Source organism: Arthrobacter sp. Dra40, assembly GCF_059091905.1.
On record NZ_JBNHHB010000042.1, the window covers coordinates 1 to 40,391 of the forward strand.

The following is a 40,391-nucleotide window of genomic DNA, read 5'->3' on the forward strand; positions in this document are numbered from 1 at the left end:
CCAGGCGTCGCGGAAGTGGCGTCCATGTTTTCTCTCCACGTCATCGGGGCCCGCCGCAGCGGGAATTTGGTCACAGGAAGTGTGACACCCGCTCCCGGGTCACGTCAAACGCTTGACGTAAACACGCGTCAAGCGCTTGATGCCTTGTGATGCTTGATCACGCCTATCATGGGCTCATGGATTCCGCCCGCCCTCCCCACCACCCGACGCGCCCCGGTGGGCGGGTGACCGCGGCGATGGTGGCGGCACGCGCCGGGGTCTCCACGGCGACGGTTTCTCTGGTGGCCAACGGCAAGACGCGCGGGCGGGTGTCCGCGGACAACATCTCCCGGGTCCGCCAGGCCATCGCCGATCTCGGATACGTGGTGGACAGCGTGGGCAGTTCGCTGGCCAAGGGAGTCAGCTCCATTGTGGTTCTGGTGGCGCCGGACATTTCCAACCCGTTCTTCGCCAAGGTTGTTGCCGGCGTCCGAGAGTCCCTCGGCGCGGACTTCCAACTGCTGCTCTCCGTCACCGAGGCCGGCGAATTTCCCCGCGCCGATGACATCCGCCGACTCCGCGCCCTGCGCCCGGCAGGTCTGCTGGTGGATGCCCCCGATGCCGCGTTCCTCGAGGACCTCTCCGCCACCGGCCCCATGGTGCTGCTCGACGCGCCCGGGCTGGAGGCTTATGCGCCGTCCGTCAACCTCGACGTGGCCCACGGCGCCCGCGAACTCGCGGCGCATCTGGCCGCCGCCGGCCACCAGCGAGTGGCGTACCTGGACAGCGTGACCGGCACAGCCACCTTCACCATCCGCCGCACGGCCTTCCTGGAGGAGGCGGCCGCGCGCGGAATGACCGTGGACCCGGCCCACATCATCAGCACGACGATCGACGTCGGCGCGGCGGCCGAGGCGTTTGCCGCCGCCTGGCCCCAGTGGCAGCAAGCTGGGTTCACCGCCGTCGTCTGCGCCACCGATACCCACGCATACGGCGTGCTGCAGCAAGCGCGCATTGCCGGCGTGCGGATCCCGGACGAACTCGCCGTCGCCGGCTTCGACGACCTGCCCTACTCCGCCACCAGCAACCCTGGCCTCACCAGCGTCCACCTTCCCGCCACCCGCCTGGGCCTCAAGGCCGGAGAACAGCTGCGCGGCCTGATCGAAGGCCGCAACCTCGAGCAGCCCCAGCTCACCTTGGAGAGCTCGCTGATTGTGCGCGGCTCCACGGAGCGGACCGCAGCCAGCTAACTAACGACGGCGGCACTCACCCCCGCACTTACACCTTGCGCCAGCCGTGGCCGGTCACGGCCGCCCCGGCCTGCGGCCCCATCTGCAGCATGCCGCCATCCACCGCCCAGGACGCGCCGGTCACGTAGCCGGCGTCGGCCGATGCGAGAAATGCGATCACCGCGGCCACTTCCCGGGCGTCGCCGGGCCTGGCCAGCGGGATGCCCGGCCGGTCGATGGCCGACGGATCCTGGTCCTCGTTGCCGGTCATGGCGGTGGCGATCTCGCCGGGCGCGACCGCGTTGACCGTGATGCCGTGCCGGCCAAGCTCCAGCGCCATGTTCTTCACCAGTCCGCCGAGCCCGTGCTTCGCGGCGTCATACGGGGCTGCGCCGACCATCGGCTGGTGCTCGTGCACGCTGGTCACGGCGATGATTCGGCCCCCGCGGCCGGCGTCCGCCATGCGCCGCGCCGCCCGCTGCATGCAGACAAACGCGCCGTCCAAATCGGTGGCCACCACGTTCCGCCACGTCTCATAGTCCAGCTCAAGGAACGGCTCCATGGCCCCGGTACCGGAGTTGTTGACGAACACATCAAGCCCGCCGAGCTGCTCCGCGAGCGCATCGACCACCTCCCCGCAGCCGGGCAGGTCCGTGGTGTCCAATTGGACGACGGCGGCGCTGCGGCCGAGCGCGCGGACCTCCTTCGCCGTGTCCTCGGCGCCATCCCGGTCCGAATGCCAAGTGATCCCGACATCCATGCCAGCCTTAGCCAGGGCGACGGCGGTAGCCCGGCCGATGCCCGAATCGGAGCCGGTAACGATGGCGGTGCGCGGCGTGAACTGTTCCATGCGCCCTATTGTGGCGAAGATGCTGGCCGTTGCCACCCCTGCGTAATCTGATCCGCCCGCCGGCCGCAGAAAATTCTGCGTGCCAGATCCGGCGCCCCCTGTTGGATGGGCCGGGCAGCCGAGTCAGGTTCCTAGGCAGTGTTGAGCGCCGCGGCCAGCTCGGATCGCATCGAGTCAATCCAGGCTATGCGCCGCGCAATGCGGTCGTGTCCACCGCTGCGTTCCCACAGGTCAATGAAAGCCTGCTCCCCGCGCTCAATGCGAGCCAGAACGAAGGGACCGGAACGGTGGATGCCCGCGACGATGTGGCCCAAGTACTCGTCGCGCTGCGCGCCGAAGGGAATCCCATAGGCGTCCGCCACGATCCGCAACCGGGCGGCAACCCCACGGCCCGATCGGCCGTCGCGCGCCGCGTCCTCTGGGGTTTCAAGGGGGACCCAGTGCCGCGCCAAAACCGCGAGATCGTGCAGCGGGTGGGTTGGGGCAGCGAATTCAAAGTCGATCAGTGCGGCTGCCCGTCCCTGGCGCACAATGACGTTCTCCATACACACGTCGTTGTGCCCGACGATCTGACCGCCCGCGGGGTGTGCCAGCTCGGTGTTCCAGGTGGCGTTCCTCGGTGGAACGAAGTCGGCAACGGCGTCATGGAATGCGCGCAACAGGCGTGCGACCGACGCCAGCAGTTCGGGGGAAAGTGACCACCGAGGAAACGGCGGAATGGCCACCTGGCCCGGAATGTAGCGCAGCCGCTCCCTCCCCTGCTCATCGATCCCCAGAGGCTCAGGGACTCCGGTGAACCCCTTGGACCTGACATGCTCCAGCAGGCTAAAAACCAGTTCCGTCTGAGCCGAGGCGGGACGGCGAACCTCATCGCCAACTCTGATGACCGCCCCGGCGTTGGCCACACCGCCGGCCAGTACGCCGCCGTCGTTCATGGGCCACACCCTACCGCGGTACGCGTCGTTGGGGCAGCATGTTTTCAACCGTGGGCGGGGCAGGCGATGCCTGCCCCAACCGTGGGCGGGGCAGGCGATGCCTGCCCCACCCACAGAAAATTGCTAGGCGACGCTCATTTCGCCCATCTTGTCCCAGCCCTCGCCGTCGATCTGGCGACTGATGATGCGCGGAGTCTCCTGCAGGTACTGCGGCTGCTCCTGCATGGCCTTCTTGAAGTGCTCGCTCTTCACATGCGCTTCGGCGGCGTCATCCTTGAAGGCTTCCACCAGGACATACTCGTTCGGATCCTCCACGCTGCGCGACCAGTCGAACCACAGGTTGCCCGGCTCGGCGCGGGTGGCTTCCGTGAACTCGCGGACCAACTCCGGGAAGTTGTCGGCGTGCTCGTTCTTGACCTTGAACTTGACCACAATGAAAATCACGCGGATTCAGCCTTTCTCTAGGTGTCCTTCAATCCTGTCATGGGAGTTCAGCTGGCCCATCACCCGGCCAAGCCTCCGGCGAGCGCTTTGGCGGCGGAAACATAGCGCCGGGTGACCAGCCGCTGGGCAGCTGCCGCCACCGGGCCACCCGCCCGGTAAAACCAGTTGGAGTGCCGGCTGAACGCATACAGGTCGAAGACCACCAACCCGTTCTCCTCCAGCGACGCCACGAAGCCCTCTTCGCCTGACTCCGGGTGTCCCGGCAGCGTGCCGTAGCCAAAACCGGTCCGGGTGGCGGTCCGCTCCGTCCACACCACGCGGCAGGGCGCGGACAACCGCAGCGGTCCGACCCCGAATCCGGGCACCACGTCCACGCCTTCGGCGGCCGCGGGCGTGGAAGCGTCGACCCGCAGGCCGGCCAGCCGGTGCAGCTCCCAGCCCATCAGGCCCTCGGCCAGCCGGCGGAACGCGTCCTCCCCGACGCCAACCGCGGTGCGTGCCTCGGTGGTCCGAAAGCCGGGCGGCGTGCGGCGCACCCGGGTGAGCCCCTCGCCGTCGTACGTCAGTCCGGCACCGCTGAGATCCTTGGCTTGCACCGCTCAGCCCTGCCGCACGTCGTCGCCGCGGGCCAGGCCCATCCAGCCCAGCGACTCGCGGTCCCGGCGCGGCAGCGACGCCACCACGAGGTCGTACGAGTCCTCGATCATGTCGCGCAGCATGTCATCGGGCAGCGCGCCGTCGCAGCGCACTCCATTCCAGTGCGTTTTGTTCAGGTGATAGGCGCCGGTGATCTCCGGGTGCGCCTTCCGCAGCTGCTGCGCGAGCACCGGTTCGCACTTGAGACTGATGCTCAGCCGCGGCGCCTTGAGGTCCAACAACGCGAACATTTTGGCGTCCCGCCCGGGCGCACGGACCTTGAACACCGATGCCTCGGGGCCGAACGGGAAGTCCTCGAACGCCCCGGGCAGGGAGAGGCAGAATTCACGCAGCGCGGTCGCGTCCATAGGCACGAGCCTACTGCTACCCGCCCAGCCCGGTCACGGGGTTGCCGGTGCGCGGCGGGGACTTCGGTGGCAGGATGGTTTCACGGATGTTTCACGGGGAACAACGGCGGTGCTTGTGCGCCGGCGTCTGGCTCCTGACAGGCGCCACGAGGTGCCGACGGGGCCGGCACAAGAGAGGAGAGCCATGGCAGACACCGGCAGGGAAGCCAAGCGGGCGGCCGGCAAGGCTGTGGACAAGACCGAGGAGGCCGCCGACTCCAAGACGTTCGAGTGGGTGGCACGCACCGGGTACGCGGCCAGCGGGCTGCTGCACCTGCTGATCGGCGCCATCGCGCTGCGGCTGGCCTTCGGCGGAGGCGGCGAGGCGGACCAGTCCGGAGCGGCCTCCAGCCTGGCGCAACGCCCGGGCGGACTGTTCCTGCTCTGGGCGGGCATGCTGGGCGCCGCGGCCCTGGCCCTGTGGCAGGTCAGCGACGCGGTCTTCGGCGGCCGTAACCTGGAGAACAAGAAAAAGTGGGGCTACCGGGCGAAGGCCGTGGGCCTGGCCATCGTTTACGGAGCGATAGCGGTGACCTTCGGCAGCTTTGCCCTGGGCTCCGGCAGCAACAGCAGCGAGAAATCGCAGGACGCCAGTACCAAGCTGATGCAGTGGCCGGGCGGCGCCGTGGTGCTGTTCCTGATCGGCGCGGTGATCATCGGAGCCGGCATCTACTACGTGGTCAAAGGCGTGTTGCGGAACTTCTTCAAAGACCTCAAGCCGCTGCCGCAGGGCGGAGTCCGCACGGCCGTGACCTGGCTGGGCATCGTCGGCTTTGTCGGCAAGGGGCTGGCCCTGTTTGTGCTCGGCCTGCTGCTGGCGGTCGCCGCCGTGCAGAATGACCCGCAGGACGTGAAGGGCCTGGACGGCGCGCTCAAGGCGTTGCGCGACCAGCCGTTCGGGCCGGCCGCGTTGGCCGTGGTGGCCGTCGGGTTGATCTGCTACGGGCTGTATCTGGGTGCCCGGGCCCGCTACGCAAAGATGTAGCGCGCCCGGGCCGGATGGCGGGAGTTCCGCCGGGCCGGGGTCGCCGGGAGTTCCGCCGGGCCGGATCGCCGGCCGTTGGGGCCGGATCGCCGGCCGTTCGGCAGCAGTGGCTACTCCGCGGAGACCGGGGTCAGCACGTCCTTGACCAGCGGATCGTCCGTGGTGCGCAGGTATTCCTCCAGCCGCGGATCGGAGAAGATCTCGATCAGCTTTTTGCTCTCGGCCGTGTCCTTGAACTCGGTGCCAATCACCAGGCGGGAGGCGAAGGTCTTGGGTGCCGCCGGGAACAGAATGCCCTTGTCGCGGCCGATCTTGCCGGCGTCGAACTGGGAAACGTATCCGATGGCCACGTCGACCGAATCGAGCATGCGCGGCATCGCCAACAGATCGGCTTCCTTCAGGACGAAACCACGCGGATTTCCGGTGACATCACGGATCTTTGCGGTGCGCGGCTCGACCGCCGGATCCAGTTCCAGCAGCCCCTCGCGTTGCAGCAGCCAGAGCGCCTGGCCCTGATTGGCCGCATCGTTCGGAAGCAGCAGGACCGCACCCCGGGGCAGACTCTCGATCGACTCGTAGCGGGTGGAGTACAGCCCGAAGCCCCACTGGAAGAGCTCCACCGTAGGCGTCAGTTCAACGCCGCTGGCATCCGCCGACTGCTGCATGTACCACTGGTGCTCGAAAATGGTGGCGTGGAACTGGCCCTCGGCCACGGCGCGATTCGCCTGGATCGGGTCCTGCAGCCCCACGGCCTCGATCTCGACACCGTAGTCCGGCGAGATCTCCTCGGCGACGAACTTGAGGATCTTCTCCTCGCCGGCCATCGCCGGTTCAAAGTGAACCTTCAGTGGCGAGGTGACCTCGCCGTCGGCCGCGGCGGCGATGGCCGGCCGGGACTGCTGCTGCACCAGCAGCAGTCCCAGAACCAAGGCGACGACGGCGGCGACCGCCGCAATGCTCCATGGCAGGGCGGTCGACTGTTTGCGCAGTGTGAAGCCGTGGTCGTGGCCGGACCCGGCGGAAGGGGTACTCATGATGTGATGCTCCTGGATGTCAAGGGGAAGCTAGGGGCGCAGCAACGCGCGGGAGATGCGGTCGCCGGCGAACTGCACCAGCTGGACCGTGATGATGAGGACAACGATGGTGGCAGCCATGACATGGGTGTCGAACCGCTGGTAGCCGTAGGTGACCGCCAAGTAGCCGATGCCGCCGGCGCCGATCGTTCCGGCAATGGCGGAGTATTCGATCATCGAAATGGTGTTCAGCGTGATCGCCGAGGTCAGGCCCGGCAGCGCCTCGCGCAGCTGAGTCTGGAGGATGATCTGCCCGGTGGAGCTGCCGGTGACCAGGCCCACGGCCATGTTTTCGCGCGGCAGGTCGTTCAGCGCGTTCTGCACCAGGCGGGCGAAGAACGGAATGCCGGCCAGCGTCATCGGGACCACAGCCGCGGCAATGCCGATGGTCGTTCCGGTCACCCACTTGGTCAGCGGGATGATCGCTGCCATCAGCACCAGGAACGGCAGCGAGCGTCCCATGTTGACCAGCCAGCTGACCACACCGTGCAGGCGCGGCCGCGGAAACAGCCCGCGGCCGTCAGTGTTGTACAGCAGCACGCCGGTGGCTCCGCCGACCAGAATCACCAGGGCCATCACAATGCCGACCATCGCCCAGGTTTCGCCGTAGGCCGGCAGCAGCAGGGCGGGCAAGTCCGTCCAGGGCGTGTCCAGCCCCACGGCTGCGGTTTCGGCGGGCCTCATGCGCGAACCTCGATTTTCTCGTTCCTTGCGTGTTCGTTCACGGCAGACGGCGGCACAGTCGGCCGTGCGATGCCTGCCGCCCGCGGTTCCGCGACCAGGCCCAGCTGCTCCAGATAGGCGCGGACCTCGGCCTCCGGGCGGCCGGCGACACCGATTTCGGCGCGGCCCAAGACGGATTCGCCATGAGCTTCCACCGAACCTCCTAGCAGCGCCACTCGCACACTCAGGCCGGTGGACAGCCGCGTCAGCCATTCCGGGTCCACCGGGCCGTGCCGGTAGGAGAGGGACAGCGCGTAGTCGAAGCCGGCCGGCAGGGGCAGCGCCCGCACGGGCAGCAGTTGGCGCCCGGCGCCCGAGGCCGGGTCGGCCACAAGCGCGCCGATCGGCCCGTACTCCGAAACCCGGCCGCCGGACAGCACGGCGACCTGGTCAGCGACGTGGCGCACCACGTCCATCTCATGAGTGATCAGGATGACGGACAGCCCCAGCTCAGTGCGGACGTCGTCCAACAGGTCCAGGATCTGCTGGGTGGATTCAGGGTCCAGGCCGGACGTCGATTCGTCGGAGAGCAGGATCCGGGGCCGAAGTGCCAGCGCCCGGGCGATGCCGACCCGCTGCTTCTGGCCGCCGGACAGCTGGCCGGGGTAGGCGTTGGCCTTGTGCAGCAGGCCCACACGGTCCAGCAGTTCGGCCACGCGGTCCTCCATCTGGGCGTGCACCACGCCCAGGTTGCGCAGCGGCAGCGCAACATTCTCGGCCACCGTCATCCGGCGCAGCAGCGCCGAGTGCTGAAAGATGGTGCCGATGGCGCGGCGTTCGCTGCGCAGCGCCTGACCGGAGAGCGCAGACAGATCGCGGCCGTCCACCAGCACCTGGCCGGAAGTGGGCTTTTCCAACAGCGAGATGCAATGGGAGAGGGTGGTCTTGCCGGCGCCGGAAGAGCCGACGATGGCGGTGATCGCCCCCTGCTCGATGGTCAGGTCGATGCCCTTGAGTACCTCGACCGTCCCGTGCCGGGTGCCAAAGCTTTTGTACAGATTACGGATTTCAATCATTGCGGGCCGCCCGCGGTATGACGTTTCATGCTGCTCCTCAAGGTCGGGGAGCCCCGGGCACAGCCGATCACGGCGCGCAGAAATAACGCAGCCGGCTCCGTTCCGGCCCGGGTTCTCCATCGGTCCTGGCGTTAGCACCGTGCGGCAGTTGCCGGGGTTGCTGCGGCGTCATCGAGCCAGATCTCTCAGCCGCTCTGGATGGTTTTTCCCGACGGCGGTGGGCCGGCCCCGCGAGGGGCGGCGCACCGCCGTCGTGGTTCAGTTGGTTCTCAGCTGACCGCTGAGGTCAGCGGACCAGGGAGTTGTGCAGCCGGAAGCCAGCAGCCTTGTGACTCTCCGGCAGCTTGTCGCCGCGGCCGAAGAGCTTGTTGCGCAGCGTGCCCGGCGCGTACTCCGTGGGGTAGGCGCCCAGCTTCTGCAGCTCCGGCACCACGTATTCTACGATGTCCTCGAACGTGCCCGGGGTGATGGCGTAGGCCAGGTTGAAGCCGTCCACGTCGGTCTCTTCGACCCACTCCACCAACTTGGCTGCCACGTCCTTGCCGGAACCGACCGTGATCGGGCCGAAGCCGCCGACGCCGACCCATTCGGCCAGTTGGCGGATGGTCCATGGCTTGCCGCTGTCGCCGGAGGCCTTCTGGAAGGTTTCCACCGAGGACTGAATGGCGTTGGACTTCACGTTCTCGCCGATCACGTCGTCCGGGCCGTAGGTGGACAGGTCCACGCCCATCCAGCCCGAAATCAGGGCCAGCGCGCCGTTGACGTCCGCGTAGGACTTATAATCCTCGAACTTGGCCTGGGCGGTGGCGTCGTCCGGCCCGGTCACCACGGTCTGCATGGCGTAAATGCGGACGTCGTAGCGGCCCCGGCCAGCGGCCTCAGCGGCGTCGCGGATCTTCTTCACCGCCGCCGCGAGCATTTCCTTAGTGGGGCAGGTGACGAACACGGCTTCGGCGTTCTCCGCGGCGAACTGGGTGCCGCGCTTGGAGGCGCCCGCCTGGAAGATCACCGGGGTGCGCTGCGGGCTCGGCTCGGTGATCGCGATCCCCGGCACCTTGAAGTACTTGCCCTCGTGGCGGATTTCGTGGACCTTCGCGGGGTCGGTGAAAACGCCTGACTCGCGGTCCTTGACCACCGCGTCGTCTTCCCACGAACCCTCGAGCAGCTTGTAGATGACCTCGAGGTATTCGTCGGCGTGGTTGTAACGCTCGTCGTGCTCCAACTGGTCTTCCTGGCCCATGTTGCGGGCGGCCGAGGGCAGGTAGCCGGTCACCACGTTCCAGCCGACGCGGCCGTTGGTCAGGTGGTCCAGCGTGGCCAGGCGGCGGGCAAACGGGTACGGGTGCTCATAGGCGGTGCCCGCGGTGACACCGAAACCGAGGTTCTCGGTGACCGCTGCCATGGCGGACACCAACATGAACGGATCATTCACCGGGACCTGCGTGCCGGCCCGCAGCGTCGTCTCGTTGGACGAACCAAAGACGTCGTAGGTGCCGAGCACGTCGGCAATGAACAGGCCGTCGAACAGGCCCTTCTCCAGCACCTTGGCCAGATGCGTCCAGTAGCCGATGGTGTTGTAGGTGGCGGACTTGTCCTGCGGGTGGCGCCACAGTCCGGGCGACTGGTGCCCCACGCAGTTCATGTCGAAGGCGTTGAAGCGTATCTGGCGCTGGGAGTTATGCTGCTGCTTGTTCAAGGTCATGTCAGGCTCCTTTGCTGATGAGAAGAGCCCGCGCCGGTCCCCGGCGGGCATGCAGTGGCCCTAAGGAACCAACGAGAGATCGAGCTTCTCCATCGGTCCTGGCGGTAGCACCTTCCTCACAATGAGGGGGTTGCTGCGGCGTCAACAAGCCAGGTCTCTCGGCCGCTCTGGATGGGTACTCCTCCATTGGACACCCGCAGGCGCCCTGAGGGAAATGTTGCGCGTCACGCGGGGTAAGAAATCACGACGTCGGTGCGGCGCCGGCTGCGGCCTGGGGCCGCTTTGATCCCACCACCGCTCCGGCCCCGAAGCAGGCCAGGATCAGCACCACGACGGCGATGGCCAGCGGCACGCTGTTGCCGACCAGGGTCGGGAGGTTCTGCAGGATCAGGCCCAGGATTCCCAGCAGCCCGAGCAGCCCGAGTGCTGGGGCGACCGAGCGCTTCCAACTGCGGGCCGGTGCTGCCTGGCGACGGAAGAAGACCAGCACGGCGACGCTGGTGAGCGTCATCAGCACCACCACGCCCAGGGAGGAGAAGCCGGCGAACCAGGTGTAGAACTGCACGATCGGATCCCAGCCTGCCACGACGGCGGCCAGCAGGAACAGGGCCACCACTGCCGTGGCCGCTCCGGAGGCCCGGTGCGGAGAGCGGTGCTTCGCGTGGGTGCTGGCCAGCTTGGTGGGGAAGATGCCCTGCCCCGACAGCTGGAAGAAATAGCGTGAGCTGATGTTGTGGAAGGACAGGATGCACGCGAACAGGCTGGTGGCGAGCAGGACCTGGACAATGTGGCTGCCAGCCGTGCCCAGGTAGAGCGCGGTGGTCTCGGAGAGCAGGGTGCCGGGCGCGTCCGTGGCCTTCTGCACGATGCCGCCATCGCCCCAGACGCTGATCAGCAACCAGCTGGAGAGGGCGTAGAAGCCGCCCACCACCAGCAGGGCCACGTACGTGGCACGCGGGATCGTCTTGTCCGGATCGCGGGCCTCATCCCGGAAAACGGCGGTGGCTTCGAAGCCGATGAAGCTCAGGATGGCGAACAGCAGCGCAATCCCGGGTGCCCCGGACAGCACGGTGGACGGGGTGAGGAACCCGGTGGAGAGGCCCTCGGACCCGCCGCCGCCAAAGACGATGGCGGCGTCCAGGACCAGCACGATCAGCACTTCGGCCACCAGCAGCACGGCCAGCACCTTTCCGGACAACTCGATGTTGCGGTGGCCCAGCCAGGCCACGGCAACCACCGCGGCGGCGGCCCACACCCACCAGGGCAGTGAGGGGCCACCGTAGGCGCGGACCACCTCGTCGACGGCCGGGGCAAAGAGCCCGTAGACGCCGGCTTCCAGCGCGAGGTAGGAGAGCAAGGCGACGAAGGCCGCGCCCAGTCCGGCGCGGCGGCCGAGGCCCTTGTCCACGTAGCTGTAGAACGCGCCGGCCGACGGCACATGCGGCGTCATGGTGGTGAACCCGACGGCGAACAACAGCAGGATTGCGGTGGCCAGCAGGTAGATGAACGGGAGGCCGGCGCCGTTGCCGCTGGCGATGGCCAGCGGAACCGTTCCGCCGATGACGCCCAGCGGCGACGCGGCGGCCACCACAATCAGCACGATGCTGGCGACGCCCAGTCGGCCGGAGAGCCGCGGCGCGGTTCCGGCGTCGGGGTCGCTTACTTCGGGTGCGGCTGCGGATGCCGCCAAAGTTCTTTGGGGATTGGAAACAGACATGGCTTGCCTTCTTCTTAGACGGCCGCGGAACGGGCGGCGGGGGTGTGTGGCTGGCGCGCGGCGTCGGCGTTGGCCTCGCCGATCGTCCAGACGAACGGGGGTTCGGCGGCGTTGACTTCCCAATCGCCCACGATCCGGGACTTGTAGATGAACGGGTTGTGCGTGGCGACCGTGCGGGCATTGCGCCAGTGCCGGTCCAACGACTTGCCGGTGCTGGTGGAGGAGGCGCCGAGCGTGTTGAACAGCTCGCCGGCGGCCTCCGGCACCAGCGTGCTGAGCACAATCTGGGCCTGGCCGGATTCCAGTTCGACGGCGATGTTGGCCGCCTTCTCGGCGTCGGCGGTCTGGAGCCGGGACGCGAAGACCCGATCCAACGCGCGCGCCACGCTCAGGGTGGTCGCCCTGGCGGCGTAGGCCTTGGCGCTGATGTCGCCGACCACCTGCAGGATCTGCGCGTCGTGCCGGACCAGCGGCGCGTTGCCGTGGCCGAACACCCGCTTGCGTTCCCGCACGTTGGTGGCGGCGTCGGTGGTGACCGCCTGCGCGATGCCGGCCAGGGCCACCAGCAGGATGTGCTGGTAGAGCGCCGTCTGGTACGGGAAGCGGTCGGCGAACGCGGACACGTTGGCCGGGTCCACCTCGGCGTCGGTGAACACCGTGGTGCCGCTGCCGGTCAGCCGCTGGCCGAAGCCGTCCCAGTCGTCGTAGGTTTCCACGCCGGCTGTCTTGGTGGCGATGATCACCGAGACATCCGAGCCGTCGGGCCGCTTGGCGGTGACGTCGATCCAGTCGGCGAAGATGGTGCCCGTGGTGTAGAACTTGCGCCCGTTCAGCACCAGCTTGCCGCCGGCTTCGGACAGCACCGTGGCGGTGCCGCCGGCGCCCGGTTCGGTCCACGCGTTGCCGGCCAGCTGGCCGGAGGCGAAGCGCTGCAGCCAGCCGCTGCGGTCCCCGCCGCGGCCGTGCTGGTACAGGTTCTCCTCCACCAGCGCAATATGCGAGCGCAGCGCCTGCGGAATGTTGCTGTCCGCGGCGGCCAGTTCGATCAGCAGTTCGGTGAACTCTTCCCAGTCCAGCCCGTCGCCGCCGAGTTCGGCGGGGATCCGGGCGGCGCCAAAGCCGGCGTCCTTCAGCCAGCCGATCTGCTCAAACGGCAGCTCGCGGGCCAGTTCGCGGTCCAGCGCTCCTGCGGCGATGCGGTCGAAGATCGGACGGTACTTGGCGGCCGCCGCTTCGAAGGCTCGGGTCGCGTGGACGGAGGTTGTTGTGTAGTCAAGGGTTTCGGTCATGGTGGTGCTCCTGGAGTCTCGGCCGGGCACGGCCGAGGTGGGTCGGGTGGGGATACTGCGCAGATCAGGCTGCGGGGAAGCGTGTTGGGCGACGCGTTTGCGCGACGGGGCGTTGCGCGGGAAGGGCCTGCGGGGATCAGGTGTAGAGCGAGATCGGCTGGACTTCACCCAGCAGGAAGTGGGCGCCGACCTCCACCTTCTTGTAGTCCACCGGGTCGTGCAGGGTGTGCGTGCGGACATTGCGCCAGAAGATGTCCAGCCCCACCTCGGTTTTCGCGGAGGAGGAACCGGTGACTTCAAAAATGCGGTTGGCCACGTCCACGCCCACCTCGGTGGAGACGACCTTGAGCCGGGCGATCTCGATCTCTATGTCGGCGCGTGCGTCGGCCGTCAGTTCCCCGCCGACGGCGATGGCCGCGTCGAAGCGCCCGTTCGTCCGGTCCGCCAGCGCTTCCACGGCTGCCACGCGGGACGCGAGCTCCCCGTAGACCCGCTGGGTCAGCGGATCCTGTGCGTAGGTGTCGGCGCGGCTGAGGAACCAGGCGTTCTTGCGCGCCAGGGTGATCCGGCGTCCGCGTTCCAGCGCACCTTGGGCGATGCCCAGATAGACGTTGCCGAACGCCAGCTGGATGTACGGCGTGACCAGGCTGGAGAAAGGCTCCTCCCCCACCTCGCCGATGATGTCAGCGGAGGTGACCAGCACGCCGTCGTACTTCACGGAGCCGCTCGCGGAGAGGCGCTGACCCAACGCGTCCCAGTCGCCGAGGAATGAGATTCCGGCCCGGTCATGTTCCAGGGCCAGGGCCAGGAACTTGCCCTGATCCGGACCGGAGGTGATCGCGGCGTTGACCAGGATCGCGTCGCCCACGGACGCTCCGGTGGAGAAGTGCTTGACGCCGTCCAGCCGGTATCCGTCGCCGTCGGGAACCAATTCCAGGTTCGGATCCACCGGGTTGACCGAGTCGCCCCAGGACCAGCGGCCCTGGGCCGAGCGGCGGAGCAGGCGTTCCTGGACCTGCGCGCCGCCGTAGAAGACCACGGCGCCGAGGTTGGCGTAGTGGTAGGCGAGGATCTGCGCGATCGAGGCATCGGTGCGGGCCAGGATGCGCACGGCGTGCAGCGCGCTTTCCCAGTGGCCGCCCTCGCCGCCCCACTCGCTGGGGATGATCAGGTTGAACAGGCCGGAACTGCGCAGCAGCTCCACTTCGGCCTGCGGGTCCGCGTTGCGGCGGTCTCGCTCCAGCACGTCCGCGCTCAGCACGGCGGCCACGCCCTCGGCGATCTGCTGCCAGTGGGCGAGTTCTTCGCGGGTGGCATGTCCGGTCCATGGGGAACGGCGGGTCTGCTGGTTTTCTTCAATGACGACGGCGGTCATGGCGCCTCCTCGTGCAGGGGCTCCCGCCTGCCGGCGTCGCGCAGCAACCATCACGGTCGACGACGCAGCCTGGCGGGGGCCGTACTTGCCGGGCACCGATCTGTGCGCGGCCGGATCCTCATCTGGGGCACCCCGCTACGGAAGAGGGTTGCCGCCCAACCAGCCAGAGCTTGTCGTTGGGACTCTTGATCTTGGGGAAAAGTCTGCCGGGCGCGATCCGGCGCTGTGAAGCTTGTGACGGGCCGTGACGTTCCGCGGCCGAATGTTACAGCCGCCGTTCATGACGACGACGGCGGTCCCTCGCCTTCCGCCGGATCGCAGCCGCCCCGCCGGCACCCCGCGCCGCCGGGCTTGGCCGAATGAATTCCGGCCCGAGATGGGCCCTTTTCCGCGGTCCCCTATAGGCCATTCCGCGACGGGACTAGGGTGAAGTTGCGCCGCCAATATCGGCCGGTCCGGGGCGTCAACCGTCCCGCCGCTCAGGGAGGTTCGCATCATGAAGGCATGGCAATTTACCGGTACGAACAAGCCGCTGCAGCTCAACGAGGTGGAGGAGCCGCACGCCGGCCCCGGCGAGGTGGTGGTGGACGTCAAGGCGTCCGGTGTCTGCCACTCGGATGCCACCACGCTCGATGATCCGGGATGGATGGCGCTGTTCCAGCACGGGCTGCCCCGCACCATGGGGCATGAGTCCGCCGGGGTGATCAGCGAGGTGGGCGAAGGCATGAGCCACTGGAAGATGGGCGACCGGGTGGGCCTGTCTCCGGTGATGTCCGACGGGGACGCGCTCGGCTACGGCAAGTGGGACGGGGGTTTCGCCGCCAAGCTTCGCGCAACCGATGACAACCTCGTCGCCCTGCCCGACGAAGTGCCCTTCGACCTCGGCGCGATGGCGACCGACGCCGGCCTGACCGCCTACCACGCGATCATGGCTGTCGGCGGGGCAAGGGAGGGCATGAAAGTCGGCGTCATCGGCCTCGGCGGTCTTGGCTACATCGGCGCGCGCTCCGCGGCACTGTCCGGCGCCGAGGTCTACGGGGCCGAGGTCAACCCCGAGACGCAGAAATTGGCCGACGAGATCGGTCTGGCCGGCGTCGCCGACTCCATAGAGGAGTTTAAGGACAAGAACTTGGAACTGATCGTCGACTACGCCGGTTTCGGCACTACGACGTCGGCCGCCATTGAGACCCTCGCCGAGTTCGGCACCCTGGTCCAGGTCGGCATGGGCCGACTGGAATCGACCATCAACACCTACCCGATCATCATTAACCAGCTCACCATCAGGGGCTCGAAGTCCGGCACCAAGGAAGATTTGGCCGGCATCTACGAACTCATGAAGACCGGCCAACTGAACCCGCCGATGAACCACATCACGCACGCCGACATCCCGGGAGCCATCGACAAGCTCCGGGCCGGCGGAGTGGTTGGCCGCTTCATCGCGATGTACGAGTAATGACGTAACGGCCTTTAGCCAGCCCGCGGGCACGGCGGCGAGCCGCTGACGGCTTACAGGCCGAAGCGCGGGGCCTCGATGGCCGGGCAAGTGTCCATCACGACGTCGAGCCCTGCGGCCTTGGCGCGTTCCGCGGCGGCTTCGTCGACCACGCCCAGCTGTAGCCAGACCGCCTTCGCGCCGACCTCGATGGCCTGGTCCACCACCGGGCCGACCTTCTGGGAGTTGACGAAGCAGTCCACCACGTCGATCTGGCCCGGAATGTCCGCAAGCTTTCGGTAGCCGGTCAGGCCGTGGACGTCGTCGCCCTGCAGGTTGACCGGGACCACCTCCATGTCCAGCTGGTCCATCAGGTATCGGGAGATGCGCATGGCGACCCGGTGCGGGTTGGTGGACAGGCCGACGATGGCCCAGCGGCCGGGCGTGCTCAGCAGGCGGCTGACGACTTCGGGATCATTCTGGTGTGCCATGGCGCCACCCTACCCATGGGTTCCCGCTACCGGTACCTTCCCGTTCCCGCTACCGGCACCTTCGCCGTCTAATCACGCAGCCGGCGACCCATCGAGGAATCAGATAACGCCTTTAAACCGCGGTTTATGGGCGTTATCGGAATAGTGGATGGTTGTGGGTCAGCGGGTCGGCGCCGGCCGACGGACCGGGGTGTGGGCCGGCGGGGTTAGCGGGCCAACTGCTCGGTGTCGGATGGCCCGGAAGCGGCGGCCTTGTCGGCGTGCTCCGCCACCCAACTGCCCACCAGCTCCAGCAGTTCGGCGTCCACGGGCTCGCGGATCTGCCGCTTGTAGTCGGACAGGGTCGGGGCCTTCGGGTCCCGACGCAGCAGGTGCGAGAGGTCATCGATCTTCCGCGTAGTGACCGGGCCGGGCACGGTGGCCGCGATGACATCCAAGTCCTCCGGGTCTACCTGCACGTCCTTGGCGCCGGTGATGGCCAGCACCGGCATCTGCAAGCGCTCCAGGTACGGCACCGGGTCGAAGTCGATGAACTCCCGCTGCCAGAGCGCGTTCATCTTGCGCCCCTGCATCCGCACCACGTCCTCGGTGGTGGTCCGGATCTTCTCCACCGACTTGGCCTGGATCGTGACCAGATCCTTCCGCAGGACTTTCAACAGGAGACGCACGAATGCCGGCAGTGAATCGCCGATCTGGGCCGTCTGCCACCGGCCTGTCTCGAAGCCGGTGTGCGCCGAGGTGGAGAGCAGCACGGTTCCATCCAGCCGGCTCCCGGGCTCGGCCGCAACGGCAGCTGCATGGTAGCCGCCTTCGCTGTGGCCCACCAGGAACACCGGCAGGCCCTCGGCCTTCTGGGTGACCATCCAGCGGAGGGCGGCAGCGGCGTCGTCGGTGTTCTGCCGGAAGCCGGCCGCTAGGAAACTGCCGTCCGAGGCGCCGGTGCCTCGCTTGTCGTAGCGCAGCGAGGCGATGCCGTGGTCGGCCAGCTCGCGGGCCAGATCACGGCTGATGCCCAGCGGCATCCGCTTGTGGTCGGCGTTGCGGTCAACGGGACCGGAGCCGGGCAGGATCAGCGCTGCGCCGCGGACCGTCCCGGACGGCTTGGCCCAGGTTCCGACCAGCTTCATGGACCCGGAGGAGAAGCGGACCTCTTCCTCCGTGACCTGCTGCCCGGCAGGCAGTCCCGCAGCGGCGCGGACCTGCGCGGCGACATCCTCGGCGTCCGGCAGCGAGACGACCACGCGGGCGTACTTCTGGCCGGACAGGTCCAACTGGACGGCCGGGGTTCCCTGGCGGGCGACGGCGAGGGTCTTGCCGCGGCCGCGCCAGGTTCCGATCCTCGTCCGCCCCGGGATCGCCAGGCCGGGAGCACGCAGCCCGTGCACGCCGTCGAAAGCATCCGCCAGTACCTCCACCGAGGTCACGGCCGTCAGCGGGAACGCCTGATTCCCGATCAGCCCAGCCACTTTCTCCATCCGGTCCAACTCCAGCAGAACCTCGTTGTTCCCTACCCGTATTGCCGCCATTGCGCCTCCCTCCGGATCGTTTATTGCTCGTCAGTAAGTCGGTTCGAGTCCGGCATCGGCGCCGGCCAAGAATCATTATTATCAGTTGTGCGAACAATGTCAACTGTGAGAACGTAGAGCTATGTCCCCCTCACCGAGCGCCGAACTGATCCTGCACCCGGTTCGGCTGCGCATTGTGCAGTCGCTACTGGGCGGCCGCGAACTGACCACGGCGGAGATTTCTGCAGAACTTCCGGACATCCCCACCGCAACGCTCTACCGGCACATCGGCACACTGGCCAAGGCCGGCGTACTGGCGGTGGCCCACGAGCGGCCGGTCCGCGGCACCACCGAACGCACCTATCGGCTGGACGCCACCAAGAGTTCGGTGAACGACGACGAATTGGCCTCCATGACGGCCGAGGACCACCGGCGCGGTTTCATGGCGTTCGCGGCCGGCCTGCTGGAGGCCTTCGACCAGTACACGGCGCGGGAAAACCCAGACTTCGTCCGCGACGGCGCCGGCTACCGGCAGACCGCGCTTTGGATGACGGACGAAGAACTGGCGGAGTTCACCGCCGCCATCCGGGCGGCCGCAGAGCAGGCGGTGGACAACGGCCCGGGCGAAGGCCGGCACCGCCGACTGTTCTCCACGGTCCTGATTCCAGCGGATCCGCCCGCCTGACAGCCGCAGGGCGGAAGCTGAGGGCGGGACCCGGTCAGTGGTTACCCGGCGCCCCAGCAGAAGCAGAACGGGTGGCCGGCAGGGTCCGCGTAGACCTGGAATCCCGAGTCGGCCGCGGCGTCGTCGGCAGGTTTCAGCAGTTTGGCGCCGAGCGACGTTGCCAGTTCATGGGCCTCGGCCAGGTCATCTATGTAAAGGTCCAGATGGATCTGCTGCGGCGCGCCGTCGGGCCATTCCGGCGGGGTGTGGTCGGGCGCCAACTGGAACGCCAGCAGCGGCTCGCCGCCCACGGAAACGGTATGCCAGTCGTCCTCGGCCTTGACCGTCCCGTCCAGCAGGCCTGCCCAGAAGCTGCTCTCCGCGTCCAGGTCGGCGGCGTCGAACACGATGATCTGACGGTTGATTTTCATGCGGCCATCCTGCCATCGGCACCGAGCGGCGTCTACGAAATCACCCGCTCCGGCAACCGGCGCGGGCCGATCTTGGTGCCGCGGTTTGTTACGCCGCTTTATTACGGGCCGTTTGCTGCTGATACGGGCAGTGCCGTTTAGTTAGTCTTGACCATCCCGAGCGGCCGAGAGACCTGGATCGACGACGCCGCAGCAACCCTGGTCACCGGAAGCCATCCCAGACTGCCGGTGATAACGAGGTGACAAGCCACGGGTACGGCCGGCGGAAGCCGGACGCACGGCTTGAACCGTAGGGTGCTACTGCCAGGATCGATGGAGTGATCCCATGACTGCAGTACTGTCGTCGTCCCGCCACGCGGCTCCCGCTTCCGATGCACCCGCTTCCGGTCCCGGCTCCGCCCTGGCGGTTTCCTTCCGCGGCCTGAACCGCACCTTCGGCACCGGCGAAAACGCCCACACGGTGCTGCGTGACGTGAACTTCGACGTACGCCCCGGCGAAGTGCTGGCCATCCTGGGCCCGTCCGGCTGCGGCAAGTCCACCTTGCTCCGCGCCACCGCGGGCCTCGACGCGCCCAGCGTCGGCAGCGTGGACATCGACGGCACCCCGGTCCAGGGCATCGATTCCCGCTGCGCCGTCGCGTTCCAGGAACCGCGGCTGCTGCCGTGGCATACCCTGCAGGCCAACGTCGCCATCGGCCTGCCCAAGACTTCCAGCGCCAAACAGGGCAAGTCCAAGGTCGCCCGGCTGCTGGAACTGGTGGGCCTGGCCACCTTCGCCAAGCACCGTCCGCGCGAAGTCTCCGGCGGCATGGCGCAGCGGGCCTCGCTGGCCCGCGCTCTGGCCCGCAACCCGGGGGTACTCCTGCTGGACGAACCGTTCGGCGCGCTGGACGCGCTGACCCGGATCAAGATGCAGGATTTGCTGCTGGACATCCACGCGGCCGAACCCACCACCGTGCTGCTGGTGACCCATGATGTGGACGAAGCCCTGCAGCTGGCGGACCGGATCATCCTGCTGGGCAAGGAGGAAGGCCGCGACAACGACGGCGCCACGATTGTGCGCACCGTCGACGTTCCCGGCAGCCGCCCGCGGGACCGCGGTTCGGTGGAGCTGGCCCGAATGCGCCGCTCGCTGCTCGAAAGCCTCGGCGTCGACGGCCATTAGGCCGCCTCACACCTTTAGCACTTCCCGGGCGGTCCGCGCCCAAATCCACCCGTGACCGCGGAACTACTCCTGTTCCGCGCACCGTTCGAAGGGACCACCATGTCTATTGCCCGCCGCTTCTCCCGCCGCTCGATCCTGGCCGCGGCCGCCGTCGCCGCCACCGCTTCGCTGGCCCTGACCGGCTGCGTTGCGGGCGAAGATTCCGACGCCAGCGCGGCCGAGGGCACCGGCGACGGTGTGCTCAACATCGACTTCGCCACCTACAACCCGCTGAGCCTGATCATCAAGGAAAAGGGCTGGCTGGAGGCCACCTTGGCCGACGACGGGGTCGAGGTGAACTGGCTGCAGTCGGCCGGTTCCAACAAGGCCAACGAGGCACTGCGCTCCGGCGCCGTCGACGTCGGATCCACCGCCGGTTCCGCCGCGCTGCTGGCCCGCGCCAACGGTTCACCGATCAAGACCATCAGCCTCTACTCGCAGCCGGAGTGGGCCGCGCTGGTCACGCCGCCCGACTCCGGCATCGACTCCGTCGAGGACCTCAAGGGCAAGTCCGTGGCTGCCACCAAGGGCACCGACCCCTACTTCTTCCTGCTCCAGTCGCTGGAAGAGGCCGGCCTCTCCGCCGACGACGTCACCGTGGAGAACCTGCAGCACGCCGACGGTTTGACCGCACTGAAGCAGGGCTCGGTGGACGCCTGGTCCGGCCTGGATCCGATCATGGCCGGTGCCGAAAAGGACGGCGCCGAGCTGTTCTACCGGAACCTGGACTTCAACACCTACGGCTTCCTGAACGCCACCGAGTCCTTCCTGCAGGAAGAGCCGGAGCTGGCCCAGGCCGTGGTGAACGCCTACGAGAAGGCCCGCGCCTGGGCCGCCGAAAACCCGGAGGAAACCGCTCAGATCCTCGCGGACGTCGCCGGCCTGGACCTCGAGGTCGCCACCAAGGTGATCGCCGAGCGCAGCAACCTGGACGTTGAAGCGGCCCCGGGCGAGAAGCAGCGCGCCGTGCTGGAGAAGGTCGGCCCGGCGTTCGTCGAGACCGGTGACGTGAAGAGTCAGGCCGACATCGACGAAGCCCTGGCCACCCTGCTGGACGACTCGCTGGTGAAGAAGGCCGACCCGTCGGCCATCAAGGAATCCTGATGACGCACCTCGGCAACCCCGGCGCATCCGGCAACAGCGTTTACGCCACCAGCCAGGAAGGCCTCAAAGCCTCCGGCGTCCTCAAGACCGCAGAGGCAGGCCGGCCGCACCAGGACAGCCCCGCGCCGGAACGGCGCCCGGCCGGCGGTCGCTCCGCGGCCGGGGTCCTGGGCAACGGCTGGGTGCGCCTGCTGCTGGGCCTGCTGCTGCCGGCCGCCGTGCTGGCGGCGTGGCAGTTGAGCACCTCGGCCGGGCTGTTCAGCTCCGTCCAACTGCCGGCGCCGGGGGCGATCATCGAGGCCGCGGTTGACCTGCTCCAGCGCGGCGAACTGGCCCAGCACGTGGCCATCTCCACCCAGCGCGTGCTGCTCGGTTTCGCCTTCGGCGCCGCTCTAGGCCTGGTCTTCGGCGCGCTGATCGGCCTGTCCAGGGTTGCCGATGTGCTGCTCTCCCCCACCATCGGCGCGCTGCGTGCCGTGCCGTCGCTGGCGTGGGTGCCGCTGCTGATCCTGTGGATGAAGATCGGCGAGGACTCCAAGGTCACGCTGATCCTGATCGGCGCGTTCTTCCCGGTGTTCACCACGGTCTCGCTGGCGCTGCGCCACGTGGACAAGAACCTGGTGGAGGCGGGCCGCGCGTTCGGGCTCAAGGGCGTCAAGCTGCTGACCACCGTGCAGCTGCCGGCCGTGGTGCCCGCCGTGTTCTCCGGCCTGCGGCTGGCGCTGGCACAGGCATGGCTGTTCCTGGTGGCGGCTGAACTGATCGCTTCCTCCATGGGTCTGGGCTTCCTGCTCACGGACTCACAGAACAACGGCCGCACCGACCGGCTGCTGCTGGCCATCGTCCTGCTGGCCATCATCGGCAAAATCACCGACGCGCTCCTGGGAGTTGCGGAGAAATGGGCAGTCAAGAGATGGGCATAGAAGTAGCCGAAACCGCCGCCGGCCGGACCACCGCCGGAGGCACCGCCGTCGTGCTTGAAGAGGGCGCGGCGCCGTACCGCGACCAGGTCACGGCCTGGCCGGAGCCGCAGACCGAGGCCGAGCGGATTGCGTTCTGGGAGCGCGCCGCCGCCCGGCTGCAGTGGGCGGAGCCGTGGCACACCGCGCATTCGGCCACCCCGGTGGATACCGAGGCGCGCCGCGGCCCGGAGCTGCGCTGGTTCGACGGCGGCACGCTGAACGCCGCGGTGAACTGCGCCGACCGGCACGTGGCGGCCGGGCTGGGCGACAAGGTGGCGTTGCACTTCGAGGGCGAGCCCGGCGACCGGCGCACGGTGACCTACCGCGAGCTGCAGGAACTGGTTTCGCAGGCCGCCAACGCGCTGCTGGCGTTGGGCGTCGGCAAGGGCGACCGGGTGGTCATCTACCTGCCGGTGCTGGTGGAAACGATTGTCATCACGCTGGCGTGCGCCCGGATCGGCGCGGTGCATTCGCTGGTGTTCGGCGGCTTCTCCGCGGAGGCGCTGAAGTTCCGGGTGGAGGACACCCGCGCCAAACTGCTGGTCACCACCGACGGCCAGTACCGCCGCGGCACCGCCGTCCCGGTCAAGGCCAACGCGGACGAGGCCGTCTCCGGCGAGAACGCTATCGAGCACGTGCTGGTGATCAACCGGACCGGCCATAGGGACATCAACTGGGTGGAAGGCCGCGACGTCTGGTGGCACGACGTCGTCGAGTCGCAGCCGCGGGTACATCAGGCCGAGGCGTTCGACGCCGAGACGCCGCTGTTCATCATGTACACCTCCGGCACCACCGGCCAGCCCAAGGGCCTGGTCCACACCACCGGCGGGTACCTGACGCAGGCCTCGTTCAGCCACTCGTACCTGTTCAGCAACCCGGACCCGGACGCGCGCGCGGACGACGTGCACTGGTGCACCGCGGACCTGGCCTGGGTCACCGCGCACACCTACGAGATCTACGGGCCGCTGAGCAACGGCGTCAGCCAGGTGATCTACGAGGGCGTGCCGAATGCCCCGCACCCCGGCCGGCACTTCGAGGTCATCGAGCGCTACGGCGTGACCAACTACTACACCGCGCCCACGCTGGTCCGGTCGCTGATGGGCTGGTTCCCGGACGGCATTCCCGCCGAGTACAACCTGAGCTCCATCCGACTGGCCGGCACCGTGGGCGAGGCGGTGAACCCGGAGGCGTGGCGCTGGCTGCGGAGCCAGGTGGGCCGCGATTCGCTGGTTGCCGGCGACCCGTCGTCGGGCATTCCCATGGTGGATACCTGGTGGCAGTCCGAAACCGGCGCCACCGTCCTCTCGCCGCGACAGACCGATGCCTCCTTCAAGCCCGGCTGCGCCAAGCGCGCCTTGCCGGGGCTGACTACGGACATTGTGGACGACGGCGGTGCCCGGGTGGGTGCCGATCAGCAGGGCAACATTGTGGTCACCAAGACCGGGCCGTCCATGGCCCGGACCGTGTGGGGAAACCCGGAACGCTACTTCACCTCCTACTGGGAGAAGTACGCGGCGCAGGGCTGGTTCCTGGCCGGCGACGGCGCCCGGTTCGATGCGGACGGTGACACTTGGATCCTGGGCCGGACCGACGACGTCATCAACATCTCGGGCCACCGGCTGTCCACCATCGAGATCGAGTCCGCGCTGGTTTCGCATCCGGCTGTGGTGGAGGCCGGCGTCTGCCCGACGTACGACGCCAAGACCGGACACGCCGCCACCGCGTTTGTGGTGCCGCTGGACAAGTCTCTGATCGGGGCGGAGGGTGCGGCGTTGACGGCCGAGCAGGCCGCCGCGGTGAAGGCTTTGCGCGACCACGTGGCCACGCAGATCGGGCCGATCGCCAAGCCGCGGGACGTCGTGTTTGTGCCGGACGTGCCCAAGACCCGCTCCGGCAAGATCATGCGGCGGCTACTGACCCAGCTGTTCGAGGGATCCACGCTAGGCGACACCACGTCGCTGCAGAACGAGCCGTGCATCGCGGAGATCCAGGCCATCTGCCGGCCGCGGTAGTAGTTCGCCTCCAGCCACCATCCGTTCGCTCCCACGTCTTAGAGGCGGCCCGCGGCGTTTCGCCTAGTCAGGGCGTTGTGACCCTTCCGAAACGTGGGAGGTTAGTCCTATACGTGGGAGCGAACCAGGCAGGTCTGTCACGCCGACCTCCGCAGCATGGTCAGGACCTCAGCGACAACGCGATCCGGCGTGAAGACCAAGTCCTCGTAGACGTATCGGAGTGTGGGCAGCCCGCTGAGCATACCCGCATTGTTCCGTCGCCGGTCTTTGAGGAAGGTTGCGCGATCCCAGTGAAAATCGAATCCGTCCAGCTCAATGATGAGGCGGCCTTCCACCAGCATGTCGACCCGACCGAGTCCCCGGATCCGCACCTGAGTTTCCAAGTGAAGTCCGGCGCCGCGGAAGAGGTCCCGGGCAATAACCTCCAACGGCGAGTCGGCGTCATCGCCTATGCTCTGCACCAACTGCCGCCGCAAGCTGTTTCGCGTTCCCGGCAGGCGATCCAAAAGCTCTTCCTTTGAAACTCGGCCTAAGCGCACCGCCGACTCTGCGATGACCAGCGCTTCTAAGCGCGGACGGCAGCGAATGGCGTGCAACACACAATCCTCGATTCCTACGTAACCCCACCTGCCAACGTCCACTAGGCGGCCCCGGTGCTTGATCACGGTCTCAGGTTGTTTGCCGTGGTCCGTCCATAGATGCAATTGAGGCGGGTCCTTTACGGTCCATAGTCCGAGCTCCCTTGCGGCCGAGACGCATGTGATGAGCCCACCAGCCGTCATTGCGATGCGGAGGTTCGCATCCGCATCGGCAGTTCCTACGAGCCCCCGTCGAAGGGACGTCACGGCACCGGACGAGATAGCCAGCTTGAGCGCGTCTGGTCCGATGCCCGCCCTCCGCAGATCCTTAACGAAGGCAGTGCCTCCTCTTTTCGCCACGTAATCGGCGATCATTTCTGGAGTCTGCATGAGACCGAGGATGACCCGCTGTTTTCGGGGGCGCCAGTGTCGCACCGAAACTGTGCATAATCTCCGGGCCCCTAAGGGCCAAGCCGGTGCCCGGGCACTGCCTTCAGTACCGGCCGCCGAAGAGATGGATCTGCGAACGAACCTTGTCGCGGTGCTCCTCGATCATGGCCTCTCTGGCGGCGCCGGCTTGCCACCAGTCGCTGAGCCCGCGAGCAGTTGCAACTAGAGCGTGGAACAGGGCAATTACCCCGGGCCGGATCCCACCGATAGCACCGGGGCGGGCAGGCTCGCGCGCCGGCTCTGGCGGGGTCGGCCGAGCGGCTGCCGGGGACGGATGGATGGATGAGGCGGTTAAGGACGGGCTGCCATGCCGCCGGTCCGCGACGTCGAGGTGGTGACGGGTCTGCGTTGAAGTAGTCATGGCTACAGATTCCGCGCATGTTCAGGCAAGAGCCACGATTCGGCAGAACCCGAATCGGGAATAAATCCGACGCTGCGCGCGGAAGATGCCCAGCTCAAGCCGTCCCCAAGATTCGGTCCAGCCCGAATCCTCGACTGGCGCACCCGGCGACCTTACGCTGTTCCCATGCACATCACGCTCAGCAGCGAGGACCTGACCAAGGTCCGGTTCGAGGCGGCACCGCTGGGCGAGACGGTCGCCAGCCTGCGCGCCCTGCAGGTGGGCACACCCATCCACCGCCCCTGGATCGAGGACACTAAGCGGCGCATCGCCGAGTCAGCCGATCCGCTAGCCCGCGACCACCTGCGCCTGCTCACCGCGCTGGTTCCGCCGAAAGGCTTCCTGGCTGACTCCATCACCCCCACCCCCAAGTACCAAGGCACGTTCGCCGAGGGCCTCGCCGCCGTCGCCGACGTGCCGCCGGAGGTGTGGCAGCGCGACGTCACCCACCTGCTCAGTCAGAGCCCTGCCGACTACGCGCGCGAGGAACTGCAGCGGCTCGCGGAGGACATCGACGCCGGCATCCCGCGCATCACCGCCGCCCTCGAGTGGTACTGGGGCACCGCCGTCGAGCCGGTATGGCCGCGCCTGCGGTCCCTACTGCTGGCGGACATCGACAGTCGCCTGGCCCAACTGTCGCGCGACGGCATCCTCGAGGTGTTCAAGAGCCTGCACCCCAGCGTGCGCCCCACGCCCACCGGCCTCGAGATCATGCGCGGCTGCGAGGCCGACGACGTCCCCGAGCCCGGCGGCGGGCTGCTGCTAGTGCCGAACGCGTTCGTCTGGCCCAACACGTTGGTGCTCAACGTCCGGCCGTTCGTGCCCACGCTGACCTACGCACCGCGCGGCGTCGGCCGGCTCTGGGAGGCCAGCCGCGAGGCGACGCACAGCCCGGTGGCCCGGCTGCTCGGCAAAACCCGGGCGCAGATCCTCGCGCAACTCGATGTACCGATGACGACGACGCAGCTCGCCCGCTGCTTGGACCTCGCCGCCGGGACGGTCAACGAGCATTTGAAGGTGATGTCCGAGAGCGGTCTGGCGGCCACCATGCGTTCCGGCCGTGAGGTGTTCTACCGGCGGGCCGAAACCGGCGAGGCGCTGCTGGCCCGGCTGTGACGACGCGCGCCGCGAGGTAGGCGTTTCCGCCGGCTACGCCCCCGGGCTGTCCACGTTTTGCGGGGAGCTTTTGCGTTTGTCCTAGTCAGCGCCAGACGCCGTCCCAAGACGTGGACAGTTCCTGCTGAACGTGGACAACTGATCCCGTTCAGCCGTGCCCGTGTTAACCCGCCTACCGCTCCCGCAGCGCTCGCACCAGCGAGTCGAACCGCTCGTTGTCCGCCAAGTCATCCAGCAGGACGGCTTCCCCATCGGGGCCGGCCAACGGGATTCGCCAGTTGGGGTATTCGTCCGCGGTACCCGGCTGGTTCTGGGTCCGCCGCTCCCCCACGGCGTCGGTGAGGGCAACCCCCAGCAGCACCGACGGGGTCTGCGCGATGAACGCGTGCAGCGCCTCAACGGTGCGCTGCTCGCCGGAGCTGCCGGCGCCGTCGTCGTGCTGTGAAGCAGCCGGAACCCGCGAGCGCACCAGGGAAAGCACCGACTCCTGCGCGGCCTGGTCCAGGGTGCGTTCCTCCTCCACCGGCCGGTTCAGCAGGCCCAGCGAGTCGCGCAGGTCCACGTGCTCGCCCGCAAGGTAGCCGGCGGTGGGCGGCAGGTCGTGGGTGGTGACGCTGGTGAGGCAGGCGCGGCGGTAGCTCTCCGGCGGGCGGGGCGTGGCGCCGTCGTACTCGAACCACAGGATGGAGGTGCCCAGGATGCCGCGCTCGGCCAGGTAGTCCTGTACCCCCGGTTCGAACACGCCGAGGTCCTCGCCGATGACGACGACGCCGGCGCGTTCGGCTTCGAGGGCCAGGATGCCGATCAGGGCCTCGTGGTCGTAGTACACGTAGGCGCCTTCGCCGGGCGGGCCACCGACGGGGATCCACCACAGCCGGAACAGCCCGAGGATGTGGTCCACCCGGATTCCGCCGGCGTGGCGCAGGATGGTCCGCAGCATGTCCCGGTAGGCGGCATAGCCGGATTCCGCGAGGCGTTCGGGATGCCACGGGGGCTGGGACCAGTTCTGCCCCCGCTGGTTAAACATGTCGGGCGGCGCGCCCACCGAGATGCCGGCGGCCAGCACGTCCTGCAACGCCCAGGCATCGGCGCCGGCGGGATGGACACCGACCGCGAGGTCATGCACTATCCCGAGGTTCATTCCCGCATCGAGGGTTCGGCGCTGCGCGGCCTCAAGCTGCTCGTCGCCCAGCCATTGCAGCCACTGGTGAAACTCGATCCGGTCCTTCAGCGCACTGCGCTGCGATTCGATGAACTCCGGATCCGCCCACTCGGGAGCCCCCGCCGGAAGGGTTTCGGCGAGCGCGCACCACAGGGCAAAGCGCTCCAACCCCTCGCCTTCTTGTGCGCGGAAGGCGTCGAACTGCTGCTGCCGTTCCGCGGACCGGGGCACCGCGAAGACCGCTTCCAGCGCCTGCAGTTTGGCCGCAAAAACGGGATCACGGTCCAAAATGCCGGCGTCCAGGTTCGCGTCGTGGAAAGTGTTGTCCAGCGGGATGGCCCGGGCTTCGGGCACGTCCTCGACCCGCAGGTAAATCGGATTGACGAAGCGGCGTGTGGCGGGCAGGTAGGGCGAGGGCTCCACCGGCGGCTTGGGCTGTGCCGCGTGCAGCGGGTTGATCAGGACGAACCCGGCGCCCTTGGCGGCAGCCGTTTCGGCCAGCACGGCGAGGTCGTCGAGATCGCCAACTCCCCAGGATGACCGCGAGCGCACGGAGTACAGCTGCGCCATCAGACCCCACGTGCGGGGAAGCCGGTCGGCGGTGGTGAGCCGTTGCGGGGTGACCACCAGCGCGCACTGCGCCTGGCTGCCGGAGGTTGCCGCGGGATACCCGGATGCGTCCAAGCCGGTTCCGGCCGAATCGGTGCCCGCCCGGCTGGTCGGCGCCAACCCGTCCGGCGCCTTGCCCATTCCGGCCGAAGAGGGCGCCTGCCCCGGCACATCCTCGCCGGTTCCGGCCTCGCTCACCTCGAGCGTGTGCCAGCCCAGCGGGAGGTCTGCCGGCACCGCCGCCGCCCAGCGGTCACGCGGAACACCCGCCGCCTCGGCCGGCCCGCCGGCGACCACCTCGACGTCGCGCCGGGACCCGTCCTCCAGCAGGATCCTGACCCGGGGCCGGGAACCCGCGCTCACATTGACCGGCACCTCAGTAGCGGCGCCTTGGCGGACGACGACGGCGGGCGGCAGGGTGCGCTGCAGCGGCGCTAGTTCTGCGGCACGGAGGGAGACGGTGACATCGTCGTCGGTCTTGCAGGGAACCCCCAGCGCGGTGAGGACAGCCACCAGTGTTGCCGGGCCGACTGCTTTCTCTGCGCCGTCCCAACCCCGAAAGGTAGTGCCGACGCCGTGTTCCTGTGCGAGGCGCTGCAGCGCCGTGAGCTCTGCCATGGAACCCAATCTACGGGAACCGTGCACGCTTATGCCGGGAAGTCTGCGCAGAAGGCGGGTCTCCACCTGGGTCTCCACGCGCTCGCTGGCGCTCGCTTGGTCCACCACCGGCAGGTCGCACCGTCGTCGTACTGGGAATTCAAAGCGGCACGCAACGCGGCTCAACAATTTTGGCGGCGGCGGCGGAAGTTGCGAGAATGGACGGGACCATCCCGAGCGGTTGAGAGATCTGGCTCTTTGACACCGCAGCAACCATCCGGCCAACCGGAAAGGTGCTACCGCCAGAAGCGATGGAGAGAGCGCAAGCAATCTTTGATCCGGATGGCGCCCCGCATTCGGGCGCCGCCAGGACCGTCATTGCCTCGGGAACCTTAGTTTTGAAGGAGCTGCCTGATGGCTGAACGCACATTCGGTTTCCGCACCCGTGCCCTGCACGCCGGCGGCACGCCCGACGCCGAGCACGGCGCCCGGGCCGTACCGATCTACCAGAGCACGTCGTTCGTGTTCAAGGACACCGACGACGCCGCGAACCTCTTCGCGCTGCAGAAGTACGGCAACATCTACTCCCGCATCGGCAACCCCACCGTGGCCGCGTTCGAGGAGCGCATCGCTTCGCTTGAGGGCGGTATCGGCGCGGTGGCCACGTCCTCCGGCATGGCCGCCGAGTTCATCACCTTCGCGGCGCTGGCCGGCGCGGGCGACCACATTGTGGCCTCGTCCAAGCTCTATGGCGGCACCATCACCCAGCTGGACGTGACGCTGCGCCGGTTCGGCGTGGAGACCACCTTCGTTGACTCCACCGACCCGGCCGACTTCGCCGCGGCCATCCGCGAGAACACCAAGGCCGTCTACACCGAGATCGTGGCGAACCCGTCCGGCGACATCGCCGACCTGGCGGGTTTGGCCGCGGTGGCGCACGACGCCGGCCTCCCCCTGGTGGTGGACGCCACCTTGAGCACTCCCTACCTGATCCGGCCGATCGAGCACGGCGCGGACATCGTGATCCACTCCGCTACCAAGTTTTTGGGCGGGCACGGCACCACGCTGGGCGGCGTCGTCGTCGAATCCGGGCGTTTCAACTGGGGCAACGGCAATTTCCCGCAGATGACCGAGCCGGTGGCCAGCTACGGCAATGTGTCCTGGTGGGGCAACTTCGGCGAGTACGGCTTCCTGACCAAGCTCCGCTCCGAGCAGCTGCGCGACATCGGACCGTCGCTGTCCGCGCAGTCCGCGTTCCAGCTGCTGCAGGGCGTGGAAACGCTGGCGCAGCGGATGGACGAGCACCTGGCCAACGCCCGCAAGGTGGCCGAATGGCTGGAAGCCGACGAGCGGGTCTCCTGGGTCAGCTACGCCGGCCTGCCCGCGCACCCGCACTACGAGCGCGGCCGGCAGTACCTGCCCAAGGGCGTGGGCTCGGTCTTCAGCTTCGGCGTCAAGGGCGGCCGCGTTGCCGGCCAGAAGTTCATCGAATCGCTGCAGCTGGCCAGCCACCTGGCCAACATCGGCGACGCCCGCACCCTGGTGCTGCACCCGGGATCGACCACACACCAGCAGCTCACCGCCGACCAGTTGGTGGCCGCCGGCGTGCCCGAGGACCTGATCCGGATCTCTGTGGGACTGGAAGACGTGGACGATATCCTCTGGGACCTGGACCAGGCCCTGGCTCTCTCGCAGCAGGCCGGCGCTGAGCACGGCCCGAGCCGGGACCATGAGGACGATACGTTCGACACCTCCGAGTTCGCCTCGCCCGCCTACGCTGGCGAGTCGTGCACGATCCCGGCCGCGCGCGCCGCGCGAACGGAGCCGGGAACCCGTGTGGTCGAGTCAGTGGAAGAACTGATCGAAGCCGAAGAAGGAGCCGCCAAGTGACCGCGACACCAGAACGCACCTGGATCGGCCCGTCCGCACCGGAACGGCTGAACATCCTGCGCAACACCAAGTCGATCGCCATCGTCGGCGCCTCGGACAAGCCCAGCCGGGCCAGCTACTTCGTGGCCACCTACCTGCTGTCCAGCTCGCCGTACAAGGTCTACTTCGTGAACCCGGTGGCCAAGGAGATCTTGGGCCAGCCGGTCTACAAGTCGCTGGCCGACCTTCCCGAGGTCCCGGACCTGGTGGACGTGTTCCGCAAGCACGATGACCTGCCCACCGTGCTGGAGGAGACGCTGGCCGTCGGCGCCAAGACCATCTGGCTGCAGCTGGGATCCTGGCACGAGGAGGTCGCGGCCAAGGCCGAGGCCGCCGGCCTGAACGTGGTGATGGACCGCTGCGTAAAGATCGAGCACGCCCGGTTCCACGGCGGCCTGCACCTGGCCGGCTTCGACACCGGCGTGATCTCCTCCAAGCGGCAACTGACCGCGTAGAGCGGCTTGCCTAAGGTTTCACCGGCAGCAAAAGCCCGTCCCTAGTCCCCGGCCCTCACATGGGAGAGCTGTGGCAGGGGACGGGCTTTTTCTTGCCGGGACGCTGAAGTAGAAGCTTTCAAGGATTTCCCCAAGGTCCTCGTCGGATGCTGTGGCCAGCCACACATCACTCGACTAGGGGAGTCATCATGTTCAAGAAGTCAGCCCATCCAAAACACAGGAGGGGCACCGAACGTGCCCAAAGGGGGAAGCCATCCCTTCCCCAAAAGGTGACCGCCGGCTTGGCCGCGCTGGTTCTGGGTGCGGGCGTGCTGCCCTCAGCCCTCGCCCCCGCGGCGCTGGCCGCGCCGGTCGGTCAGGGCCTGACCCTCAATGCCGGGGACATGAGGTTCATCCTGAAACAAATCAAGATTGCTGAGAACCACGCCACCAAGGAAGATGCCGAGGGTAAGCCCGTAGCGGGCCAGCCGCTCCTAGGCTCCGGGCCCAACCAGATAGCCAATCCGCTGCTGCCCTACGGGCTGCGCACTGTGGACGGTTCCGATAACAACCTGGTGCCCGACCAGGGGCACTACGGGAAGGCTAGCCTCCCGTTCCCGCGACTGGCAGAGCCGGAGTGGCGGACCACGACAAACGGCGAAAGTTACAAGTCCGTCAGTGGCAACCTGACTGATACCGACCCCCGCTTCATCAGCAATGTCATCGTGGACCAGACCTCCAGCAATCCCGCCGCGATTGCTGCGGCCGGCAAGGCGCACCGGACGGTTAACGACGGTCCGACGGCGGTGCCCTGCGACGCCGATGGCCAGCCCCTGGAGTGCGTGCCGGAAGGCGAGACACTCGACATCCCGAATGTCACCACGGACTTCGGGCTCTCGCCGCCATACAACGGCTTCTTTGCCCTGTTTGGCCAGTTCTTCGACCATGGCATCGACTTCACCAAGAAGACGTCGAACATGGTCATGATGCCCCTGGCCGCGGACGATCCGTTGTATGTACCGGGCTCGCGGACCAACTTCATGGTCCTCAACCGGGCGGAGAACCAGCCCGGCCCCGACGGTAAGCTCGGCACGGAGGACGACATCCAGGACGGCACAAACACGGACTCTCCGTGGGTTGACCAGAGCCAGACCTACTCCTCGAACCCCTCCCACCACGTCTTCCTCCGGGAGTACGAGCTCAACGAAAACGGTGACCCGGTCTCGACCGGCGAATTGGCCGAGGGCGCCCCCGGCGGCATGGCTACCTGGGCGGATATCAAGGCCCAGGCCGAGACCATGCTCGGGCTGAAGCTCTCCGACGCCGACGTCGTGAACATCCCGATGCTGGCCACCGACCAGTACGGGCGATTCCTGAGGGGGCCTAACGGCCTGCCGCAGTACATCACGCAGAACGAAGAGTTGGTGGAAGGAAACCTGGAGAGCCCCGTGGCGCCGCCGGCAGACGTCCAGCGGATCGGGATTGCGTTCCTGGACGACATCTCCCACTACGCGGCACCGTTCGACTCCCGCGGCACGAAATTGGCACCCGACGGAGATGACGTCACCACGCCCGTTACCGGCCGCCAGGACGCAGGCACTTACGACGACGAAATGCTCAACGCGCACTTTATTGCCGGCGACGGCCGCGTCAATGAGAACATTGGGCTCACCGCCGTCCACCAGGTCTTCCACTCGGAGCACAACCGGCTGGTTACCTACATGGAAGACCTGCTGACGTCCCTGAACCTGGATTTGAACGAGTGGAAGCTCCCAAATGGTGAATGGAACGGGGAGCGTCTCTTCCAGGCCGCACGGTTCGTCACCGAGATGGAGTACCAGCACATCGTCTTTGAGGACTTCGCGCGGAAGATCCAACCCGGCATTAATCCGTTCAACGTCTTCACCCAGTCCGACACGGCCATCAACCCGGCGATCAAGGCCGAGTTCGCACACGCGACCTACCGTTTCGGCCACTCCATGCTGACGGACACGGTAGACCGGAAGACCAACAGTGGCGCCGACATTGGCATCCCGCTGCTGGATGCATTCCTCAACCCACCGGCCTACTACGCCAACGGGGAAAACACGATGACCCCGGAGCAGGCCGCCGGTGCGATCGCGATGGGCATGACGGACCAGGTGGGCGCCGAACTCGACGAGTTCGTGACCGACACGCTGCGCAACAACGTTCTCGGCCTGCCTCTCGACCTGGCCACGCTCAACATCGCCCGCGGTCGGGATACCGGCGTTCCCTCGCTGAACAACTTCCGCAAGGACCTCTACCAGAAAACGAGCGAGTCGTCCCTCAAGCCCTACAGCAGCTGGGTGGACTTCGGACAGGCGTTGAAGCATCCGGATTCGGTGGTCAACTTCATGGCCGCCTATGGCACGCACCCCAGCATCACCGGGGCCGCAACCATCGATGCCAAGCGCGCGGCGGCACAGAAGCTCTTCGACATTAGCCCCGACCCCGCAGCGGAAACCCCGGCCGATGCCTATGACTTCGTCAACAGCGACGGCGCCTGGGCGAACGACGGCGCCGCTTCCAAGACCGGTCTGGACAAGGTTGATCTCTGGGTGGGAGGCCTCGCTGAAGCCCAGAACCTGTTCGGTGGGTTGCTCGGTTCCACCTTCAACTACATTTTCGAACGCGAAATGACGGACCTGCAGGACGGCGACCGGCTCTACTACCTGTCCCGCACCTCCGGCCTGAACCTGCGCACGCAGCTGGAGGGCAACTCGATGGCCGAACTGGTCATGCGCAACACCGACGCCTCGGCGCTGAAGGCCGACGTCTTCGGCGTGGCGGACTGCGAATTCGAGATGGGCAACATTGTGGGCACCACGGGAAACAGCGTGGCCGATGATCCTGCCTCTGCCTGTGACGAATCCGCACTGTTGCTCCGCATGGCCGACGGCACCATCCGCTACCGAGTCTCCAACACGGTGGACCGCCCGGGCCTCAACGCGCAGGCGACCTACAACGGCAAGGACGACGTCGACGGCGCAGACGGGATCGACCGGATCTGGGGCGGCGTCGACAACGACACCGTCTGGGGCAACGGCGGCAACGACGTCATCGAAGGCAACGACGGCGCAGACACCATCCTTGGCGGTGCCGGCAACGACCGCATCACCGACTCCCACGGAGACGACGTGCTCAAGGGCGGTCCAGGCAACGATGCGATCGACGCCGGCCCCGGACTAGACATCATCATGTCCGGAGACGGCGACGACTTCTCCAACGGCGGGCTCAACGGCAACGAGACGTTTGCCGGCGAGGGCGACGACCTCGTCATGGCCGGCAACGGCCCGGACACGGTATTCGGCGGAGGCGGCGATGACTGGCAGGAAGGCGGCAACGCCAACGACCTGCTCCAGGGCGATAGCGGCGCACCGTTCTTCGACGACATCAACAATCCCGGCCACGACGTCCTCATCGGCGACAGCGGCGAGGACGACTACGACGCCGAGGGCGGTGACGACATCATGGTCGCCGGTCCCGGTATCGAACGCAACCACGGCGTCTACGGCTTCGACTGGGTGACCCACGCACGGTCCGTGGAAGCGGCCGACTCCGACATGCGCATGGTCGTCGTGGAGGGCCCGAACGCCCTCAAGGATCGGTTCCTGCTGGTCGAAGCCCTCTCCGGCTGGGACAAGGACGATGTCCTGCGCGGTGATGACGTCGCTCCGGCCGATCCGGACAACGAGGTCGCCGTGCCTGGCCTCAGCAATGTGCTCGATGCTGAGGGGATCAAGCGGATCACCGGCCTGGCCGACCTGCTGCCCGCCGGCGCCTCCGATTTCGGCGCTGGCAACATCATCATCGGCGGCTCCGGCAGCGACCAGATCTGGGGCAACGGCGCGGATGACATCATCGATGGCGACAAGTGGCTGAACGTCCGGCTGAGCGTCCGCGACGCCCAAGGCACGGAAATAAAGTCAGTCACCACGCTGAAGGACATTCAGGCCGACATCATGGCCGGCAAGATTGATCCGGGCAACGTTGTCATCGTGCGCGAAGTCCTCAACAGTGCGGCTCCCACGGACATCGATACCGCCAACTTCTCCGGCGCATTCGATGAATACGACATCACCACCGTCGATGGAGTCACAACTGTGGCCCACGTCCGCGGCACCGGGGACGACGGCACCGACACCATCACCAACGTCGAGCGCCTCCGGTTCACGGATCAGACCATTGATCTGACGGACAAGGTAGCCCCCACCGTGACGGACCGCGCGCCGGCTCCCGGAGCTACTAATGTGCCGGTGGGGACCAACATCACGGCAACCTTCAGCGAGGCCGTTACCGGGGTCTCCGGCACAACGGTAACCTTGACGGCCGCGGGAGCTACAGCCCCGATCGCCGCCACCGTAACCTACGATCCGGCCACCCGAACGGCCACGCTGGACCCGCAGGCGAACTTGGCGCTCAACAGGGTTTACACTGTTCGGCTCACCAACGGAATCCGGGACGCGGGACGCAACGCCCTCGCTGCTACCAGCTGGACGTTCACCACTGTCGGACCGGTTCCGTCAGTGACTGGGCGCACCCCGGCGGCGAACGCCACCAACGTGGCGGTCAACAGCAACATCACCGCTACCTTCAGCGAATTTGTCACTGGAGTCACAGCCAACACCTTCCGGGTCACCGACTCGGCCGGCCAGGCAGTGGCTGCGGCAGTGAGCTACAATCTTTTCACCCGGACGGCCACGCTCAACCCGAATGCCAATCTGCTGAACAACACCACCTACACCGTGGAGTTGACCAATGGCATCCGGAATCTGCAGGGCGGTGCCCTTCCAGCGACCACGTGGAATTTCACCACCGCCGAGGCCATACCGGTTATCACCGGACGGACCCCGGCGGCGAACGCCACCAACGTGGCCACCAACAGCAATATCACCACTACCTTCAGCGAACCAGTCACCGGAGTCACCGCCAACACCTTCCGGGTCACCGACTCGGCCGGCCAGGCAGTGCCTGCGGCAGTGAGCTACAGCGCTTTTACCAGGACGGCTACGCTCAACCCGAATGCCAACCTGCTGACCAACACCACCTACACCGTGGCGTTGACCAATGGCATTCAGAATGCACAGGGCGGTGCCCTTCCGGCGACCACCTGGAACTTCACCACCGAAGCCGCGCCGGTCATCACCGGACGGACTCCGGCAGTGAACGCCACCAACGTAGCCACCAACAGCAACATCACCACTACCTTCAGCAAAACGGTCACCGGAGTCACCGCCAACACCTTCCGGGTCACCGACTCGGCCGGCCAGGCAGTGCCTGCGGCAGTGAGCTACAACGCATTTACCCGGACGGCCACGCTCAACCCGAACGCCAACCTGCTGACCAACCGCCCCTACACCGTGCAGTTGACCAATGGCATCCGGGATCTGCAGGGCAACGCCCTCACGGCAACCACCTGGAACTTCACCACCGAAGCCGCTCCGGGCATCGCCGGACGGACCCCGGCGGTGAACGGCACCAACGTGGCCACCAACCGCAACCTGGCGGTGAAGTTCAGCGAACCGGTCAAGGGCGTCAGCGCCAGCACGGTGACGTTGAAGACCTCCGCGGGCAAACTGGTACCGGCGACGGTCAGCTACGACGCTGCGAAGCGCACGGTCACGGTGAATCCCAAGGCGATCCTGCCGAGCAGCACCCGCTTCACGGTGAAGCTCACCAACGGCATCACGGACGTCAACGGCAACCGCCTGACAGCCACCAGTTGGAGCTTCAAGACGGAAAGCCGGCCCACGGTATCCAAGCGGACGCATGCCGCCGGAGCCAAGTCGATCAACCGGAGCAGCAACGTCTCGGTGAAATTCAGTGAAGCAGTCTCGGGAGTAAGCCGCTCCAGCTTCAAGCTGGTCGACAGCAAGGGCAAGACTGTTTCGGCCAACGTCAGCTACAACTCGCGCACCAAGACGGCGACCCTGAATCCGTCGAGCAAGTTGAAGGCTAAGGCCACCTACAAAATCCGGCTGAGCAGCAGCATCAAGGATGCCTCCGGCAACCGACTGTCAGCCACCAATTGGTCCTTCCGGACCGGAAAATAATTAGCCGCCTCAACCAGTAAGAGTCCAGGCCCCGGAGAAAACCGGGGCCTGGACTCTTTTCATGTGACGGCCCCGGCTGCCGGCCAGCATTCCTGGCCGGCACCTCACCGGCGGACCAGGAGTTGCGGCGTTAGTGAGCCGGGACGATCTCCACCGTGCTGGCGAGGCGGCGGTTCTTGAGCACAGGCAGGAACTCGCGCACCTCGTCGATCCGGCGACGGGTCACGTCGACGGTGACCACGCCGCGGGGCTCGTCGTCCAGGTAGGCCACCGGAATCCCCATCGGGTCCAGGATCGCCGAATGACCCACGGTGTTGGTGCTAGAGGTCCCGGCCGCAGCCACCCAGCAGGTGTTCTCGATGGCACGGGCGCGCAGCAGCGTTTCCCAGTGCTCGATCTTGTGGTCGCCCTTGAACCAGGCGGCCGGCACGGACAGCAGGTCCGCGCCCTGCGAGGCCAGCGCCCGCGCCAGCTCGGGAAAGCGCAGGTCGTAGCAGGTGAGCACGCCGATGTTCAGCTCCCCCAGCTGCACGATCTTCAGGCCGCCGTCGCCGGGCTTGATCCGCTTGGACTCCTGGTAGGAGAACGCGTCGTACAGGTGCAGCTTGCGGTAAGTGTCCACAATCCGGCCGGTGGAATCCACGATCACCAGCGTGTTGTACGGTCGCTCCTCGCCGCTGGATTCGTAGCCGCCGGCGATGATCGCGATGCCGACCTCGGCGGCAATGAAGGACAGCTGCTGCACGAAGGCGGACCAGTTGGATTCCACGGCAGCGGCCAAATCACCCTGCACGTGCCGGACGGTGAACATTGATTCTTCCGGCAACACGATCAGTTCCGCGCCGTCGGCCTTGGCCTCTTCCGCAAGGGAGCGCATCGCGGCGAGGTTCTCCGACATGTCCCCGCTGGGGTTGAGCTGTCCGACGCTGATCTTCATGATGCGCTCCCGTCTTGCTGGCGGCGTGTGTCCTTCCAGACTACCTAAGGTCAACTCCATCGGCGCAGGTGGGAACGTTGCATTCAGAGTACGACGGCGGTGCGCCGGGTCAGGCGCGACGTCCGCCTACCGGGTCCCACCGGAACGACGGCGGTGCTGCGGGTCAGGCGCGACGGCTGCCTACCGGACCCCACCGGAACAACGGCCATGTCCCCGGCTCCGCGGCCAGCGTCACCGGGCGCAGCGCAGGATGGCCTCCACGCTCCGGTCGGCATCCGCTTCGGTGGTGGACCAGTTGCTGACGCTGATCCGCATCGCGGCCCGCCCGTGCCAGGTAGTGCCGGACAGCCAGAGCGTCCCGTCCTCCTGTACCCGGTGGACTACTTCACGGGTGAACTCATCCGGGTCGGAACCGTCCTCCGGGACGAACCGGACCAGCACTTGGTTGAGCACCACGTCGTTGAGAATCTGGACGCCGGCGGCTCCGGCCAGTTGCCCGGCCATCCGCGCGGCCAGCGAACAGCAGCGTCCCACGAGGTCTGCCACCCCGTCGCGGCCGAGGGTACGCAGCGCGGCGTAGGCCGGGAAACCGCGGGCGCGCCGGGAGAACTCCGGCACCCAGGCCACCTCGTCCCGCTCCTGCCCGTACTCCAGGTAGGCCGCATGCGGCGGGGTCATGCTGCGCTGGTGCACATCGGAGTCGCGGACAATGGCGATGCCGGAGTCGTAGGGGACGTTCAGCCACTTGTGCGCGTCGGTGGCCCAAGAATCGGCCAGTTCCACGCCGTCCAGCAGGTGCCGTAGCTCCGGGCTCGCAGCGGCCCACAGCCCGAAGGCGCCATCCACATGCACCCAGGCGCCGTCCCGTCGCCGTACCCGCTCGACCGCGGCCCGGAGTGGATCAAAGGAACCGGTGTTCACGTTGCCGGCCTGCAGGTTCACGATCAGCGGCAGCCCCTCGGGGATCCGCCCCAGCACTGCGTCGAGTGATTCCAGCGTGATCCGGCCCTGCTCGTCCGTGTCCACCAGGTGGACACGGCGGCGCCCCAGGCCCAAGTACTGCAAGGCCGTCAGGACGGTACTGTGGGCTTCTTCTCCAACAACGACGGCGGTCTCCGGTGCGCCGAAGAGCCCGTCGCTGACCACGTCCCAGCCGGCGCGTTCCAGTACGGCCGTCCGCGCCGCAGCCAGGCAGGTGAAGTGGGCCATCTGGCAGCCGGTGACCAGCCCAAATCCGCAGTCCGGAGGCAGGCCAAACAGGTTTAGCAGCCACTGCCCCACTGCCTCTTCCACCACCGAAGCGGCCGGGCCGGCCACATACAGTCCGGCGTTCTGGTCCCACGTGGACGTCAGCCAGTCGGCGGCAAGGGCCGCGGGCTGGGCACCGCCGATCACGAAGCCGAAGTAGCGCGGGCCTGCCATAGCCACGGCAGCCCGCCCGCCGACGTCGGCCAGGTGCTCAATGACCTTCCGAGGGTCCTCTCCCCGCTGTGGCAGTTCACCCACCAATTCCCGGCGCAGCTCGGCCACGTCCATTCCCGCCTTAACCGGTCGTTCCGGCAGCGACCGCAGATAGTCCGCAGCAAGTTCGGCCGTGCGGCGGAGCAGTTCGTCGTCCCCCATGACGTGCATGCTACGCCCGCGGGCCACGCTTGCGACAGGGCGCAGCCGGGACCATGGCCTTAACTTGTGTCCGGCGGGGCCTGCTTCGTTGTGTCGCCGGACTAAGTCCGGTCCGGTCTAGCCCGTCCAGCGGCCGGGGTGGCCGGGGCGGCGGGCATGGCTGGGGTGGTTGGTGGGTTAACGGGGGAAGGCCCCGCCGTCGTTGGCGGGGCCTTCCCTTGTGTAAAGAATGTCCGGCGGTGACCTACTCTCCCACACCCTCCCGAGTGCAGTACCATCGGCGCTGTGGGCCTTAGCTTCCGGGTTCGGAATGGGAC

Annotated in this window: 32 protein-coding genes, 1 rRNA gene and 4 riboswitches; of the genes, 12 read left to right on the plus strand and 21 right to left on the minus strand. The window is 67.4% G+C overall.

Annotated features, from left to right (window positions below):
- The first annotated feature begins 236 nt into the window (after positions 1–236).
- On the plus strand, positions 237–1,229 hold the full coding sequence (locus AC5RWT_RS17275) for a LacI family DNA-binding transcriptional regulator (protein WP_494081250.1): 993 nt from the start codon (positions 237–239) through the stop codon (positions 1,227–1,229).
- A 28-nt stretch (positions 1,230–1,257) separates the two neighbouring features.
- On the opposite strand, the gene AC5RWT_RS17280 is transcribed toward AC5RWT_RS17275, so the two are convergent.
- From AC5RWT_RS17280 to AC5RWT_RS17300, 5 genes are all read right to left on the minus strand, one after another.
- Entirely contained in the window at positions 1,258–2,058 is an 801-nt protein-coding gene (locus AC5RWT_RS17280) for an SDR family oxidoreductase (RefSeq protein ID WP_494081223.1), read from the minus strand.
- Between the two features lie 131 nt (positions 2,059–2,189).
- A complete protein-coding gene (locus AC5RWT_RS17285) occupies positions 2,190–2,993 on the minus strand; it encodes a phosphotransferase (RefSeq protein WP_494081224.1) in 804 nt (267 codons plus the stop codon).
- A 123-nt stretch (positions 2,994–3,116) separates the two neighbouring features.
- A complete protein-coding gene (locus tag AC5RWT_RS17290; protein ID WP_494081225.1) occupies positions 3,117–3,437 on the minus strand; it encodes a putative quinol monooxygenase in 321 nt (106 codons plus the stop codon).
- Between the two features lie 59 nt (positions 3,438–3,496).
- Positions 3,497–4,033, minus strand: coding sequence for a DUF1990 domain-containing protein (locus AC5RWT_RS17295; protein ID WP_494081226.1), 537 nt, complete (start codon positions 4,031–4,033; stop codon positions 3,497–3,499).
- Positions 4,034–4,036: 3 nt separating this feature from the next.
- Positions 4,037–4,441, minus strand: a complete 405-nt coding sequence (locus AC5RWT_RS17300) for an MmcQ/YjbR family DNA-binding protein (RefSeq protein WP_494081227.1) — start codon at positions 4,439–4,441, stop codon at positions 4,037–4,039.
- A gap of 184 nt (positions 4,442–4,625) precedes the next feature.
- Between AC5RWT_RS17300 and AC5RWT_RS17305 the strand changes: the two genes are divergently transcribed.
- Positions 4,626–5,465: a DUF1206 domain-containing protein gene (locus AC5RWT_RS17305; protein WP_494081228.1), complete on the plus strand. Its 840-nt coding sequence runs from the start codon at positions 4,626–4,628 to the stop codon at positions 5,463–5,465.
- A 110-nt stretch (positions 5,466–5,575) separates the two neighbouring features.
- Here AC5RWT_RS17305 and AC5RWT_RS17310 read toward each other — a convergent pair whose 3' ends face one another.
- The 7 genes from AC5RWT_RS17310 to AC5RWT_RS17340 all read right to left on the minus strand — a co-directional run bounded on the left by AC5RWT_RS17310 (position 5,576) and on the right by AC5RWT_RS17340 (position 14,360).
- On the minus strand, positions 5,576–6,499 hold the full coding sequence (locus AC5RWT_RS17310; protein WP_494081229.1) for a MetQ/NlpA family ABC transporter substrate-binding protein: 924 nt from the start codon (positions 6,497–6,499) through the stop codon (positions 5,576–5,578).
- Positions 6,500–6,529: 30 nt separating this feature from the next.
- Positions 6,530–7,222: a methionine ABC transporter permease gene (locus tag AC5RWT_RS17315; RefSeq protein WP_494081230.1), complete on the minus strand. Its 693-nt coding sequence runs from the start codon at positions 7,220–7,222 to the stop codon at positions 6,530–6,532.
- Positions 7,219–8,277: a methionine ABC transporter ATP-binding protein gene (locus AC5RWT_RS17320; RefSeq protein ID WP_494081231.1), complete on the minus strand. Its 1,059-nt coding sequence runs from the start codon at positions 8,275–8,277 to the stop codon at positions 7,219–7,221. The genes AC5RWT_RS17315 and AC5RWT_RS17320 overlap by 4 nt, the downstream gene beginning before the upstream one ends.
- 113 nt (positions 8,278–8,390) lie before the next feature.
- Positions 8,391–8,482: riboswitch (SAM riboswitch) on the minus strand.
- An 81-nt stretch (positions 8,483–8,563) separates the two neighbouring features.
- A complete protein-coding gene (locus AC5RWT_RS17325) occupies positions 8,564–9,979 on the minus strand; it encodes an LLM class flavin-dependent oxidoreductase (protein ID WP_494081232.1) in 1,416 nt (471 codons plus the stop codon).
- An 86-nt stretch (positions 9,980–10,065) separates the two neighbouring features.
- Positions 10,066–10,157, minus strand: a riboswitch (SAM riboswitch).
- A 63-nt stretch (positions 10,158–10,220) separates the two neighbouring features.
- Positions 10,221–11,696 (minus strand): APC family permease, encoded by a 1,476-nt coding sequence (locus tag AC5RWT_RS17330; RefSeq protein ID WP_494081233.1) that lies wholly within the window; start codon positions 11,694–11,696, stop codon positions 10,221–10,223.
- Between the two features lie 14 nt (positions 11,697–11,710).
- A complete protein-coding gene (locus AC5RWT_RS17335) occupies positions 11,711–12,985 on the minus strand; it encodes an acyl-CoA dehydrogenase family protein (RefSeq protein WP_494081234.1) in 1,275 nt (424 codons plus the stop codon).
- 136 nt (positions 12,986–13,121) lie between these two features.
- Positions 13,122–14,360, minus strand: coding sequence for an acyl-CoA dehydrogenase family protein (locus tag AC5RWT_RS17340; RefSeq protein WP_494081235.1), 1,239 nt, complete (start codon positions 14,358–14,360; stop codon positions 13,122–13,124).
- A 76-nt stretch (positions 14,361–14,436) separates the two neighbouring features.
- Positions 14,437–14,551, minus strand: a riboswitch (SAM riboswitch).
- A gap of 305 nt (positions 14,552–14,856) precedes the next feature.
- On the opposite strand from AC5RWT_RS17340, the gene AC5RWT_RS17345 reads away from it, so the two are divergent.
- Positions 14,857–15,813, plus strand: a complete 957-nt coding sequence (locus AC5RWT_RS17345; protein WP_494081236.1) for a zinc-binding dehydrogenase — start codon at positions 14,857–14,859, stop codon at positions 15,811–15,813.
- 53 nt (positions 15,814–15,866) lie between these two features.
- Here AC5RWT_RS17345 and AC5RWT_RS17350 read toward each other — a convergent pair whose 3' ends face one another.
- Positions 15,867–16,283: a CoA-binding protein gene (locus AC5RWT_RS17350; protein WP_494045400.1), complete on the minus strand. Its 417-nt coding sequence runs from the start codon at positions 16,281–16,283 to the stop codon at positions 15,867–15,869.
- 206 nt (positions 16,284–16,489) lie between these two features.
- Positions 16,490–17,809 (minus strand): alpha/beta hydrolase, encoded by a 1,320-nt coding sequence (locus AC5RWT_RS17355; RefSeq protein ID WP_494081237.1) that lies wholly within the window; start codon positions 17,807–17,809, stop codon positions 16,490–16,492.
- A gap of 121 nt (positions 17,810–17,930) precedes the next feature.
- Here AC5RWT_RS17355 and AC5RWT_RS17360 point away from each other — a divergent pair, with 121 nt between their 5' ends.
- A complete protein-coding gene (locus tag AC5RWT_RS17360; RefSeq protein WP_494045402.1) occupies positions 17,931–18,473 on the plus strand; it encodes a helix-turn-helix domain-containing protein in 543 nt (180 codons plus the stop codon).
- A gap of 41 nt (positions 18,474–18,514) precedes the next feature.
- Here AC5RWT_RS17360 and AC5RWT_RS17365 read toward each other — a convergent pair whose 3' ends face one another.
- Complete coding sequence (locus tag AC5RWT_RS17365) at positions 18,515–18,883, minus strand: VOC family protein (RefSeq protein ID WP_494081238.1); 369 nt, start codon at positions 18,881–18,883, stop codon at positions 18,515–18,517.
- A gap of 325 nt (positions 18,884–19,208) precedes the next feature.
- Here AC5RWT_RS17365 and AC5RWT_RS17370 point away from each other — a divergent pair, with 325 nt between their 5' ends.
- The 4 genes from AC5RWT_RS17370 (at position 19,209) to acs (ending at position 24,165) form a co-directional block, all read left to right on the plus strand.
- Positions 19,209–20,048: an ABC transporter ATP-binding protein gene (locus tag AC5RWT_RS17370; RefSeq protein ID WP_494081239.1), complete on the plus strand. Its 840-nt coding sequence runs from the start codon at positions 19,209–19,211 to the stop codon at positions 20,046–20,048.
- Between the two features lie 99 nt (positions 20,049–20,147).
- Positions 20,148–21,191: an aliphatic sulfonate ABC transporter substrate-binding protein gene (locus AC5RWT_RS17375; RefSeq protein ID WP_494081251.1), complete on the plus strand. Its 1,044-nt coding sequence runs from the start codon at positions 20,148–20,150 to the stop codon at positions 21,189–21,191.
- Complete coding sequence (locus tag AC5RWT_RS17380) at positions 21,191–22,114, plus strand: ABC transporter permease (RefSeq protein ID WP_494081240.1); 924 nt, start codon at positions 21,191–21,193, stop codon at positions 22,112–22,114. The genes AC5RWT_RS17375 and AC5RWT_RS17380 overlap by 1 nt, the downstream gene beginning before the upstream one ends.
- Positions 22,090–24,165 carry an acetate--CoA ligase gene (gene acs, locus AC5RWT_RS17385; RefSeq protein WP_494081241.1) on the plus strand — a complete coding sequence of 692 codons (2,076 nt, stop codon included), beginning with the start codon at positions 22,090–22,092 and terminating at the stop codon, positions 24,163–24,165. Before AC5RWT_RS17380 ends, acs begins: the two co-directional genes overlap by 25 nt.
- 137 nt (positions 24,166–24,302) lie before the next feature.
- Here acs and AC5RWT_RS17390 read toward each other — a convergent pair whose 3' ends face one another.
- Positions 24,303–25,118: an endonuclease domain-containing protein gene (locus AC5RWT_RS17390; protein ID WP_494081242.1), complete on the minus strand. Its 816-nt coding sequence runs from the start codon at positions 25,116–25,118 to the stop codon at positions 24,303–24,305.
- Between the two features lie 118 nt (positions 25,119–25,236).
- Positions 25,237–25,554 carry a hypothetical protein gene (locus AC5RWT_RS17395; RefSeq protein WP_494081243.1) on the minus strand — a complete coding sequence of 106 codons (318 nt, stop codon included), beginning with the start codon at positions 25,552–25,554 and terminating at the stop codon, positions 25,237–25,239.
- A 165-nt stretch (positions 25,555–25,719) separates the two neighbouring features.
- Between AC5RWT_RS17395 and AC5RWT_RS17400 the strand changes: the two genes are divergently transcribed.
- Positions 25,720–26,709: an ArsR/SmtB family transcription factor gene (locus tag AC5RWT_RS17400; protein WP_494081244.1), complete on the plus strand. Its 990-nt coding sequence runs from the start codon at positions 25,720–25,722 to the stop codon at positions 26,707–26,709.
- A 172-nt stretch (positions 26,710–26,881) separates the two neighbouring features.
- Here the strand turns inward: AC5RWT_RS17400 and malQ are convergent, their stop codons facing one another.
- Positions 26,882–29,098, minus strand: coding sequence for a 4-alpha-glucanotransferase (gene malQ / locus AC5RWT_RS17405; protein ID WP_494081245.1), 2,217 nt, complete (start codon positions 29,096–29,098; stop codon positions 26,882–26,884).
- A 204-nt stretch (positions 29,099–29,302) separates the two neighbouring features.
- A riboswitch (SAM riboswitch) is annotated at positions 29,303–29,395 on the plus strand.
- A 96-nt stretch (positions 29,396–29,491) separates the two neighbouring features.
- Between malQ and AC5RWT_RS17410 the strand changes: the two genes are divergently transcribed.
- The 3 genes from AC5RWT_RS17410 to AC5RWT_RS17420 all read left to right on the plus strand — a co-directional run bounded on the left by AC5RWT_RS17410 (position 29,492) and on the right by AC5RWT_RS17420 (position 37,514).
- On the plus strand, positions 29,492–30,967 hold the full coding sequence (locus AC5RWT_RS17410) for an O-acetylhomoserine aminocarboxypropyltransferase/cysteine synthase family protein (protein WP_494081246.1): 1,476 nt from the start codon (positions 29,492–29,494) through the stop codon (positions 30,965–30,967).
- Positions 30,964–31,461, plus strand: a complete 498-nt coding sequence (locus AC5RWT_RS17415; protein WP_494081247.1) for a CoA-binding protein — start codon at positions 30,964–30,966, stop codon at positions 31,459–31,461. Before AC5RWT_RS17410 ends, AC5RWT_RS17415 begins: the two co-directional genes overlap by 4 nt.
- Positions 31,462–31,742: 281 nt before the next feature.
- Entirely contained in the window at positions 31,743–37,514 is a 5,772-nt protein-coding gene (locus AC5RWT_RS17420) for an Ig-like domain-containing protein (protein ID WP_494081248.1), read from the plus strand.
- A gap of 130 nt (positions 37,515–37,644) precedes the next feature.
- Here the strand turns inward: AC5RWT_RS17420 and AC5RWT_RS17425 are convergent, their stop codons facing one another.
- From AC5RWT_RS17425 to rrf, 3 genes are all read right to left on the minus strand, one after another.
- Complete coding sequence (locus AC5RWT_RS17425; protein ID WP_494045415.1) at positions 37,645–38,451, minus strand: carbon-nitrogen hydrolase family protein; 807 nt, start codon at positions 38,449–38,451, stop codon at positions 37,645–37,647.
- Between the two features lie 231 nt (positions 38,452–38,682).
- On the minus strand, positions 38,683–40,074 hold the full coding sequence (locus AC5RWT_RS17430; RefSeq protein ID WP_494081249.1) for a pyridoxal phosphate-dependent decarboxylase family protein: 1,392 nt from the start codon (positions 40,072–40,074) through the stop codon (positions 38,683–38,685).
- A gap of 231 nt (positions 40,075–40,305) precedes the next feature.
- Positions 40,306–40,391: ribosomal RNA gene (gene rrf, locus AC5RWT_RS17435) — 5S ribosomal RNA — on the minus strand; the annotation flags it as partial.

Coding starts and splice junctions, on each gene's coding strand:
- AC5RWT_RS17275 (WP_494081250.1), top strand. CDS start 237: ATGGTGGCGGCACGCGCCGGGGTCTCCACGGCGACGGTTTCTCTGGTG.
- AC5RWT_RS17280 (WP_494081223.1), bottom strand. CDS start 2,058: ATGGAACAGTTCACGCCGCGCACCGCCATCGTTACCGGCTCCGATTCG.
- AC5RWT_RS17285 (WP_494081224.1), bottom strand. CDS start 2,993: ATGAACGACGGCGGCGTACTGGCCGGCGGTGTGGCCAACGCCGGGGCG.
- AC5RWT_RS17300 (WP_494081227.1), bottom strand. CDS start 4,441: ATGGACGCGACCGCGCTGCGTGAATTCTGCCTCTCCCTGCCCGGGGCG.
- AC5RWT_RS17305 (WP_494081228.1), top strand. CDS start 4,626: ATGGCAGACACCGGCAGGGAAGCCAAGCGGGCGGCCGGCAAGGCTGTG.
- AC5RWT_RS17310 (WP_494081229.1), bottom strand. CDS start 6,499: ATGAGTACCCCTTCCGCCGGGTCCGGCCACGACCACGGCTTCACACTG.
- AC5RWT_RS17315 (WP_494081230.1), bottom strand. CDS start 7,222: ATGAGGCCCGCCGAAACCGCAGCCGTGGGGCTGGACACGCCCTGGACG.
- AC5RWT_RS17320 (WP_494081231.1), bottom strand. CDS start 8,277: ATGATTGAAATCCGTAATCTGTACAAAAGCTTTGGCACCCGGCACGGG.
- AC5RWT_RS17325 (WP_494081232.1), bottom strand. CDS start 9,979: ATGACCTTGAACAAGCAGCAGCATAACTCCCAGCGCCAGATACGCTTC.
- AC5RWT_RS17330 (WP_494081233.1), bottom strand. CDS start 11,696: ATGTCTGTTTCCAATCCCCAAAGAACTTTGGCGGCATCCGCAGCCGCA.
- AC5RWT_RS17335 (WP_494081234.1), bottom strand. CDS start 12,985: ATGACCGAAACCCTTGACTACACAACAACCTCCGTCCACGCGACCCGA.
- AC5RWT_RS17340 (WP_494081235.1), bottom strand. CDS start 14,360: ATGACCGCCGTCGTCATTGAAGAAAACCAGCAGACCCGCCGTTCCCCA.
- AC5RWT_RS17345 (WP_494081236.1), top strand. CDS start 14,857: ATGAAGGCATGGCAATTTACCGGTACGAACAAGCCGCTGCAGCTCAAC.
- AC5RWT_RS17350 (WP_494045400.1), bottom strand. CDS start 16,283: ATGGCACACCAGAATGATCCCGAAGTCGTCAGCCGCCTGCTGAGCACG.
- AC5RWT_RS17355 (WP_494081237.1), bottom strand. CDS start 17,809: ATGGCGGCAATACGGGTAGGGAACAACGAGGTTCTGCTGGAGTTGGAC.
- AC5RWT_RS17360 (WP_494045402.1), top strand. CDS start 17,931: ATGTCCCCCTCACCGAGCGCCGAACTGATCCTGCACCCGGTTCGGCTG.
- AC5RWT_RS17365 (WP_494081238.1), bottom strand. CDS start 18,883: ATGAAAATCAACCGTCAGATCATCGTGTTCGACGCCGCCGACCTGGAC.
- AC5RWT_RS17370 (WP_494081239.1), top strand. CDS start 19,209: ATGACTGCAGTACTGTCGTCGTCCCGCCACGCGGCTCCCGCTTCCGAT.
- AC5RWT_RS17375 (WP_494081251.1), top strand. CDS start 20,148: ATGTCTATTGCCCGCCGCTTCTCCCGCCGCTCGATCCTGGCCGCGGCC.
- AC5RWT_RS17380 (WP_494081240.1), top strand. CDS start 21,191: ATGACGCACCTCGGCAACCCCGGCGCATCCGGCAACAGCGTTTACGCC.
- acs (WP_494081241.1), top strand. CDS start 22,090: ATGGGCAGTCAAGAGATGGGCATAGAAGTAGCCGAAACCGCCGCCGGC.
- AC5RWT_RS17390 (WP_494081242.1), bottom strand. CDS start 25,118: ATGATCGCCGATTACGTGGCGAAAAGAGGAGGCACTGCCTTCGTTAAG.
- AC5RWT_RS17395 (WP_494081243.1), bottom strand. CDS start 25,554: ATGACTACTTCAACGCAGACCCGTCACCACCTCGACGTCGCGGACCGG.
- AC5RWT_RS17400 (WP_494081244.1), top strand. CDS start 25,720: ATGCACATCACGCTCAGCAGCGAGGACCTGACCAAGGTCCGGTTCGAG.
- malQ (WP_494081245.1), bottom strand. CDS start 29,098: ATGGCAGAGCTCACGGCGCTGCAGCGCCTCGCACAGGAACACGGCGTC.
- AC5RWT_RS17410 (WP_494081246.1), top strand. CDS start 29,492: ATGGCTGAACGCACATTCGGTTTCCGCACCCGTGCCCTGCACGCCGGC.
- AC5RWT_RS17425 (WP_494045415.1), bottom strand. CDS start 38,451: ATGAAGATCAGCGTCGGACAGCTCAACCCCAGCGGGGACATGTCGGAG.
- AC5RWT_RS17430 (WP_494081249.1), bottom strand. CDS start 40,074: ATGGGGGACGACGAACTGCTCCGCCGCACGGCCGAACTTGCTGCGGAC.